This window comes from Mesorhizobium sp. M0185, from assembly GCF_040322175.1.
Lineage (GTDB): Bacteria > Pseudomonadota > Alphaproteobacteria > Rhizobiales > Rhizobiaceae > Mesorhizobium.
On sequence record NZ_JAMYSY010000046.1, the window covers coordinates 1 to 49,283 of the forward strand.

Below are 49,283 nucleotides of genomic sequence, written 5' to 3' on the forward strand. Positions count from 1 at the left end.
AGCACACGCCGGCGGAATCCGACACGTCACAACCGAGTCAATCCGTCGCAGCAAGATGTGTATACGCCCTAGCGCAAAGCGGGGGGAGAGGTGGCCGCGAAGCGGTCGGAGAGGGGGCTTTCGTAGAGCGCGGCGGGCCCCCGCCCGCGGGGGGGGGGGGCGGCCCCCCCCCCCCCCCAACAGCGGGGGGGGGGCCCGCCCGGGGGGGGGCGCGGGGTTTTTCGACGCGGGCGGCCCCCCCGCGGGGTCGGGGCGCCCCCGCGCCACCCCCCCCCCACTTCCGTGGGGGCGAGGAACCCGAGCTGGGATGATGCCGCGATCCTCCGGCAGGACAGAGGGGGGCGCGAAGGAACTCGACCGAGCGATCTTCCCGCAGGAAGTTCCTGCTCTTGCGCCAGACTGGCCCGGGCATTCGCCAAATTGCGCGCCGGCGCGGAAGATCGACAAGAAATTTCGCCGACATATCTCCATCCTGTCGGCCGCGGGCAGCAGCCAGCGGCAGCGAAGCCTCGCCCGACGAATTGGCACTGCTCTGGCGGTGTGCAAATATCCTGGCCGGGCAACAGTGGAGGACCGAGATCATGGCCGATGCCGGAATGCTGCGCTTCCATGTTCCGGAACCGGAAGTGCGGCCGGGCGGGACGCCGGATTTCTCTAATGTGAGCATTCCAAAAGCTGGCTCGGTGCCGCGCCCGAAGATCGACGTCGACCCGCGCGACATCCGCGATCTGGCCTTCTCGATCATCCGCGTGCTCAACCGCGCCGGCGAGGCGGTCGGGCCGTGGGCAGGACTGCTTTCGGACGACGAGTTGCTGGAGGGGCTGCGCCATATGATGACGCTGCGCAGCTTCGATGCGCGCATGCAGATGGCGCAGCGTCAGGGCAAGACCTCTTTCTACATGCAGCATCTCGGCGAAGAGGCAGTGAGCTGCGCCTTCCGCAAGGCGCTGTCGCGGGGCGACATGAATTTTCCGACCTATCGGCAGGCCGGCCTGCTCATCGCCGACGGCTACCCGATGGTCACGATGATGAACCAGATCTATTCGAACGAGGCCGATCCGCTGAAAGGGCGGCAATTGCCGATCATGTATTCATCGAAGGAGCACGGCTTCTTCTCGATCTCCGGCAATCTGGCGACGCAGTACATCCAGGCGGTCGGCTGGGCGATGGCCTCGGCAATCAGCAACGATTCAAAGATCGCCGCCGCCTGGATCGGCGACGGCTCGACCGCCGAGTCCGACTTCCATTCGGCGCTGGTGTTCGCCTCGACCTACAAGGCGCCGGTCGTGCTCAACGTCGTCAACAACCAATGGGCGATCTCGACCTTCCAGGGCATCGCCCGCGGCGGTTCCGGCACTTTTGCCGCCCGTGGGCTCGGCTTCGGTATTCCGTCGCTGCGCGTCGACGGCAACGACTATCTCGCCGTCCATGCGGTGGCCAAATGGGCGGCGGAACGGGCGCGCAGCAATCTCGGGCCGACGCTGGTCGAATACGTCACTTACCGCGTCGGCGCCCATTCGAGCTCCGACGACCCGTCGGCCTACCGGCCGAAGGCCGAGTCCGATGCCTGGCCGCTCGGCGACCCGATCGTCAGGCTGAAGAACCATCTCATCCAGCGCGGCGTCTGGTCGGACGAACGCCACGCCCAGGCCGAGGCCGAAATCCTCGACACGGTGATTTCGGCGCAGCGGGAGGCCGAGCGCCACGGCACGCTGCATGCCGGCGGCAAGCCCTCGGCGCGCGACATGTTCGAGGGCGTCTATGCCGAGATGCCGCCGCATCTCAGGCGCCAGCGCCAACAGGCAGGGGTCTGACCATGCCGCGGCGGACCATGATCGAGGCGATCCGCGACGCCATGGACGTGTCGATGGCGCGCGACAGTCAAGTCATCGTGTTCGGTGAGGATGTCGGCTTCTTCGGCGGCGTCTTCCGCTGCACCCAGGGCCTGCAGGCGAAATACGGCAAGAGCCGCTGCTTCGATGCGCCGATCAGCGAATCCGGGATTGTCGGCGCGGCCATCGGCATGGCCGCCTACGGGCTGAAGCCTTGCGTCGAGGTGCAGTTTGCCGACTATGTTTATCCGGCCTATGACCAGATCGTCTCGGAAGCCGCGCGGCTGCGCTACCGGTCGAACGGCGATTTCACCTGCCCGATCGTCGTGAGAATGCCGACTGGCGGCGGCATTTTCGGCGGCCAGACCCACAGCCAGAGCCCGGAGGCGCTGTTCACCCACGTCTCCGGCCTGAAGGTCGTCGTGCCGTCGAACCCGCATGACGCCAAGGGCCTTTTGATCTCGGCGATAGAGGATCCGGACCCGGTGATCTTTCTGGAGCCGAAGCGGCTCTACAACGGCCCCTTCGACGGTCATCACGAGCGCCCGGTAACGCCATGGTCGAAACATGAGCTCGGCGAAGTCGCCGACGGCCATTACACGGTGCCGCTCGGCAAGGCGGTGATCCGCAGGCAGGGCGCGGCAGTCACCGTGCTTGCCTACGGCACGATGGTCTATGTCGCCCAGGCGGCAGCCGAGGAGACCGGCATCGATGCCGAGATCATCGATCTGAGGACGCTGCTGCCGCTCGATCTCGAGACGATCGTCGCCTCGGTCAACAAGACGGGGCGCTGCGTCATCGTGCATGAGGCGACGCTGACATCGGGGTTCGGCGCCGAACTTTCGGCGCTGGTTCAGGAGAGCTGCTTCTACCATCTGGAAGCGCCTGTGGCGCGGGTCACCGGCTGGGACACGCCCTATCCGCATGCGCAGGAGTGGGACTATTTTCCCGGTCCTGCCCGGCTAGGCCGCGCGCTCGTCGAAACGGTGGAAGCCTGAAGGGGGAACGATGGGCGAATATGTCATCAAGCTGCCCGATGTCGGCGAAGGCGTAGCCGAGGCCGAGCTCGTCGAATGGCAGGTCAAGGTCGGCGACCTCGTGCGCGAGGATGCCGTGCTGGCCGCTGTCATGACCGACAAGGCGACGGTCGAAATTCCTTCGCCCGTCGATGGCGAAATCGTCTGGTTGGGCGCCGAGATCGGCGACACGGTGGCGATCGGCTCGCCGATTGTCAGGTTGAAGGTGGCGGGCGAGGGTAACGTCGGTGCAGGCACGGCGCCTGTGGGCGAAGCGGTTGTTGGTGAAACCCGCCGCAGTACCCCCACCCCTAACCCCTCCCCACAAGGGGGAGGGGGACGCGCCTCGGCTCCCAAGGTCGAAGCCAAACCCACTTCGGCATCATCCAGAAAAGTTTCAACGCATGAGGGTGGAAGTGGGCCGGCGGAATCCCCCTCTCCCTTGTGGGGAGGGGTTAGGGGTGGGGGTACTGCCGCCGGTGGGGGTACTGCGCGGACCTCCGGCGCGCCGCGCCCCGAGGGCGAAAAGCCACTGGCCTCGCCGGCCGTCCGCTTGAGGGCGAAAGAGGCCGGCATCGACCTTCGGCAGGTCCCGGGAACCGGCGCGGCCGGGCGCATCCGGCACGAGGATATCGAGGCTTTCCTGGCGCGCGGACCCCGGCTCGCCAAGGTTTCCGGCCTTGCCCGCAACGAGGCGGTCGAGGACATCAAGATAGTCGGGCTCAGGCGAAAGATCGCCGAGAAGATGACGCTGGCCAAGTCGCGCATCCCGCATATCACCTATGTCGAGGAGATCGACGTCACCGCGCTCGAGGATTTGCGCGCCGCGCTCAACAAGGAGAAGCGGCCGGGCGGGGACAGGCCGAAGCTGACGCTGCTGCCGTTCTTGATGCGGGCGATGGTCAAGGCAATCGCCGACCAGCCCAATGTCAACGCACTGTTCGACGACGAAGCCGGCATCGTCCACCAGCATGGCGGCGTCCATATCGGCATCGCCGCGCAGACGGCTTCCGGGCTGATGGTGCCGGTGGTCAAGCACGCCGAGGCGCGCGACATCTGGGACTGTGCAGCCGAGGTTGTCAGGCTGGCCGAGGCGGCAAAATCCGGCACGGCGACGCGCGACGAGCTCTCGGGCTCGACCATCACCATCACTTCGCTGGGCGCCATGGGCGGCGTGGCGACGACGCCGGTGATCAATCATCCGGAAGTGGCGATCGTCGGCGTCAACAAGATGATGGTGCGGCCGGTATGGGACGGCACCCAGTTCATCCCGCGCAAGATGATGAACCTGTCCTCCAGCTTCGACCACCGCGTCGTCGACGGCTGGGACGCGGCGGTGTTTGTCCGGCGGATAAAGACGCTGCTGGAAACGCCGGCGCTGATTTTTGTGGATTGAAGAGATGAACAGAGGATCGCAGGGGCGCGGGATGAGAGCAGTAGCGATCGTTCGCGCCCCCCTCTGCCCTACCGGGCATCTCCCCCTCAAGGGGGGAGATCGGCCGTCATCCCGCCTTTCGCCAATCTCCAGCTTTGCAGGACTAAGCCGAACGCGAAAGCTGGCAATCTCCCCCCTTGAGAGGGAGATGTCCGGCAGGACAGAGGGGGGGTGCTGCCCCGCCGGCTCGTCGAACTAAGGTGCAATGATGAAGGAAATCTCCTGCAAGCTGCTGGTCATCGGCGCCGGTCCGGGCGGCTATGTCTGTGCCATCCGCGCCGGGCAGCTTGGCATCGACACGGTGATCGTCGAGGCAGGCAAACCGGGCGGCACTTGCCTCAATGTCGGCTGCATCCCGTCAAAGGCGCTGATCCATGCAGCCGAAGAGTTCGAAAAGCTCTCGCACATGGCCAGCGGCAAGAGCCTGCTCGGAATTTCCATCGCAGGACCGTCGCTTGATCTCGCGGCGACCATTGCCTGGAAAGACGGCATCGTTAGCCGGCTGAACAACGGCGTCGCCGGCCTGCTGAAGAAAGCTGGCGTGAAGACGGTGCATGGCTGGGCGACATTTCGCGACGGCAAGACCGTTGCCGTCGAGACCGAGATCGGCATGCAGGTGATCCGAGCCGAAACGGTGGTGATAGCGACCGGCTCGGCGCCGGTCGAGCTGCCATCGCTGTCGTTCGGCGGGCGGGTCATTTCGTCGACCGAGGCGCTGGCGCTGAGCGAAGTTCCGGAGAGGCTGGCGGTGGTCGGCGGCGGCTATATCGGTCTGGAACTCGGCATCGCCTTTGCCAAGCTGGGCGCCAAGGTGACCGTGGTCGAGGCGTTGCCGCGCGTGCTGGCGCAATATGATGCGGAACTGACCCGGCCGGTGGTGAAGCGGCTGGCCGAACTCGGCATCGAGGTGCTCGTGAACGCCAAGGCCAAGGGGCTGTCCACTAAGCGCGACGCGCTGCTGGTCGAGACGAATGGCGGCAAGAACGGCAAGATTGCCGCCGACAAGGTGCTGGTCACGGTCGGTCGCAAGCCGGTGACCGAAGGCTGGGGGTTGGAGCAGATCGACCTCGACATGGCCGGACCCTTCATCCGCATCGACGACCAGTGCCGCAGCTCGATGCGTGGTATCTTTGCCATTGGCGACGTCACCGGCGAGCCGATGCTGGCGCACCGGGCCATGGCGCAAGGCGAAATGGTCGCCGAGATCGTCGCCGGCCACAAGCGCAGCTGGGACAGACGAGCGATCCCGGCTGTCTGTTTCACCGATCCGGAGCTGGTCACCGCAGGCCTGTCGCCGGAGGAGGCCAAGACCCGTGGCGAGATCAAGGTCGGACTGTTTCCCTTCACCGCCAATGGCCGGGCGATGACGAAGTTGGGCGAGGACGGATTCGTCCGGGTACTGGCGCGGGCGGACAACCACCTGGTGCTTGGCATCCAGGCCGTCGGCCAGGGCGTGTCGGAACTGTCGACGGCCTTTGGGCTGGCGCTGGAGATGGGCGCGACGCTGGAGGATATCGCCGGGACGATCCATGCCCATCCGACACAGGGCGAGGGTTTTCAGGAAGCGGCGCTGAAGGCGCTGGGGCGGGCGGTGCATGTCTGACGGCTCGCGCTCTCCCCCCTTGAGGGGGAGATGGCCCGCAGGCCAGAGGGGGTCGGTTCGACTGGATGCGACCTCCCTTGCGACAGATGGAGGTTGGCGCTCTACGCGAGGCGACCCCCTCTGTCGCCTTCGGCGACATCTCCCCCTCGAGGGGGGAGATTACGCAGCTCATCCCGCAAGCCGGCTAACCATTTCGTGCTGCGCATAGGCGCGGCCGAAGCGGTTGGCCAGGAAGGCGTCGAGGGCGATGTCCTCCTGCTTGATGAAACCTCTTGCCGGCAAGGTGCCGTCGGCGAGCATGTCGAGCACGGCGCAGATCGCCGATGCGGTGGTGATCTGGATGGCGCTGCGCACCATTTCGCCGTCGCGCCTGGCGTAGATCTTGTTGGCGTAGGTTTCCTGAAGCAGTCGGCCGTTCTTGCGGCCGCTGACGGTGACGAAGACTATGACGACGTCCTGCAGCGTCGCCGGCAGGGCGCTTTCGAAAATGTCCTTCAGCACGTCGCGGCGGTGGCGCAGGCCGAGGTCGTTGAGCAGCGCCTTCATGATCGCCGCATGGCCGGGATAGCGGATGGTGCGGTAGTTCAGCGTGCGCACTCTGCCCTTCAGCGTTTCGGCCAGCGTGCCCAGCCCGCCTGAGGTGTTGAACGCCTCATAGGTGACGCCGTCGAGCGAGAATTCTTCACGCTCCTCGAGCGGCGGCACTTCGATCAGCTCGCCTTCGACGATCGCCTCGCAAGGCTCGCAATATTCGTTGATGACGCCGTCGGTGCTCCAGGTCAGATTGTAGTTCAGCGCATTCGACGGGTACTGGGGCAGCGCGCCGACCCGCATGCGCACGCTTTCCAGCGTGTCGAAGCGGCTGGCGAGATCGTTGGCAACGATCGAGATGAAGCCCGGCGCCAAGCCGCATTGCGGGATGAAGGCGCTGCTGCCGGAACGAGCCAGTTCCTTGACCCGCCTGGTGCTGACGACGTCCTCGGTCAGATCGAGATAGTGCACGCCGGCGCTGGCCGCCGCCTCCGCGATGCGCGTGGTCAGATGGAAAGGCGCGGCGCTGAGCACCGCGAATTTGCCGGCCAAGGCCGCTTCGAGGGTGCCGGCGGCCTCGATGTCGAGTTCCAGCGTCTCGACCGTTTCAGACAGTTCGGCCGCGCCGAGCTGCGCCGCCGAGCGGTCGATGAGCGTGACATGGTAGTCGCCCGTGAAAGCCAGCATCTCGGCAATGGTCGAGCCGATCTTGCCGGCGCCGACGACGATGATTTCCTTCATGACCGGTCCCTCGCACCAACGTTGGATTGATGGCTAGAATCTCAGCTTGCCTGTCGAAAGGAAGCGTGAGATTGTACGAAACGCAGTCTCTCTTTGCGCAATGTGCCGGCAGGGTTCGTCGAAATGCTCAGCGATGCCGACCTGGCTCTGCTTTCCCTGCTGCGTATCAATGCGCGCGCCTCGACCGCCGAACTGGCGCGGCGGCTCGGCGTCTCACGAACCACGGTGCAAAGCCGGATCGAGCGGCTGGAACAGCGTGGCATCATCGCCGGCTACGGGGTCAGGCTGTCGCCGGATTACGAGCAGGGGCTGGTCAGGGCGCATGTCCTGCTCACCGTCACCCCCAAGCTTGCCGACAAGGTGGTGCGCAGCCTGCAGGCGCTGGCACCGGTTCGCACGCTGCACTCGGTCAGCGGCAATTTCGACATGATCGTCATCGTCGAGGCGCCGTCGATCAGGGATCTCGACACGCTTCTCGACCAGATCGGCGCCATGGACGGAGTCGAGCGCACGTCGTCGTCGATCATCCTGTCGACGCGGATCGACCGCTGAGCCGGCTGGTGTCGCGGGCCCAGACGCTGGCGGGACAGCGCCCAGGACAGCGCCCCCCCTCTGCCCTGCCGGGCATCTCCCCCTCCAGGGGGGAGATTGGATGTCACCGCGGCTTTCGCCAATCTCCAAGGTGGCTGAATGGATGCTATCGGCGAAGCTGCCGATCTCCCCACTAGAGGGGGAGATGCCAAGTGATCGCAAAGAGGGCAGGACAGAGGGGGCGCGAAGGATCACCAAGGGCGGTGATCGTTCTGGCGTTACCGCAGCAAAGCGATATAGGCTTTCAAAATGTGGATCGATGGCGTGCAGCCGCCCCCTATCTCTCGCAGCATCGCGCGTTCACCCAAAGAACCTAGACAGGAGGCCTCCTTGCCCAAGCAGTGTTTTGGAAAATCCCATGTGCCGTTGTCGCCGGCGGTCAGGGCCGGCGATTTCGTCTATGTCTCAGGCCAGGTGCCGGTCGGCACAGACGGGCTGGTGGTCAAGGGCGGCATCGCCGAACAGACCGAGCAGGTGCTGTCGAACGTCAAGGCGGCACTGGCGCTGGCCGGCTGTACCCTCGACGACGTAGTCAAGACGACCGTCTGGCTCGAAGACGCCCGCGATTTCGGCATTTTCAACACCGTCTATGCCAGGCATTTCCCGAAAGACCCGCCGGCGCGCACGACAGTGGAGTCGCGGCTGATGATCGACATCAAGATCGAGGTCGAGGCCGTTGCCTACAGGCCGGCCTGACGGGAAAGTGGAGACAGGCGCGATGCAATTCGATCTCCTGATAAAAGGCGGCCGCCTCATCGATCCGGCGTCCGGCCTCGACGCGCAGCGCGATCTGGCGATTGCCGAGGGCCGTATCGCCGCGATCGACACCGAAATCCCCTTCGAACGTGCCGCCCGCGTCATCGATGCCACGGGCTCGATCGTCGCGCCGGGCCTGATCGACCTGCACAGCCATGTCTATTGGGGCGGCACGTCGCTCGGCGTCGATGCCGACCGGCTCGCCGCAAAGAGCGGCACCACCACCTTCATCGATGCCGGAAGTGCCGGCGCCGGCAATTTCCTCGGCTTTCGCTGCCACGTCATCGAGCGCTCGAAAGTCCGCATCCTGGCCTATGTCAACATTTCCTTTGCCGGCATATTCGGCTTCTCGCAGACCGTGGCGGTCGGCGAGTGTAGCGACCTCCGGCTCTGCGAACCGCGCGAGACGGTAGCGGCGGCTCGCGAGCACGCGGACGTGGTTGTCGGCGTCAAGGTCCGCTCGGGTCGCCATGCCGGCGGCACCAGCGGCATCGCGCCGGTCGATCTCGCGCTCGAAGCCGCCGACAAAGCCGGCCTGCCGCTGATGGCGCACATAGACGAGCCGCCGCCGGGCCGCTCGGAAGTGCTGCCGCGGCTGCGCAAGGGCGACATCCTCACCCACTGCTTCCGGCCGTTTCCCAACGCGCCGATCTTCGCCTCGGGGGCGGTGCGGCCAGATATGCGGCTGGCGCGCGAGCGCGGCGTCATCTTCGACATCGGCCACGGCATGGGCTCGTTCGATTTCGAAGTGGCGAAAGCGATGCTCAGCGAGGGGCTGGCGCCGGACGTGATCAGCAGCGACGTGCATCTCTACTGCGTCGACGGGCCGGCCTTCGACATCCTGGTCTGCATGTCGAAGCTGCTGGCGCTCGGCATGCCGCTGGTCGAGGTGCTGCGCGCCGCCACGCAGCGCCCTGCCGAAGCGATCGCCAGGCCCGATCTCGGCAGGCTTGCGGTGGGTGCGGTCGGCGACATCGCGGTGTTGCGGCTGCGTCCGGGCCGCTTCACCTTTGTCGATTCGGTCGGCGCCTCGCTGGTCGCCGAGCAAAGGCTGGTCTCGGACGGAATCGTGGTCGGCGGCAGCTGGTGGCCGAACGAGGCGGTGGACGATCTCGGCGAGACCGAACGCTTCGAAGCGCATGCGCACGACACGCATGTCGAGGTGGCGAGCCGGCATTTCGGGCGTGGCCACGATTGAGGGCTGTGCGGCTCTTCCTTCTCCCCTTGTGGGAGAAGGTGGATTGGCGCGCAGCGCCAAGACGGTTGAGGGGTGTTGGGAGGATCGCCGTCTTTGCCAAGCTGGAACACCCCTCATCCGACCGAGCTTCGCTCGGCCACCTTCTCCCACAAGGGGAGAAGGGAAGGGCCGCGCAGCCTACTTCCCCGGCGCTCCATAGACCGGCGTCGCAATGCCTTCCATGCGCGCCTTGATCTGCAGCGCGACGTACTTCGAATAGAAGCGCGACAGCGCCAGATTGCCGCCGTGGAACCACAGCGCTTCCTGTGCCGTCGGCTTCCACATGTTGCGCAATTCGCCTTGCCACGGCCCGGGATCGCCTTTCACGCCCGAGCCAATCCCCCAGCACGGGCCGACCTTGTCGGCGACTTCGCGCGAGACGATCGCCGCCACCGTTTCGTTCATCGACTGATAGCCGGTGCAGGCGATGATCGCGTCGGCCGTGAGTTCGGTGCCGTCGTCGAAGAGAATGCCTGTCGGCGTCAGCGACTTGATCCCGACGCCGCTGCGGATGCCGATCTCGCCGTCGATGATCAGATCGCAGGCGCCGACGTCGATATAGAAACCCGAGCCCGTGCGGTAGGCCTTCATCAGGAGCCCGGTCTCGTCGTCGCCGAAATCGATGGCGAAGCCGGCGCCGCGCAAGCGATCGTAGAAGGCCGCGTCGCGCGCCTTGATGATGTCGTAAAGCGCGCGCTGGCCTTGCGGCAGCAGCGCGAACGGCGTCGAGGCGACGATCATGTCGGCCTTCTCGGTGGTGATGCCGCGGGCCAGCGCCTTTTCCGAAAAGATCTCGAAACCGATCTCCATCAGCGTGTCCGACTTGACCACCGTCGTCGGCGAGCGCTGGACCATGGTCACCTCAGCGCCGCTCTCCCAGAGGTCGACGCTGACGTCATGGCCGGAACTTGCCGCGCCGATGACGGCGACCTTTTTGCCGCGGAATTTCTCGCCGCTGGAATACTGGCTGGAATGCAAGATTTCGCCGTCGAAGACCTCGGCGCCCGGCAGGTCGATGCGCCTGGGCGGGCCATAAGCACCGGTTGCAAAGACGATGTGCCTGGGCTTCAGCGTGATGCGCTCGCCGGCGCGATCGAGCTCGACCGTCCAGATTTTTTCGGCGTCGTCGTAGGACGCGCTGACGCATGTCGTGGAGGTCCAGTAGTTGAGCTCCATGACGCGCGTATACATTTCCAGCCAGTCGCCCATCTTGTCCTTGGGCGTGAACACCGGCCAGTTCTCGGGAAACGGGATGTAGGGCAGATGGTCGTACCAGACCGGGTCGTGCAGCACGAGCGAGCGATAGCGATTGCGCCAGGAATCGCCGGCCTGCGCATTCTTCTCAATGACGATGGCCGGCACGCCCAATTGCCTGAGCCGCGCCCCCAGCATGATGCCGCCGTGGCCGCCGCCGATAACCAGGCAGTAGGGCTGCTGGCTAACGCCGAGATCACGCGCCTCGCGGCGCCTCGCCTCCAGCCAGGTCTCGCGTTCCGGATCCGCCTTGTGGCGGACACCCAGAGGCCGCGCCGGGCCCTTGCGCTCCTCAAAGCCCTTGAGATCGCTCATCGCCGTAAACAGCGTCCGGCACTTGCCGTCCCTGAGGCGCATGACGCCTTGACCCCACGCCGATGACGTCTCGAAAGAAAACCAGGCCTCGATCGTGCCTTCGTTCGAAGTCGCTTCGCCGCTGAGCTGCCATCGGGCAGGCTTTGTCGTTGCCAGCGTCGCCGCCAGCATGTCGCGGATCGCGGCGCGGCCTTCCATGGTCTTGATGTTCCAGGTGAAGGTCAGCAGATCGCGCCAGTAGCAGTCCTCGATGAACAGGTTGATTGCGGCCTCGACGTCGCCGGCCTCGAGTGCTCGCGCAAAGGAACCAAGCCAGGTGGCTGCCTGTTTCGTCGGTGCGATGTCGAGCATCTGTCTTACCTAACTTCCAGTGACCTTTGCGCTGCCCTCATTCTTACCCTTTCCCGGTTCTTTGCGGGAGAGGGTGAGGGCAGCGCAAACAGTCCGGAAGCTAAGCTAAGGGCGCAGCGTAGGCCGAAGCGACTGCCCCTGCCGTCAGGCGCGCGCGCGGGCCTGATCCGAACCGCTATCCAGCCATGCAAGATCGTCCGGCGAAAGTGAAATGTCGAGCGCCTGGAGGCTGTCTTCCAATTCGTCGAGCGTGCGCGGCCCGATCAGCGGGACGGACGGGAAGGGCTGTGCCAGGACATAGGCGAGCGCGACGTGGATCGGGCTCTTGCCCAGCCGTTTGGCGAGCTCGATGGCGCGGTCGCGACGGCCGAAATTCCTCTCCGAATACCAGACCCGGACCAGCTCCTCATTGTCGCGCCGGTCGCGGCCGGCGCGGTCGGTGAAGAAGCCGCGGCCCTGGCTCGACCAGGCGAAGTTCGGCATCTGCCGGGCGGTGAGCCAGGCCTTCCATTCGTCGCTGGAGGAGGTGACGCAGCCTGCCCAGATCGGCTCCAGCATTTCGGCCAGCGAGAAATTGTTGGAAAGCGCGCCGGGCTTCTGCTTGCCGGTGCGCTCGGCATAGGCAATCGCCTCATCCATGCGTTCCATCGTCCAGTTCGAGCCGCCGAACGGACCGCGAATGCGGCCGGCCTTGACCTCGCGGTCCATCGCATCGACGAATTCGTCGACCGGCACATCCGGATTGTCGCGGTGCATGAAATAGACGTCGATATGGTCGGTCTGCAGCCGTTCGAGCGACTGGGTGAGTTGCTTGCCGATGACGTCGGGATAGCAGAGCGGCGAGTGCGCGCCCTTGCCGATGACCACCGACTGCTCGCGCACGCCGCGGTTCTTCAGCCACTGGCCGAGCAGCGTCTCGGTATAGCCGGAACCGTAGACGAAGGCGGTGTCGAACAGATTGCCGCCGGCCTCGAAATAGGCATCGAGCAGGATGGCGCCCGACGAAAAGGTGCGGAAATCCTCGAAGCCGAGCGCCAGGCACGAGGCCGGCCGCGGCAGGCCCGGAATGCTGCGCTTGGGGATGGCGGTTCCGCCGGAGCGCAGCTTCCGTCCGGAGATCGTGTTGACGCGCTTTGCCGGTTTCTCGATGTCGTATTCGAGCCCGATTGCCGCCCGCCATTTGTCGAGCACGCGCAGATTGCCGAGACTGTCGGCCCAGCCCATGCCGGGCCAGGCGAACTCCTGCTTTCCGCCGAGAATGGCCTCGCCGGCGGCGTCGACCTCAAATGCGTACAGCCAGCCGTCCTCCGTGACCTCGACCACCTCGGTGTCACCCGGACGGATGATGCGGATTTCGCCGGTGCCGCCTTGCTGGCCGCCGGCATACCAGAAATCCGCCACCTCGATGCGGCCTTTGCTGCCGACAATACGCAAGACATTGTCCTGAGCGAGCGAGATGCTGCAGGACACTTCCGCGACGATGCCGCCCGGAAAATGCAACAGCGCCGACGCCCATTCGTCGACGCCGGATTGGCCGAGATGCGCAGCGCCGACGACTTTGTCCGGCTCGGCGAAGGGCTTTCCCGCCGCGGCGCCGGCAATCAGCCGCGCCATCGAGACGGGATAACCGCCGACATCGAGAATGCCGCCGCCGGCGAGATCCTTGGCGTAGAGACGGTGCTCCGGCATGAAGCCCGGCATGGCGAAGCCGAAGCTGGATTTGATCATCTTGATGTCGCCGATCGCGCCGGTCCTGATCACCTCGACCAGCTTGGCCGTCTGCGGATGCAGCCGGTACATGAAGGCTTCGCCGAGAAAGGTGCCGGCCTTGCGCGCGGCATGGATCATGGCGTCGGCTTCGAATGCGGTCAGGCCAAGCGGCTTTTCGCAAAGCACGTGCTTTCCGGCCTCGGCCGCCTTGATCGCCCATTCGGCATGGCTCGGATGCGGCGTCGAAATATAGATCGCGTCGACATCCGGATCGCCAACCAAAGCCTCGTAGCCGTCGAGGATGCGGGCGCCGGGGAAAGCTTCGGTGAGCCCCGCCTTGCCGGGATTGCGCGCCCCTAAGGCGACCAGTGTGCCGGTGCGCGAATGGGCGACGCCCCCGGCAAAAGCCCTGGCGATGTTGCCGGGCCCGAGAATGCCCCAGCGAACTTTTTCTGGTTTGGACGTCATGTCAAATCTCCGTGGGGTGGCCGCGAGCAATCGCGATCGGACAAAAGAAAGATGGGTTAGCGAATGCGTGCGCCGGTGGCGTCGAAGAGAAGCGAGCGGTCGGCTTTGATCGACACCACCAGGTCGTCGCCGTTCGCGCGATGCCGCGAGGCCTCGCGCTCGATGATCAGTTCCTCGCGTCCGCCCCCGGTACCGGAATTGGCATACACATAGCTCACCGATCCCAAGTGCTCGGCGACGTCGGCCTTGAGGGTAAGGTCGCAATCGCCCTGGCCGGCATCGAAGAAATGCTCCGGCCGCACGCCAAGCACGACATCGCCGCCTGTTGCAGGCAAGGCATCCGACAGCGGCTTGCGCAGTCGCGCGCCGCGATGATTGACCAGTTCGACGACCGCCGCACCGTTGTCGGCCCCGACCATTTTTGCCGCCAGGAAGTTCATTTTCGGCGAGCCGACGAAGCCGGCAACGAAGCGGTTGGCGGGGTCGTCGTAGAGATCGAGCGGCGCGCCGATCTGCTCGATATTGCCGGCGTTGAGCACGACGATCCTGTCGGCCAGCGTCATCGCCTCGGTCTGGTCGTGCGTCACATAGACCATGGTAACGCCGAGTTCCTTATGAAGGCGCGATATCTCGACGCGCATCTGCACCCGGAGCTCGGCATCGAGATTGCTGAGCGGTTCGTCGAACAGGAACACTTGCGGCTCGCGCACGATGGCGCGGCCGATGGCGACGCGCTGGCGCTGGCCGCCCGACAATTGCCGCGGCCGCCGCTTCATCAGTTCGGCGATGCGCAGGATTTCGGAAGCCCGCTTCACCCGCCGCTCGGTATCTGCCTTGGGGTTGCCGGTCATTCTCAGGCCGAAGCTCAGATTCTGCTCGACCGTCATGTGCGGATAGAGCGCGTAGGACTGGAACACCATGGCGATGCCGCGATCGGCCGCCTCGACGTCGTTCACCACCTTGCCGCCAATGGCGATCTCGCCGTCGCTGATGTCCTCGAGCCCGGCGATCATCCGAAGCAGCGTGGACTTGCCGCAGCCGGAAGGGCCGACGAAGACGACGAATTCGCCGTCATCGATGTCGATATTGGCGCCGTGGACGATCTCGAAGACGCCGAAGCGCTTGATGACGTTTTTGAGTGTGACTGCCGCCATGCTGATCCTTACTTGATGGCGCCGGCGGCGATGCCGGCAACGAAATGGCGCTGCAGAAGCACGAACACGACGAGCATTGGCGCCGTCAGCATCACCGCGCCCGCCATGATGCCGCCCCAGGACACCTTGGTGAGACCGATCAGCGTGCCGAGCGCCACGGGCGCGGTCATTGCGCCCGGCTTGGAATTGATCAGCAGCGGCCAGAGATAGTTGTTCCAGGAGGCAAGGAAGAGGATGATGGCGAGCGCCGCCAGCATCGGCCGCGCCAGAGGCAGTGCGACGAACAGGAATATCCGCCATTCCTTGACGCCCTCGACCTTGGCGGCGTCGAACAGCTCGTGCGGCATCATCGAAAAACTCTGCCGCATGAAGAGCACGCCCAGCGAATTGAACAGCGGCGGCACGATCAGCGCCACCCAAGTGTTGGCGAGCTTGAAGTCGCGCGCCACCATGATGAATTGCGGGATCAGCACGACCGCATAGGGCAGCGTGATGGTGCCGAAGATGATGGCGACGACCATGCCCTTGCCGAAGAAGTTGTAACGCGCCAGCGCCCAGCCGGCCATCGAGGTCAGCATCACCGACAGGAAGGTATAGGTCACCGCCACCGAGACGGAGATGCCGATGGCGCCGATGAAATTGGTGCCGCGCTGCAGATTGCTGACATTGTCGAGGAAATTGCCATGCGGCAAAAGCTCGATGTCGGGGCTGAAGATGCCGTTGTCGGGCATCGTCGAAAAAACCACCATCATCCACAGCGGAAACAGCCAGACCAGCGCCAGCGGCGTCAGGAACAGATGCAGCGCGATGCTGCGTCCCAATCTGGCCTGGGAACGGCTGACTCTTGAGTGCGAGGTCATTTCGGTTCCCTCGTCAGCCATATCTGCACCAGCGAAATGGCAATCGCCAGCCCGGCCATGGTGTAGGCGACGGCCGAAGCGTAGCCGAAATTGAGCGACCGGAAGCCCTGGCGGTAAAGCAGCAGCCCGAGCGTTTCGGTGCCGCCGCCCGGCCCGCCGCGCTCGGTGATCAGGAAGGGCTCGGTGAACAGCTGCATGGTGCCGATGATCGACAGCACGGCGCAGAACACGATGATCGGCTTGAGCAGCGGCAGCGTGATGTAGAAGAACTGTTTGACCTTGCTGACCCGGTCCAGGGTCGCCGCCTCGTAGACATCCTCGGGAATCGACTGCAAGCCGGCGAGCAGGATGATGGCGTTGTAGCCGGCCCAGCGCCACGTCACCGCCATCATGATCACCGCCATCGCCGGGGTGACGTTGGTAAACCAGTCGACACTGGGCAGGCCGATGCTGTTCAGCAATTTGTTGATGATGCCGTAGTCGAGATTGAACATCAGCCGGAAAACCGCCGAATAGGCGACCTCGCCGACCACGACCGGCGCGAAGAAGGCAAAGCGGAACAGGCCACGGGCCTTGAGCAGCGGCGAATTCAAAAGCACCGCCATCACAATCGCCAGCGAAATCATCACCGGCACCTGGATGACAAGGATCAGCAATGTGTTCTTCAAGGCATTGAAGAAGGCCGGATCGCCGATCAGCCGGCCCCAGTTGAAGGTCGGCGCGAAGCGCCACGGCACGGTGCGCGTCGCCTGGAACGAGATCAGGAACGAATCGATGATCGGCCACAGCCAGAAGATCGAAAAAATCAGCAGATACGGCGCGAGGAAGCGATACGCCGTGGCGTTCTGGTAGCGCATCGTTTTCCTCCTTTCTGCTTTCAAGTTCTTGCCTTCTCCCCTTGTGGGAGAAGGTGGATCGGCGCGAAGCGCCGAGACGGATGAGGGGTGTTGGAAGGAATGCCGTCCGAGCCAAGCTGGAGCACCCCTCATCCGTCGCCTTCGGCGATCCCTTCTCCCCCAAGGGGAGAAGGGGAGCCGCGCGCTCGGAGCCGCCTCGTCTAGATCACGACTTGACCGGCAGGCCGGTCGCCGCGGCGATCTGGCTTGCGGCATCGTCGAGCGCTGCCTTGGCGTCGGGATAGCCGCCGGCCAGATATTTGGTCTGCACCGCGCGGATGATAATTTCGGCGTCGCTCTGGAACGGCGTGCCGCGGCTGGGGACGACCTTGGGCAAGGTGCCGAGGATGTCCTTCCACACGGCCTGGCCACCCCAATAGGGCAGGCCTTCGGAGACATAAGGGTCGTTGAGCGCCGAGATCAGCGACGGCACCAGGCCGAAGCCTTTCAGCATGGTGATCTGGCCCTCATTCGTCGCAAGCGTGTATTTCAGATAGGCGTAGGCGGCTTCCTTGTTCTTCGACACCGAGGTGATGGCGAGCGAGGAGCCGCCGAGATTGGCGGCGCGCGGACCGTCGGCGGTCAGGCTCGGCATCAGATAGACGCCCCATTTGCCTGCCCCATCGGGCGATTCGGTGCGCACGGTGCCTTCATACCAGCCGCCATACATCTGCGTGGCGACCTTGCCGGCGGTGTTGTTGGTGATCTTGGTGCTCCAGTCGGCAGAGGAAATGATGCCGGCGTCCTTCATCTCCTTGATCTTGGTCATGGCATCGACGCATTTGGGCTGGTTGACCGTGATCGATTGCCCGTCGGCGGAGAAGTAGGCGCAACCCTGCTCGTTGGAGATCATGCGGAAGAATTCGGAATCGCCGTTGAAATCGGCGTTGGTCATCGTGACGCCGGGATTGGCGGCCTGGATTTTCTTGGCGGCGGCGATGAAATCGTCCCAGGTCTTGATCGAGGACGGATCGACGCCAGCCTTCTCATAGAAGTCGCGGCGGTAGAACATCGCCACTGGACCGGAATCCCAGGGCATCGCATAGGCCTTGTCGTCAACCTCGAGCTCGGTACGCTTGAAGTCGGGGAATTTTGCCTGGTCTTCCGCGGTGTAGCCGAGCGTATGCAGGTCGACGAAGCAATCCGGGAACTGGCTCCAGTAGTTTTCGGCTTCGCCGTTCTCGATCGTAACGATGTCAGGCAGCCCCTCGCCGCCGGCGGCACAGCCGGCGATCGATTTGTCGTAGGTCGGCTGGTTGCCAAGGTCCTCGACCGTCACCTTGATGTCGGGATACTGCTTGTTGAAGCCCGCTATGGTGGCCTTCAGCGACGAAGCGGCGATATTCCAGCTCCAGATCGTGATTTCACCGGACTGCGCAAAGGCCGGGCTGGAGCCCAAGGCAAGCGCGAGCGCGGCGCAGGTCAATTTTATGCGCATTGAAATCCTCCCATTTCAGTTGCTCTCTGTTTGCGAGCGTGGCTAGACTAGGCCTCGGGAAAGCCTTGTCCGCGACAAAGGGAATAAGAAATGAGCGGAAAGTAAGATGCCGGAAAGGCCGTTTTACCAGCCTGGCGCCAGCAGCGTGGAGGGCCTGCCGCTGCTGCTGCAGATGTTCCACACCCAGCCCCTGGTGATGCTCAAGCCGCATTGGCACGCCCAGGTCGAGGTGAATTTCATCGTGCGCGGCGCCGTGCATTACCGCATGGACGGGCACGGGCTTTCGCTTTCTGCGGGCGAGATGTGCCTGTTCTGGGGCGGCCTGCCGCACCAGATGGACGAAGCCTCCGACGATGCCATCTACGCCGGCGCGCATCTGCCGCTGGTGCATTTCTTCCGGCTGCATTTGCCCGTCGAGGTCCGCAACAGACTGATGACCGGGGCGACGCTGGTGACCGACGCCACCGACCGGTCGGACGACCACAATTTCGAGCGCTGGAACCGCTATGCCCGCTCCGGCGACCCGGTCAAGGCCGAGCATGCCGTCAACGAGCTTTTGCTGCGGCTGGAGCGGGTGCGCTTCGAGCCTTACCGGCTGGTGCCCGAAACCCCGGTCGAACAGGAGATAGGCACTCCCTTCGATCAGCAATCGCTGCGCAATGTCGGGCGCATGTGCGACTTCATCGCCGAGAATTTCCTCTACGAGATCGATTGCGTCGACATCGCCGCGGCGGCCGATATCCATCCCAAATACGCCATGAGCATCTTCAAGAAATCGACCGGCATGACGCTCAATGAATATGTGAATCTGCTGCGCCTCAGCTACGCTCAGGCGCTGCTGATGCATCAGGATGCCAATGTGCTGCGCGTCGCCATGGAATCGGGCTTCGGCTCGCTCAGTGCCTTCAACAAGTCGTTCCGCAAGCTTTCCGGCATGTCGCCGTCGGATTTCCGCCGGGGCGTGGCCGGCGCCAGATAACGGCTGGATTCAGCCGATAATATCCAGGCGCCTCGGCAGGCGGTTCATCGGTGACGGACCGTTGGCGGTGATCAGGAACTGGTCCTCGAGATTGAAGCTGGCGAGACCGTCGATGTAGAGCGGGATCTCGAATGCCAGCACCATGCCGGCCTCGATCATGACATTGCTGTCGGCCGAGATGAACGGCCATTGCTCGGAAAACACGGAATGGCCGACGCTGTGGCCGAAATGGCCGCGGCGATAGGAACGCAGGCCCTGGCGCGCCAGGCTTTCGCTGGCGGCGCGATGCACGGCGGCTAACGGCTTTCCGGGCACAAGCGCGGCAAGCCCGTCGGCGAAGGTGCGTTCGGCTATCGCATGCAATTCGGCCTGTTCGGGCGACGGCGGCCCGAAGGTGAAATTCCGCGACATATCCGAGGCATAGCCGTTCACGCTGCACACCATGTCGGCCTTCAGCGGATCGCCGGCGGCGGCGACGGCGTCGGCGCCTTTTGGGCGAGCGCCCAGCGTGACGTATTCCGCCGTCGAGATTTGCTGCGACGACCCGGCGGCTGCATCCGCGACGCCTTGCCGGTAAAGCGCGACCAGCTCAGACTGACGCATGCCGGTCGTCGCATGCTGCTGCAGCCGCGACAGGCCGGCTTCCGACAGGGCGATGCCCTGCTGCAGAAGGTCGATCTCGCTCTGCGATTTGATTGCCCGCAGCCTGTCGAGAACCGGCGAGCCGTTGACCAGGGCAGTGCCCGGCAATATCGCCTGCATCGCGGAAAAATCGCTGGCCGAGACGAAATCCAGCTCGATGCCGAGCGTCGCACGCTCCAGCCCGAATTCTGCGAGGATCGTTTTCAGCTCGCGGACGGAGCGGGCAAGCTCGAAGGTCGCCGGACGTGAAAAACCGGGGGCGCGGCCAACCAAGCCGGCCTCGATGCGCTGCGCAACAGGCCGGTCGGCCGTCGCCGGCTCGAGCGACGCCGATTCGATCCAGATCGCATGCGTGCGCAGCACGGCGCCGGCCATCGCCGCCCGGAGCTGGGCAGCCTGGAAATCCGCCACCACGACGCCGATCGGCAGGTCGCCTCGCTTGGGAATAACGACGAAACCGGCGCCGGCCCGCCGGAACAGGCCGGCCGGGCCGATCCAGGCACCGGTGGCATATTGGAACGCCTCGGGCTCGCAAAGCACCAGCGCCTCGATGCCGGCGCGCTGCATCAGGTCAGTTGCGCGCTCGCGGTCGACAAAGCCGGTCATGGGATCTCCTCGAATGCACTCGAATCCGACGCCGATGCGGCGGCGTTTGACCTTAGCGTAGCTTCAGTGCCGCCGTGGAGCAGCTTTTTTCTGGAAGCGCTGTTCACCTTGAGAGTTCGTCGTCTGGAAACGAAAAAAGCCGCGGCGAACCACGGCTTTCAACGCGACAAGTGGTCTGTTTCGAATGCTTACTCGGTTTCGTCAGAGGTGTCGTCGGCAGTGTCTGCCGCGTCTTTCGCGGCCTTTCTATCCAGCGCTGCCTGCAAGGCCAGCGTAGCCTGCGGTGAGGCCGGTGTCGTGGCAACGACCGCCATTGCATGAGCAACGCCGGTCGTCGACTTGTCCTTGGCCGCGGCGGAAGTGGCGGCTCCGTGTCCCTGCGAGCCGGCCCCGGCCGAGTTTCCGCCGTTGCCGTTGCTGCCGCCATTGCCGTTGCCATTGCCATTGCCCCCGGGAGCAGCGAGTACCGGAGATGCGACAAGGGTGAGAGCGGCTACAGTCGCGAATAGACAGGTGCGCGTTTTCATAGTTCCTCCTTCGAGTCGCCCTCCCGCCAGGATGGGTTCCAGATGAAAAACGTCAGGACTTTCGAATCCGAAAGTCGGCTGTTACCTAGCTTTGTTCAAATACAGTATTCTACAAGACGGACCTTGGTCCGAAATCGATACGCAAAAGTCCTGGATTTTATCGACAGCGTACTTCGGACGACCGCAGCGGCGGGATTTTTGCTGCCGGCAGATCCGGCGCCGCTACAGCGCAGTGTGCGTCGGCTGACATGAGGCTAGGGTCGAGGAAACCTAGCTGCTCGGCTATCGGTGACTGAGGAACATTCCACATTTCGTGAAGTTGGGAGCGCAGGCGTGCTTTTGAGGTGCCAAAATGTTTGATGCCGGCGGGCTTTTGGGAGGAAGCCATGACCCGCGTCACGCCTGCATTTCGTGTTTCGTGCCGCCGCGAATTGCAGTTTGGCCTGGGAGCAACGCTCGCTTCGGCCACCGGGCTTGCCCCGGTTTCCCGCGCCTATGCGCAGGATGAGGTCAAAGACGAAGACATTTTTTTCCGGTTCGCCCTCAATCTCGAATATATATGGAAGCCGAATATTACCTGCGCGGTACAACCGGAAAAGGGATCGAAGACTCGGATGCCGGCCCGAAGGCCGGCGCTGTCGTTGGCGGCAAACAGGTCAGCTTTGACAAGCCTGCAATCGGCGAGTTCATGCGCCCATGGCGTCCAAAAAGCTAGTGAGTTCAATTGGCTCGCCCGAAAAGAGTCGAACTCCTGACCCCCAGATTCTGGTCTGAGAAGTCAAGATCTAGGCGGTTCGAACGTGTCCCCTACTCCGTCAACGCTCCGGCTTCCCACCGCCAAGGCACATCATGGTTTAGGAGCTTGGCTTAGACGCTCGGAGTGAAGTACCCAGCCCATACCTTATTCCATTCTGGAGTTTCCACGTTTTTCGCAGCGGTCAAGGCCGCCGAGAATCCGAGATGGTCAATACCAGTGAAATGATGCAGGTTCTTCTGGACCACGTGGCAAGCAGGCCGCTGAGCAGACGTAGCTTCCTGGTTTCAGCATATGGACCCTCTTTGTAATACGAATTGAAAATTGCGCCCTCATGTTTCAGAACAGGTCGGTAGACCCGCGAGGATGGTTTCGAATCCTGCGGGTCGCTCACGGTCCTCAAGGCGAGAATTCTAAGAGACGTTCAACAATGACCCAGCACGCAGAAAACGCTCGAATTCTCATGTACAGCCACGACACGTTCGGGCTCGGCCATTTGCAGCGCTGCCGGACTATCGCGCATTCGCTGGTCGAGGATTTCCGCGGACTTCAGGTGCTTATCATTTCGGGTGCGACTATCGCTGGCGCCTTCGACTACCGCGCCCGTGTCGACTTCGTGAAGATCCCCAGCGTCATCAAGCTGCGCAACGGCGAATACACCTCGCTGGAAAAGGACATCGATCTGCATGAGACGCTAAGGATGCGCCAGTCGATCATCCGCCATACAGCTGAGACCTTCCGGCCGGATATCTTCATCGTCGACAAGGAACCGCTCGGCCTGCGCGGTGAGATTGAGGACACGCTGTCCTACCTCAAGACGCGGGGCACCACGCTGGTGCTTGGCCTGCGCGAGGTGATGGATGCGCCGCATCTGCTCGAAGCAGAGTGGGCACGCAGAGACGTGATGCGCAAGATAGGCGTCTTCTACGACAAGGTCTGGGCCTATGGTCCGCCGGATTTCTACGATCCGTTGACCGGCTTGGATGTGCCCCCGGCTGTCAGGGCAAAGATGAGGTTCGTCGGTTTCCTGCAACGGAGCCTGCAGCGGAACGAGTTGCCCGGCCACCGGCCTGAGGGCGACTATATCCTCGTTACTACCGGTGGCGGCGGTGACGGCGCCGATCTGATCCACGACGTCATCGATGCCTATCAGCAGGATCCGCAATTGCAGCATAGAGCCCTGATCGTGCTTGGGCCTTACATGCCGGCGCGCAAGCGCAACAAGCTGCTCAAGAAGGGGTCCAAGATCCCCTACATCAAGATCATCGAGTTCGACAACCGCATGGAAGACCTGATTGCCGGCGCCAAGGCGGTAGTGGCGATGGGCGGCTACAACACCTATTGCGAGATACTGTCTTTCGACAAGCCGGCGCTGATCGTGCCGCGCGTCGAGCCCCGCCGGGAACAACTGATTCGCGCACGGCGCGCAGCCGAACTCGGCCTCATCGAGATGCTTTTGCCGGAAGAAGCCGAGGATTCCCGGCGGTTTGCTGATGCACTGAAGGTGCTGCCGGACCGGCCCCGCCCATCGCAGAGCAATCCGCATCTGACGCTGGAAGGGCTGCCTCATATTTCCGAAATCGTCGCGGAACTGCTCGACCGGCGAGCCGGCCATCACCTTTCGGTCATTGAAGGAATGACCTGAGTTGCAACATCGCAAGATCGTCGTGGTTCTGAAGGGTTATCCGCGGCTGTCCGAAACCTTCATCGCGCAGGAACTGCTCGGTCTTGAGCGTGCGGGGTTCGACCTGATACTCGTCGCGCTCAGGCGGCCGACCGACGAAAAACGCCACCCCGTGCATGACGAGATCAAAGCGCCCGTCCATTATCTGCCGGAATATCTGCATGAAGAGCCGCTGCGCGTGCTTCGCTCGCTGTTTGCCTGTCTGCTGCGTCCGGGCTTCTGGCGCGCGCTCGGATCGCTGGCTGCCGATATGCCCCGCGACTTTACGCGCAATCGCGCGCGCCGCTTCGGGCAAGCGCTCGTGCTGGCGGCCGAATGGCCGGAAAACGCGGGCTGGCTGCATGCACATTTCGCGCACACGCCTGCATCGGTGACGCGCTATGCCAGCCAGCTTCGTGGCCTGCCCTGGACCTGCTCGGCCCATGCCAAGGACATCTGGACTTCGGCGGACTGGGATCTGGCCGGCAAGCTTTCCTCGGCGCGCTGGACGGTCACTTGCACGAAAACCGGCTTCGATCGTCTGAAAAAACTCGCTAACGGCAACTCGTCTGTGCATCTGAGCTATCATGGGCTCGACCTTGATCGCTTCGGCAGTTTCGGCGAGGCGCGAAAGCAGCATGACGGCTCGGCTCCGGACGAACCGGTTGTCGTTCTGAGTGTCGGGCGCGCCGTTGAAAAGAAAGGTTACGATACGTTGCTGGAGGCCCTTGCCCTGTTGCCCGGCGATTTGGCGTGGCGTTTCGAGCATATCGGCGGCGGCGAAGAACTGGAACGGTGCAAGGCGCTGGCGCAAAAGCTCGGCCTGGATGGTCGCGTCTCTTGGAAAGGCGCGCTTGCGCAGGAGGAGGTGCTTGAGCACTACCGCCGTGCCGACATCTTCGCCCTGGCCTGCAGGATCACCGCAACTGGCGACCGCGACGGTCTGCCGAACGTTCTGGTGGAGGCGGCTAGCCAGCGGCTTGCCTGCGTGTCGACCGATATTTCCGGCGTGCCGGAGCTTTTATCGCCGAATGAAACGGGGTTGCTGGTTCCGACGGAAGACCCGATTGCCCTGGCACAGGCGCTGGAGCGCCTGATCCGTGATCCCGTGCTCCGCGACCGCCTCGGCGACGCCGCAGAGCGGCGCGTGCGCGGCAATTTCGATCATATGGCAAGCATTGGACAGCTCAAGGAACTGTTCGAGCGGGAGTGGCGGGCCGCCGAATGAAGCGGCTGCGCGCTTTCTTCTATGTCCAGCACCTGCTCGGCATCGGCCATCTCGCGCGCGCCAGCCGCATTGCGGCGGCTCTGGTCGATGACGGGTTTGACGTTACCGTCGTGACCGGCGGAGCGCCGATCGCCGGGTTTCCGGGACTGGGTGTACAATCTGTAACTCTGCCACCTGTCACCTCCGGTGATGAAGGATTTTCGGGACTTGTCGACCTGCAAGGCAACCCGATCGACGATGATTTCAAGAAATGGCGTTCAGAGATGCTGCTGCAGGCATTCCGGGATTGCAGGCCTGATATCGTCATTGTCGAGGCGTTTCCATTTGGACGCCGGCAGATGCGTTTCGAACTCTTGCCGCTGATCGAGGCCATCGACGCGACGTCGCCCAGACCGCTGCTGGCGACGTCCGTCCGTGATATCCTCCAGGAGCGCGTCAAGCTGGGCCGAAACGAGGAAACGGTCGATCTCATCAACAGGCATTTCGATCTTGTTATGCTCCACGGCGATCCGGCTTTCGCAACCATCGACAAGACATTTCCACTGGCTGGGGCGATCAGGGCCGAGGTCACCTACACGGGGCTCGTTGCCGCGCCGCCATCGCCCGCGGGCTCCGAGCGCTTCGACGTTCTGGTGTCGGTTGGCGGCGGGGCTGCCGGAAAGAGCCTTGTCAGATCCACCATCGCAGCGGCGCGGAATGCCAACAACGCTTGGAAATGGTGTTTGATCACCGGCCCAAACCTGCCGAAAGACGAGTTTGACGCGATCGCACGCGATGCCACGCCGGGCCTGTCCATCTTCCGGTTCCGCGAGGATTTCGCCAGCCTGCTGACCGGCGCCCGCCTGTCAGTCTCGCAGGCGGGTTACAACACGGTCTGCGATGTCCTGCGCGCGGGCTGTCGCTCCCTGCTCGTCCCATTTGCAGCCGGCGGGGAAACCGAACAGACGGTTCGCGCCCTGATGCTCGAAGAACTCGGTCTTGCAACGGTGCTGATGGAAAAGGACCTGACGCCTGAAGGTTTGGCGCAAGCGGTCGAACAAGCGCTTGTGGAACCGACGCCATCTGCGCATCGTCTCGATCTGGAAGGCGCGCGTCGCTCCGCGCAAATCCTGCGCGAGCGGCATCGAACATGGTCCCTAAACGTGGGGCCCGGTTTCGGAAAAGTTCATGATTAAACAGACGATAGATCCTAGAGCGGTTCATCGTTTCACGCAGAACCGCTCTGTCTCTTTGTTTTGACGCAATTCCGGACGGAAAGCCGTTTCCACACTTTCCTGCAAATGCCCTAACGCGCGTCGCGTCTGGTGAGATTCGTGCGACGCGCTTCAAGTCCTGTTTTTATGCGTGTCGTTGTCCCAAAACCGCTACGCGCTTTTGGGCGAAATGCATTAAACAGTTCCAATCAGCATGAAGCGCGTATAATTTTTTGTCGGCAGTTCGCCGGAGAACCGCACCTCCCGTAGCGCCGCCATTTCCTCGAAGGCTGCAAGCGAAGCCACGCAGTTGATGTGCGTCGGCTCGCTGAAATAATCGTTCGATTGCAGCAGCACATTCGTGCCCGGCGGAAGCAGAGCAAGCCAGGCGCGCAGATCGGCTATATGTTCGCAGCTCGTATTGACCATCAGATCGGGCCGCCCGGCCGCATAGTCGAGTGCGTACATATCTGCCGTCAGCGCCCGGAACCGGTCGCCGGCTTCCCGGTTGAGGGTCCGGGCGACCGGCGCGACTTCGGGATCGATGTCGATGCTATCGACCGCCGCGATGTCGAAGCGGGCGTCGTTGAAAAGCATTGCCGGCAATACGCCGTACCATCCACCCAGAACCCATATGCGCCCGAAGCGGCCGCCGCCGCTTTCGAACAGCCTGTCGAGCGCCCACATCTTGCAGGCGACCTGCTTGTGGTTGAAGGCGTTGGCGATATCGGCTTTCGGATGCTTGGCGACGACGCGCGCCAGCCCTGCCACGAGAGGGCAGTTGACATAAGCAGCAATTCCCCGCGTGAGGTCCAAGGCTTGCTCGTGCCAGTCCATGGCATTGCGTGGTTGCGTGACATCCATCATAATTCGTCTTGTATGTTGGGATTTTGGGCGACACAACGCAATCTTGCCTCCCGCAAGACTGTTTGATTCCGCGGACGTGATCATGCTGCAAGCCGCTTGGCTATTGCCCGGTGCCGGAGAGAGCCTGTTGCATCTGTCCGGATCATCGGCGTCCATCCGCCAGCACCAGCCGCGCAGCTGCGGCCTCGTGCTGCTCGGCTGTTCGCCAAAGCCTTACGAAAGCCGCGGACCGTTTGGCCAGCTGCTTTCTTCGCCGATCAACAATGCCCATGTCGTTGCCATCGACCATGCGCCGGAACTGGATCGCGCCGCCTCGCAGGTTCCTTGCATCGTTGAGCGCAGGACAATGCCCGTGCACAGCAGCTTCGAGCTTGTCGTTGGCGATGAAGAAATTGCCGATACGCCATTCGCCAGCAGGTGCTTTTACATCCTGCATCCTTCCAACTGAAGGGTCCACAGTCGCATATGGAAGCCAGCCTAGCCCGCTATATCTGGACGCACACCAAGAAGCAGCAGCTCTGGATATTGATGATCGTCGTGCTTTCGATGATCCCGTATTTCATGTCCTTCGACCTGCCGAAGCTGATCGTCAACGGACCGATCCAAGGTCGCGGCTTCGAGCAACCGGGCGCGACCCAGCCATTCATGAGGCTACACTACAACCTGCCGTTCATTGGAGAGGTCCAGTTCTTCTCCGGTTTTCAGCTCGACCGCGAGGAGACCCTGTTTGCCCTGAGCCTTGTGTTCCTCTTGCTAGTCGTCATCAACGGCCTGTTCAAATTCTACATCAACACCTACAAGGGCCGCCTCGGCGAACGCATGCTGCGGCGTATCCGCTTCGATCTGGTCGACCGTGTGCTGCGTTTTCCGCCGGTTTACTTCAAGCGGGTGAAATCCGCCGAAGTGGCGACCATGGTGAAGGACGAGGTGGAGCCGCTGGGCGGCTTCATCGGCGACGCCTTCCTGCAGCCGGTACTGCTCGGCGGCCAAGCGCTGACGGCCATGCTGTTCATCATGATCCAGAACGTCTGGCTCGGAATGATAGCGGTCGTGATCGTGGCGATCCAGATCGTGCTCATCCCGCGAATGCGGCGGCGGCTGATCGTGCTCGGGCGCCAACGGCAGTTGACGGCGCGCGCGCTTTCGGGCCGGGTTGGCGAAATCGTCGACGGCATCGGCGCGGTTCACGTCCACGATACATCAAACTACGAGCGCGCCGACATAGCTGCCCGGCTCGGGCTCATCTTCAAGATCCGCTTCGATCTTTACCAATGGAAATTCATGGTGAAGTTCCTCAACAATTTTCTCGCGCAGCTCACGCCCTTTCTGTTCTACATGATCGGCGGGTATCTGGTCCTCCAGGGGCGGCTGGACGTCGGCCAGCTCGTGGCCGTGATCGGCGCCTACAAGGACCTGCCCGGACCGATGAAGGAACTGATCGACTGGGATCAGGATCGGCAGGATGTCCAGGTCAAATATCAACAGGTCGTTGAACAGTTCACCGTTGAAGGTCTCATCGCGCCGAAAATCGGGGCATTGACGATCGACGATCCCGATCCGATGACCAAGCCGCTGTCGGCGATCAATCTGTCCATAGCAGACGATGGCGGTGCAATGCTCCTCAACCGTATCTCCCTCCAGGTCAAGCCGGGTGAGGCGGTGGCACTGGTCAGTACCGCAACAGGTGGAGCGGAGGCGCTTGCAGAAGCCTTCGCGCGGCTGAACTGGCCGGACAGCGGAAGGGTCGCTTCGGGCACCGACGACCTGCTTGAACTTCCCGAAGCAGTAACCGGCCGGCGCATGTCGTATGCCTCGTCGGATGTTTTCCTGTTCCAGGCAAGCCTCCGCGACAACCTGCTCTACGGGTTGAAGCATGCGCCGCTGACATCGGTGCCTTATGACGGTGCTGCGGCAGATCAGCACCGCTGGAACATTCACGAGGCGCGCCGGTCGGGCAATCCGGATCTTGATATCCACAGCGACTGGATCAACTATGCTTCCGCTGGCGCTACCGGCCCGCACGACCTCTTTGAAGCCGTGCGCCGGGTGCTCGACGCGGTTGTTCTGTCGCGTGACATTCTGGATCTCGGCTTGCGCTCTTCGGCCGACCTCACGCGTCACACGGAGCTTGCCAGGCGGATCGTCGAACTGCGTGCGGCGCTGCGGACCCGGCTGGAACAAGAGGGGCTGAGCGGATTGGTGGTTCCTTTCGAACCGGGCGCCTACAACAAGGAAGCAACGATCGGCCAAAACCTGCTCTTCGGCGCTGCCGCCGGCCCCGAACTGGCCGACAGGGCCCTGGCGGCCAATCCCTATTTTGCTTCCGTGCTGAGGCAAGCCGGCCTCGACCGCACGCTCTACGAAATGGGCTTGGAGATCGCCAAACAGGCGATCGAGCTGTTTGCCGACCTGCCGCCCGATCACCAGTTCTTCCAGCAGCTCGCCTTCATGAGCGCGGAGGAGATACCCGCCTACGAAACCTTGCTGCAACGGCTCAAGAACCGTCCCTACGAGGCGGTTTCGGAGAACGATCGCGCCATGATCGTCACCTTGAGCTTTGCCTATATCGAGCCCCGGCACCGCTTCGGCCTGCTGAGCGACGAGCTGATGAGCAAGATCGTCGCTGCACGCAACCGGTTCTATGAAGACCTGCCGCCCGAGCTGCACAATGCGGTCGAACGGTATGATCCTGCCAAATACATTGCCGCGGCCACCGTCATGGATAATGTCCTGTTCGGGCGTGTGGGCAACAATCATCCCGACGCGCCCGACCGCATACGCTCCATCGTCTATGACATTCTTGACGAACTGGGGCTTTATGGCGAACTTCTGGATGTCGGCCTGGACTTCAACGTCGGCTCCGGCGGCAGGCGGCTGACCGGTGGACAGCGACAGAAGCTCGATGTTGCCCGGGCCTTGCTCAAGCGTCCCGATTTTCTCATTCTCAACCGGCCGCTGTCGGCGCTCGACCAGCGCATGCAGGATAAGGTGCTGCGAAATGTGCTCGAGGAAGCCAGGCGCGACGGCCATTCGCCGGCAATTGTGTGGGTCGTGACGAATCCGGCAATGGCGATGATGTTCGATCGCGTTATCGTCTTCGACTCGGGTCAATTGGCGGAAGACGGAACACACGAGACACTTTTGGCAGGGAACGGTATCTTCAAGGAACTGTTGTCATAGAGCAACGGACATTCAGATGGGATCATTCTGCCGGTGCACGACATCGGGCTCGCCACCTTTCGCGTGGTTTGTCTCGCCATCCCGGAAAGAGAATTGATTCCATCTGGGCGTGCTCTAGTCTGGCAAACGCGAATTTTGGAAGGTTTGCGACAATGCTGCTCAAGGATGAAGTTGGAATGCTGCAACGCGTTCCCTTGTTCTCTGCCATCGAGCCGACAAAGCTCAAGCTGCTTGCGTTCACATCCGATCGTGTGAGCTACAGCGCCGGCCAGATCCTTTTCCGGCAGGGCGACGAGGGAGACGCCGCCTATGTCATCCTTTCAGGCAGAGCGGATATTCTTGTCGATTCCGACAGCGGACCGATAAAAGTTGCAGAACTGGAGCCAAATTCGATCGTTGGCGAGATCGCCATATTGTGCAACAGCTCCCGCACTGCCACCGTCAGAGCGGCAAGTCCGCTGGAAGCCCTGAGAATCCGCAAGGATCATTTCCTGAGACTTATGAGGGAGTTCCCGGAAATGACCATCGAGATATTGCGGGTTCTTGCCGATCGCCTAAGCCATACGACCGCGGATCTGATCGACGCACGAAGCGCCAAATAACGAAGGACGTGCGCTCGATCCTCGCCGTCGTGACGGCACTGTCCTCTCGCTGAGAAGATCACCCGGAGAAAGCCTGTCTCGCCTAGCGGCAGTTGTTTAGATATGATGGGCGAAGGGGTAGCATGGACGACAACGTTTTCCTGGTCAGGTTTTGGGGTGTCCGCGGCAGCATTTCGGTATCAGGGCCAGAGTTCTCTCGCTATGGTGGCAACTCAATCTGCGTCGAGATGCGATGCGGTAAGCATACGCTTCTGTTCGACGCAGGCTCTGGCCTAAGGCCAGCCGGCGCGGCGCTTCAGGCGTTGGGCGTGACCGATTTTGACCTGCTTTTCACCCATTGCCATTACGATCACATCATCGGGCTGCCGTCTTTTGCGCCGATCTATGACCGGGGCGCCCAGGTTACGCTTTGGTCCGGGCATCTTGCAGGACACATGACGACCCGGCAGATGGTCGATGAGTTCATGCGGCCGCCGTGGTTTCCGGTGAAACTGGAGGCCTGCAAGGCAAGCCTCGACTATCGCGATTTTGTATCCGGAGACGTGCTTCGCCCGCGCGAAGGGGTGGTGGTCCGAACCGGCAGTCTTACGCATCCGGGCGGCTGCATAGGCTACCGGGTCGAATGGGGTGGCGGCGTCGTGGCGGTGATCACAGACACTGAGCATGAGCCGGACAAACTCGATCAGGCGGTGCTCGGCCTGATCGAAGATGCCGACCTCGTCATCTACGATTGCACCTACACCGAGGAGGAAATGGAACGCCGCCGCGGTTACGGGCACTCGACGTGGCAACAGGGCGTCAAACTCTGTGAGGCGGCCGGTGCGCGGAGGCTTGCGCTGTTTCACCACGATCCGACACGCACCGACAAGGAACTGGACAAGATCCAGAAACTGGCCAAGGACAGGTTTACCGGCGCTTTTGCCGCGCGGGATGGCCAGACGCTCAACATTCCGGTCTCATTGCGCAAAAAGCACTGAGCTATTTTCCTCTATCTCTTTGTTTTGACGCAATTCCGGACGGAAACCGTTCACACTTTTCCTGGAATTGTTCTACCGGCGCTGCGCCCGATCAATGTCCTGATCGGAAGCCATGCGCAGGCTTCAGTCTGTGCGGTGACTGTGAACAGCCGTTCGAGGAAGAGCCAGGCCGATTCATCATGTACGAGATGGTGGGTGAGCAGGCCCACCGGTTCGCCCCCATCGAATGCATGCTGCAATTGCGCGATGATAGCCTGAACCAATAGGCCATGATCGCGGCAGCCGCGCGTGCCATGCCAATCCATGATGTCGACATTGCTGTTGATGACCGCAAGTGACGCCGGCCTTGGCGGTCCATAGACCGACAATGCCGAAAATCCTATCGATCCAAGGTCGGATACCAAGCCGGCGTCGATCCTGTTCCAGGGTGGCACCAGCATCGGAACGGCACGTGCGCCGTGCAGGCCGGTTACGTGCGCCAGCCCGCGAGCCAGATCATCGAGCACCGCCTCGCGTGGTCGATGCGCGCCGAGCTCCTGCTTCTTCTGGCCCTCGGGCGCATGATTTCGGTGCGCCCAGCCATGGATGGCGACCGTGGCATGCGGCGCCTCGTCAAGCCGAACGACAAGCTTCTCGTCAGTCACGGCGGGAATGACGGCCAGAGTCACCGGAACCGCGAATTCACCGGTGAGGTCGAGCAACCGATCAAGCGCAGGCGTCGGATCCACGGCGTCATCGTCGCGCAGCCAGAACTCTGCCTTACGGTCCGCCCGTTGCCGGCTCGCCAGTTCCTCCACCAAGGGTTGCCAGATTTGATCGGATGTCATGAGACGGGGATCTTCGCAAGAAGTTCGGCCAGACGCGCCGCTGCAGCACCGAGAGAACGTTCTTCGAGGATGAAACGTCTGGCTTCTGCGGCCATGATGGATCTTTCGTCGTTACGGGCCAGAAGCCTTTCAATGGCAGAAGCGAACGCCGCCACATCGTCCGGCGGGGTGAGAAACCCGGCCTGGCCATCCCGGACGACCTCCGGCACGCCGGCGACGTCCTGAGCCACAACAGGAAGGCCGGCGGCCTGTGCTTCAAGATAGGCAACGCCATAGGCCTCGCCGAAACCCGGCCAGACGTAAATTCCCCCACTGTAGAGGACATCCGGCACGGCGGCTGGCTCAATCGCGCCAAGCCATTCGATACGCTCGGCGGGCAAGCCGGCGAATTGCGCTTTGATCTCCTCGCGGGCAGGTCCGTCCCCGACGACCGACATGGTCCAGGGCAGGTGACCGATCGAACCGAGCGCCTGCGCCAGCATGCGGTAGCTTTCGACTTTGTCGCCCGGGCGCATCATGGCGACGGTAACGAGGCGCGTCGGACAACCCCGTGCCGGCGTTTCCCGGAATAGCGATGTGTCGATGAAGGGCGAAAGCATGCCGAAAGCGGCGTCGGGTACCGCATCTGCCAGTCCCTGACGATCCCTTTGCGTGAAGCAGATGTTCAGCACCGCCTGTTCGACGGCTCGCGCCACCAACGCTTGCGTATCGGCCCACAAACCGGTGTTGCGCCGCCTCGAATAGGAAGCTTCCGCTGTCACATAGGGGACACCAAAGGCCAACGCCAGTTCGGGCCCGATCAGGTCGGGCGCCTTGTAATAGGGATGATAGGTGAACCACAGATCGGGCTTGCCGTCACGATCCCAAAGCCTTGCCAGCCGCGCGGCTTCCTCCCGGGCCTCGGTCTTGAGCGCATCGAAACTTTTCGAATCCGGTTCGCGTAGATAGAAGCGCAATTCGGATGCCAGTTCGACGCTATGCCCTCCATGCTCCAGCGCCTTGACCAGCATCCGTGCCATCTGGCGGTCGCCGGAGGCAACGGGATGATTGGGCGACTTCAGCGGCGCATAGAAGGCAATTCGCATCGCCGGACCCTATCATCGGAAAGCCTGCGCAAGTCAATTTCGAAGCATGATCGACTTCACCCTCAAGCACTGGAATGTGCTATCTGATGCTCATGGAAACAGCTGCCGCGTCCGATCCGTTTGTTGCTTCCCTGCCGGTCTTCGCAAAGTTCGAAAGCGTTGCCGATATCGATAACTATCGGCCTCTCCCCGATGGCTGGGCGCTGGCCACCGCAGACATCGTCGGCTCGACCAAGGCGATCGAGGCGGGGCGCTATAAAACCGTCAATATGGCCGGTGCCAGCGTCATTTCGGCGCTGCTCAATGCGCTGGGTAGGCAAGATCTTCCCTTTGTCTTCGGCGGCGACGGCGCGCTCGTGGCGTTTCCCGGCTCGGCGCTGGAGATCACCCGCAACGCGCTGGCGGCTGTCCAGAGATGGGTGGCGGACGAACTGGATCTGACCTTGCGTGCCGCAATCGTGCCGATAAAGGATATAAGAGCGCAAGGCCTCGACGTTCGCGTGGCGAGGTTCCAGGCCTCCGATGCGGTCTTCTATGCCATGTTCGCCGGAGGTGGCGGCAGTTGGGCGGAAGCCGAGATGAAAGCGGGGCGCTACCGCATCGATCCTGCGCCGGCCGGCGCGCGGCCGGACCTGACCGGCCTCTCGTGCCGCTGGAACCCGATCGAAGCCCGGCATGGCGAAATCGTCTCGATCATAGCCATACCGGGGGCGTCGCGCGACTTGCGCGGTTTTCAGTTTCTGGTTTCCGACATCATCGCCCTTGCCGGCAGGCAGGAACGCGATGGCCACCCGGTGCCGGTGAACGGGCCGGACTACAGTTTGCTGCCCGCCGGCCTCGATATCGAGGCGCGGGCCACGGCGCCGGCAGGACGGCGGTGGCTGTCGAAGCTGTGGATAGTGTTCCTGATGACGCTTACGGCTGTTACGGATAGATATGGCTGGACGATCGGCAGATTCGATCCGAAGATCTACAAACGCGAAGTGGCCAGCAATTCGGATTTCCGGAAGTTCGACGATGGCTTAAAGATGACCATCGACGTTGACGCGGATGTGTTGCAACGGATCGAGAACCGGCTGAAACAGGCGGAAGAGGCGGGCATCTGCAACTATGGCCTGCACCGCCAGAAATCGGCCTTGATGACATGCCTCGTCGCATCGCCGCTGCAGCGCGATCACGTTCATTTCATCGATGGCGCCGCCGGCGGCTATGCGATGGCTGCCGCAAGCCTTAAGGCGAAGGTGCCGGTCTGACGGCTTGCGGACATCGATTTTCCGCAATATGCCTCGGGGCTCTTGTGAGCGGTGAGCCTCACCATGGAAGCGGACGGCCTGTCCGAATTGACGGGAAGCAGATTTTTGGACGCCTCACGATCGACATATGACCGCCTTCTGAACCGGATTTCGACGCGTGCCGCGCAAGTCGGCGTGATCGGACTGGGCTATGTCGGGTTGCCGCTGGCGGTTGCGATCGCACGCGCCGGCTTCCCTGTTTGCGGCTTCGACATCGAAGCCCAAAAGGTCGAGAGCCTGAACAACGGACAATCCTACATCGAGGCGGTGACGTCGACAGCCCTTGCCGGCCAGGTGGCGAGCGGACGGTTCCGCGCCACTGCGGATTTTGCCGAACTGGCCGTCTGCGATGTCATCATCATCTGCGTTCCGACACCACTGACGAAACACCGCGAGCCGGATCTCTCCTTTGTCAGGAACACCGCAGGCACCATCGCGAAGCATCTGCGTCTCGGTCAGCTGATCGTGCTGGAATCGACCACCTATCCCGGCACCACCGACGACGTGATCAAGCCCATCTTGGAAAAAATCGGCTTGCAGTCGAGGATAGACTTCTTCCTCGGCTTCTCGCCCGAACGCGAGGATCCCGGCAACCGCAGCTTTGAAGTCGCGACGATCCCCAAGGTCGTGGCAGGTGACGGCATTGAAGCGGCGACGCTCGTGCAGGCTTTCTACCATGGCGTGGTCAAGACCGTCGTTCCGGTTTCCACCACGGCGACCGCCGAGGCGGTCAAGCTGACGGAAAACATCTTCCGCTCGGTCAATATAGCCCTCGTCAACGAGTTGAAGATCGTGCTCGGTGCGATGGGAATCGACATCTGGGAGGTGATTGAGGCGGCAAAGACCAAGCCCTTCGGCTACATGCCTTTCTATCCTGGCCCTGGACTTGGCGGGCACTGCGTTCCGATCGATCCCTTCTACCTGACGTGGAAGGCTCGCGAATACGAACTGCCGACCCGCTTCATCGAGCTGGCGGCAGAGATCAACACGGCCATGCCGCGTCATGTGGTCGATGAACTGGCGAAGGCGCTGGACCGGCGCTGCGGCAAGGCGCTCAGCCGCTCGCGCATTCTCATCATCGGGCTCGCCTATAAGAAGAATGTGCCCGACATCCGCGAAAGTCCCTCATTGCGGCTCATTGAACTCATCGAGGAATGGGGCGGCAAGGCGGAATTCCACGATCCGCATGTTACCGAAATCCCGGCCACACGGGAGCATATGGCGATCAAGGGGCGTCGTTCTGTCGAATTGACCGAGGTGGCCTTGAAGGATTTCGACGCTGTCGTCGTTGCGACCGACCACGACGCGATCGACTATCAGGCGATCGCGGATCACGCTCTACTGATCGTCGACACACGCAATATTTTTGGCCGCCTCGCGCTAGCCCGAGAGACGGTGGTAAAGGCCTGACGGCGTCCGAGCCGGCGAATTTGTGCAAGGAGATTTCGAGATAGCATGAGCACAGCGCAAGCAGAAATTTCAGCCATTCTCATGGATAAGGTTGCCGATTGGCTGACCCAATCGGCGTTGGCGGGCGACGACCTGGAAACATTGGTAAGGGGCTTTTGTGAACGGCTGGCTGCTGCCGGCCTGCCGTTGAAGCGGGTGCATTTGAGCTTTTCGATGCTTCATCCGCTTTATGACGCGCTCGGCTTCACCTGGCTCCGCGGCCAGGGCCTGGAAGTGGAAGGCTTCCGCAAGGAGAACGGCGTTCATTCCGACAGATTCCTGACCAGCCCATACTACCATCTGCTCAGCCACAAGCTCGACCATCTGCGGCGCCGGCTCGACCCGTCGGTGCCGTCGGAATTTCCTGTTTTCGATGACCTCAAGCTGATGGGCGTCACCGATTACATGGCTTTCGTCCATCCCTTCAGCGGCAACACCAGTCAGGGCATGATCGGGTCTTGGTCCACCGACAGTGCTGCAGGCTTCAGCGACAGCATGATTTCGGCGCTGCTGCGCATCCAGAACCATCTCGCTATCGCAACCAAGATGGCGGTGCTCACCAAGCTTGCCGACAACATGATGACCACTTATCTCGGCGGCGACGCCGGCAGGCGCGTGCTCGACGGCCAGATCAAGCGCGGCGAGGGTGATACAATCCGGGCGGCACTGGTCATGGGCGACATGCGCGGGTCGTCAAGACTTGCCGAAACCTCCGGCCGCGAAGTCTATATCGATACGCTGAACCAGTTTTTCGACGCCGCTGCTGCACCTTTCAATCGCAAGGGCGGGCAGATCATGAGTTTCATAGGTGATGGCTTCATTGCCGTCTACCCTTGCGCAAGGCACCGTTCACAGTCCGAGATCGCCTGCCAGGCTGCTCTTGCAGCAGCGCACAAGGCCACCGCGCGCATGATGGATCTCAATCTGCGCAGAAAGCAGCAGGGATTGAGCGACATAAACTATGGTATCGGCCTGCATGTCGGCAATGTGATGTTCGGCAATGTCGGGCTTACCGACCGGCTCACATTCTCTGTCTTCGGCTCGGCTGTAAACGAGGTCCAGCGTCTCCAGACCCTGACCAAGAAATATCCGCACAGCGTTCTCGCCAGCAAAGACTTCGCCGGCTATTGCGGCGCCAACAACTGGCTGGCGCTCGGCATGGAGGAACTGGCGGGCATCAGGCAGAAGCTAACGGTGCTTTCACCCGATTTGTCGGGTACTCTCTCGCTCGACGAAGACGGTGCGCTGGAGCCGATTTACGACCGAATATCGGACGCCGAGCAGGTCATGCTGCTTCATCGCAATGCCGCGCGGCCGTCCGCGGGCGACCCGAGGAAGCTCCAGTAACCGCCACGATCTGATCCGAACGCGTTTGGTATGCAGTCCGGTCGCCGGTTCCGCCAGGGAGCTGGCGACTGTTCGAATCCAAGTTGCTCTAGGCTGGCAATGCGATAGTCTCGCCTTCTGGACCTGCCAGAGTGGGGGCTGGTGTGAGAATGAATTTGGGCGTTGATCTGCTGCGGATCGAGGATGTTGGCATCTCTTTTGCCATTATAGGGGGACCGTTGCATGCCGTGAGGCGTGCAAATCTTCGCGTCCTGCCCGGCAAGGTTACCGCGCTTGTGGGCGAGTCCGGTTCCGGAAAATCGGTTCTCAGCCAGGCAGTGATGGGCATTTTGCCGAACACAGCCCATGTTCGCGGGCGTATCCTGTTTTCCGATCCTGAAAAGCCCGGCACGACGCAGGATATCCTGCAGATGCCGCGTGACGGACCCGAAATCCGGGCGTTGAGAGGCAGCCGCATCGGCAAAATATTTCAGGAGCCGATGACATCACTGTCGCCGCTGCATACGATCGGCAATCAGGTGAGCGAATCCCTGCAGATTCATACGCCCATGGCTTGGGTGGAGCGCAAGGCGCGGACCAAGGAAATGCTCGGACTTGTCGGCTTTCCCAACCCCAAGCGCGCCTATGACATGTATCCCTTTGAACTTTCGGGAGGATTGCGTCAACGCGCCATGATCGCCATGGCGCTTATCTGCCGGCCCGCGCTGTTGATCGCCGACGAGCCGACGACGGCGTTGGACGTCACCATCCAGGCGCAAATCCTGCAATTGCTGCGCGAGCTTCAGACGAAGCTGAACATGGCGATGCTGCTGATCACGCACGACCTTGGCGTAGTCGCCAACGTCGCCGACGAGGTGGTGGTCATGTACCATGGCGAGATCATGGAAGCGGGACCTGTGGAGGCGATATTCCGCCGGCCGGGCCACCCTTACCTGAAGGGCCTGATGGCAGCCGTTCCGCATTTCGACCTGAAGCCCGGCGAAAGGCTAAAGGCGCTCCGCGAGGTGCCGGTGAATGTCGGGAACCTGCTCGGCAAGCAGACGGCGCCGGCATCGAAGGGGCCGGACGACATCCTGCTGTCGGTCAGGGATCTGACAAAGACCTTCACGATCCGCAAGTCCGGATGGTTCGGCGGAGATCATCAAACCTCTGTTCGCGCCGTGGACGGCGTGAGCTTTGATATCAGGCGGGGTGAGTGCCTGGGTCTTGTCGGCGAAAGCGGCTCCGGCAAAACCACCGTCAGCAAGATCCTCATGCGGGCTGTCACCCCTAGCGGCGGCTCTGTGATCTTCAATGGCCGCGATGGTCCGATCGACGTCTTGGAAGCCGAGGGAGACGCCCTGCGCATGCTGCGCGCGAAAATCCAGATGGTATTCCAGGATCCGGTTTCGTCGCTTTCACCCCGCATGACGGTGGAGAACATTTTGAGCGAGCCGCTGGAAATCCATCGACGTGGCAATGCCGCGTCCCGACTCGCCACGGTCAAGAGCCTGATGCAGGCAATCGGGCTCGACCCGCGCTTCATAAAGCGTTATCCGCATAGTTTCTCCGGCGGGCAGCGTCAGCGTATCGGCATCGCGCGCGCGTTGGCGCTGGGGCCTGAACTCCTGATCTGCGACGAGCCGGTTTCGGCACTCGATGTCTCTGTCCAGGCGCAGATCCTGAACCTTCTGAAGGACCTGCAGAAGGAACTGGGCCTGACCTACCTGTTCATATCCCACAACCTCGCGGTGGTGGACTACATGGCAGACCGTATCGCGGTGATGTGCGGCGGGCGTATCGTCGAGCTCGCGCCGCGCGAAATTCTGCTTAGGAAACCGGTCCACCCCTACACGCGCTCACTGGTCGCCGCAGTACCTTTCCCCGATCTCGACAGGCCGATGGATTTCAAGACGCTGAAACTCAGCGGCGCTTCCGACACCAGCGCATGGGGACCGCAATTCCGCGACGAGGGCGACGAGGATATGCTGTCGCCGCTCGATCTTGGCGGCGGCCACCTCGTGCTGGCCCGACGTTCGGCCGATTTCAGCGAGCTACGCCATTGATCAGCCGGCGCACCGTCCTTGGACTCATGGCTTCGGCATTTCTGCCGGGCACGTTGCGCGCCGGCGATCTGGAGCCGGAATTTCTTGAGCCGCAGCTGAAGGCCAGAGCGCTGCCGGCACTCGCCGAACGCCTGCCCAAGCGCCCTCGCGCGTTGAATCTCGCCGCGATGGGCCGGCAGCCCGGCCAATATGGCGGCACGCTGCGCACGATCATCGGCAGCCAGAAAGACATCCGGATGATGACAATCTACGGGTACGCTCGCCTGGTCGGCTATGACGAAAAGCTTAACCTGCAAGCCGACATTCTCGAAAGTTTCGATGTAGCGGATGATCGTGTCTTCACTTTCAAGATACGAGAAGGACATAAATGGTCTGACGGTAGCCTGCTGACGTCGGAGGATTTTCGCTATTGCTGGGAAGATGTCTGGCTGAACGATGAGCTTTCGCAAGGCGGGCTCGCCCCGGCCCTGCTGGCGGACGGCAAGCCGCCACGCTTCGAGATCGTCGATCCGTTGACGGTCCGCTATAGTTGGGATGCGCCCAATCCCGACTTCCTGCCCAAGCTCGCCGCTGCTTCGCCCCTATCGCTTGTTCTGCCGGCCGCCTATCTCAAGCAGTTCCACAAGAAATACCAAGATCCATTCCGGCTCGCCGGCCTAATGAAGGAGAACCGGGCCCAGAAATGGACTCTCTTGCATATCCGCATGTCGCGGCAGTATCGCCCGGAGAACCCGGAACTGCCGACGCTCGATCCCTGGCAGAACCGGACCAAGCCGCCGGCTGAGCAGTTCGTCTTCGAGCGGAACCCGTTCTTTCATCGAATAGACGAGAATGGCCGGCAACTGCCCTATGTCGACCGGATTGTCATGAATGTCAGCTCGTCGGCGATCATTTCCGCCAAGACCGGTGCGGGCGAGAGCGACCTGCAAGGCATGGGAATTGACTTCACCGATTACTCCTTCCTGAAGGATGCGGAGAAGCGCTACCCGGTGAAGATGCATCTCTGGAAACGCACACAAGGTTCGCGGCTGGCGCTGCTGCCCAATCTGAATTGTGCCGACCAGGTGTGGCGTGGCCTTTTTCGTGACGTGCGCGTGCGCCGCGCACTTTCGCTCGCTGTGAACAGGCGCGAGATCAATTTGGCTGTGTTCTACGGATTGGCGCAGGAAAGTGCCGATACGGTCCTGCCGGAGAGCCCGCTCTACCGGCCGGAATTCGCGAAAGCCTGGGTCGCCCATGATCCCGACCAGGCCAATGCCCTGCTCGACGAGGTCGGGCTTCAGGCGCGTGACGATGACGGCCTGCGGATACTCCCCGACGGACGCCCGGCGCAGCTCGTAGTGGAAACGGCCGGCGAAAGCACGCTGGAAACCGACGCGCTCGAGCTCATCACCGATCACTGGCGCAAGATCGGCATCGCCCTGTTCATCCGGACTTCGCAGCGCGACATCTTCCGCAGCCGCGCGCTTGGTGGCCAGATCATGATGTCGATGTGGTCGGGCATCGACAATGGCGTGCCGACCGCCGACATGAACCCCTACCAACTCGCCCCCACCGTTGATGACCAGCTGCAATGGCCGCTCTGGGGTGCTCACTACTTGTCCCGTGGCAAGGTCGGCGAAGCGCCCGATCTTCCGCCCGTGGTCGAGTTGATGGCTTTACTCAAGCGCTGGAACGCATCGACCGAAGCCACGGAGCGCGCCGAGATCTGGAATTCAATGCTGTCGATCTATACCGATCAGGTGTTTTCGATCGGCACGGTAAACGGAACGCATCAGCCGATTCTGGCATCCTCGCGGCTGCGCAATCTGCCTGACAAGGCGCTCTACGGCTACGACCCGACCGCCTATTTCGGTGTCTATATGCCGGATACATTCTGGCTTGGAGAGTCCTGAGCGTGCTTCGATATTTTGTCTGGCGTATCGCCGTGATGGTTCCAACGCTGCTGGTCATATCGGCACTGGTGTTCACGATCATCGAACTTCCCCCAGGCGACTATTTCGACAGCTATGTTGCCGAGCTTCGGGCTCAGGGCGAAGCGGTGGATTCCGATCGCATCGAGATGATGCGCAAGGAATATGGTTTCGACAAGCCACCGGTCATTCGCTACTTCTACTGGGTCGGCGGGATGCTGCACGGCGATTTCGGCTATTCCTTCGAATATGAGCTGCCGGTTCGCGACGTCGTCGGGGACCGAATGTGGCTGACGGTGCTGGTTTCCTTCGTCACGATCATCTTTACCTGGCTCATCGCCTTTCCGATCGGCATGTACTCCGCCACGCATCAATACAGCTGGGGCGACTACGGCCTGACTTTCTTCGGCCTTCTCGGCCTTGCGATTCCGAACTTCATGCTGGCGCTGATCCTGATGTATTTCGCCAACATCTGGTTCGGCACGTCTATCGGCCATCTCATGGACCAGCAATATCTCGGCGAGCCGATGAGCTGGGCCAAGGCGAAATCGATCCTCGCCCATCTCTGGATTCCGGTCTTGATCATCGGAACCGGGGGCACGGCAAGCATGATCCGGCGGCTGCGCGCCAATCTGCTCGATGAGCTACATAAGCAATATGTCGTGACCGCGCACGCCAAAGGCCTTCATCCCTTCAGGGCGCTGGTCAAATATCCGCTGCGCATGGCGCTCAATTTCTTCATTTCGGATATCGGCTCTATCCTGCCGGCCATCATCTCCGGTGCCGAAATCACGGCGATCGTGCTGTCTTTGGAAACGACCGGGCCGATGCTGATCAAGGCGCTGCAAAGCCAGGACATGTATCTCGCAGGGTCGTTCCTGATGTTCCTCGCCTTCCTGACAGTCATCGGCGTCCTGATTTCCGACCTGGCGCTGGCGCTACTTGATCCGCGAATTCGTTTGCAAGGCGGCAGCACCAAATGAACACGCAATCGCCGCTGCCCGCTCCGGGTGCCCCACTGCAACACTACGTTTCCATCGAGCCCTTTGACCTGCAGTCGGTCGAGGCGATGACGCCGGAGCAGGAGAAGGTCTTTCAGGCGTCGCAGTTGCGGCTGATGTGGTGGAAATTCCGTCGGCACCGGCTTGCCCTTGTATCCGGCATATTCCTGGCAGCGCTTTATTTCGGGATACTGATCTGCGAGTTCCTGGCGCCCTACGATCTGCACACGCGCAACATGGACTACATCTATTCACCGCCGCAGCGGGTGCACCTGTTCCACAACGGCGAGTTCGTCGGGCCGTTCGTCTATGGCCGCCAGATGACGCTGGATATGGACACGCTCAAGCGGAACTACGTCGAGAAACAGGATGATGTTCAGCGGATCCGTTTCTTCTGCAAGGGCGACAGTTACCGGTTCTGGGGCCTTATCGAAGGCGACAGGCATTTTGTCTGCCCTGCCGAAAACGGCCAACTCTTTCTGGCCGGCACTGACAGGCTGGGGCGCGATGTGCTCTCGCGCATCATCTATGGCGCACGTATTTCACTGACAATCGGCCTCGTCGGCATCAGTTTCAGCTTCCTGCTCGGCATTGTCATCGGCGGACTGGCCGGCTATCACGGCGGTATCTTCGACCTGATCGTCCAACGGATAATCGAAGTTCTGCAATCGATCCCCAGCATTCCGCTATGGCTGGCTCTGGCGGCGATCATGCCGATAACCTGGAGTCCGATCCTGATCTATTTCGGCATCACCGTCATCCTCGGGCTGCTCGACTGGACCGGACTGGCGCGGGCCGTGCGTTCAAAGCTTCTAGCCTTGCGCGAGGAGGATTATGTTCTGGCCGCGCAATTGATGGGCGCCAGAAGCAGCCGCATCATCGGGCGGCATCTCATTCCCGGCTTCATGTCGCATCTGATCGCGACGGCGACGATCTCCATACCCGGCATGATCCTGGGCGAGACGGCGCTGAGCTTCCTCGGGCTCGGCCTGAGGGCGCCGATAACCAGCTGGGGCATCCTGCTCACCGAGGCGCGCAGCGTCAGCGTGATCGCGTTCTATCCATGGCTGCTTTTGCCGATGCTTCCCGTCGTTCTCGTCATCTTGGCGTTCAACTTCCTCGGCGACGGGTTGCGGGACGCCGCGGACCCCTACAAGTGACAGCGCTATTCCGCCGCGCGCAGTGCCGCCGACTCCACCCGGTATGATCCTTGTCGGCAACTGTTCGCTTGTTGCAGTGTTCATCGTCCGCGTCTACACGCGGCAAGACTCGATCGGGGTTTAACACGTCGGCCTCGGGTTTCAGCCGCGAAACGCTCTGGTCGGGGGGCAGTTGATTTCGTGAACTGGTTCTGGACATACAATCGCACATGAGTCGCCTTGACAGTTTCATCCGGAGGATGACCGCACAGCGCGACATACTTGATCATGTCTGCGCCGAGGTGGCGAAGATGGAGGGGCCCGTGCTCGAGCTCGGCCTCGGCAATGGCCGGACGTTCCACCATCTGCGCGAGCGCCTGCCCGGACGCCGGATCGTAGCGTTCGACCGCGCACTTGCCGCACACGCCAGCTCAATTCCCGAAGCTGAAAACCTCGTGCTCGGCGAAATACGCGAGACGGCGAGCAGGTTCATTGGCATCGACGCCGCTCTTGTTCATGCCGACATCGGCACCGGCTATGAAGATCGCGATGCAGTGACCTCTACCTGGCTTCCCGATCTGACCGCGCGCCTGCTTCGCGTCGGCGGCATCGCGGTCAGCGGCACGCCGCTCGATCACCCGCAGTTGCAACGCCTCCCGCCGCCACCTTCGGTTCCCGCCGATCGTTATTTTATCTGTAGGCGCGTGTGAGGGGCCGGGACGAGCCAAATCTTCAGGGGCCAAGCCTTCAGGGGATCGTGTATACTGCTATCTCCCGGTCAATGCCGCGCAGCGAGACCTCGTGGGGCACGGGCGTCAGCGCGTTCCTGTGCAAGAGATCGGCGGTGAGATTGTCGTCGACCACCGCTCGAGTGGCGAAGATCGCCTGTGCGTTGGCAAGGTTCTGGACCCGCGAAGCAATGTTGACCGTCTGGCCGAAATAGTCCTGTCGCTCATTCATAGACACGGCGATGCAGGGGCCGGCATGGACTCCGATCTTGAGCAGCAGATCCTCGCGCCCGCTCTTGTCGTTGAGCGTACGCATGGCATCGCGCATCCTGAGGGCTGCAGCTATCGCACGATCAGGCGTCGCGAAGGTCGCCATCACCGCATCACCGATCGTCTTCACCACCGCGCCTGCCTCCGCCGTGACGATCTCGTGCAGAACCTGGAAATGCTCGCGCACGAGATCGAAGGCTGAAAGGTCGCCCACCCGCTCGTAAAGCTCGGTCGATCCGCGCAGGTCGGTGAACAGGAACGTCAGGCTGGTGATCTTCAGGCGCTGGTTGATGTCGAGTGTATCCGTGCGATAGAGATCGCGGAACGTCTGGTTGGTGAGCAGGCGCTTGGCGGTCAGGAAGGGCCGGCGTTTTCCCAGGAAATCATGCAATGCCTGGCCGGCGATGAAGACCGTCGGCAGCACGCGGGTGTCAGTCCGGTTTTCCAGCGAAATGCGCAACGGGCCGGGCTGCATCTCCAGCGTCTGGTTCTGGACATGGTCGCGGTCGAAGGCCAAAGAGAGGCTCCGGCGCTCCTTTGTTGGTTCGCCCTTCCCGTCGATGAACTGCGCTGAATGGGTGACCGGCTCGAAGACGATGATGAATTCGGACGGAAGCTGTATGGGCAGAACCGCCTTTTCACCGGGCGCAAGCTCGATATCCTCCAGCGAGAACGCTTCCAGCTTTTTCGCGAAATCCTCTTCCGGCAGATCGACGCCGGACGCCCAGTAGATTTGGCGGAAATATTCCGCCACCGGCAGTTCGTGTGGATTGTGGGCGGCAATCCTGCGCACGCGGGGACTGACGGTGAATGTCACCTCGACCATCTCGTCGAGGGTCGGTGAATAGCCCTCGGAGCACAGCGCGCAGGTGTATTCGTCCTTTTGCAGGGTTTTCAGCGTGGCGTTGGTGTCGAGCACGCCGCCGCAGCCGGGGCACAGAACATTCCAGGAAATGTCGAAGATGCCCACCCGCGCCGCATGGAGAAAGGCGCTTATTGCGCGCTCCTCGTCGAGGCCATGCTTGCTGGCGAAGGCTGGCGCATTGATGCGGCAAAGTTCGCGGTCCTCGCCCTCCGCGATGGTTCGCTTGATCGCGTCGATCGCCTGCGGATCGACATCGGCCGATTGTCGCAGAAGTGAGAACAGATCCTGAGCTTCGTTCATCGTGCAGGCTCCGGAAAATGCACCCCGAGGCGTTTTGACCGGACCGGTCTTTGGTCCGAGTGCTCCATCTTACTTCGAAACGGACCGTACGGCCATTCGAATGGATAGCCTGGTGACCGTTCAATTTCCATTCGGCGGATTTTAACCGGCCGCAAGCAGCACTATGATGGTCCATGGCGCATTCATCTTTGGGATTTTCTCCCATGCCGACATCCGACAATCCGCCATTTCCCGCGGCCCTGCGCCTTTTTTCTGCGGTGGTCATCATCGTCCTGATCGTAGGCGCCGGCCTGTTTTTCATGCCTGCGCTGGTGAAACCGGGCTGGCCTTGGGCCGTCACGCCGTTCAATGCGCGCTTCCTCGGTGGCTTCTACACCGCCGAAATGGTCGTGATGGCGGCGCTGCTGGTCTGGAATCGCTGGTCGCCCGGCAGGCTCGTGCTCGTCATGGCCTTCATCTTCACCGTCATCGTGTCGGTGGCTTCGTTCATCAATCTCGGCTATTTCAACTTCGAGCGCAAAGCGCCCTGGCTGTGGTTTTTGGTCTATCTTGCTTCGGTCGCGGTATCCGGGCTGTCCCTGTGGCGGGCCAGGGCCCGTCCTTCTGCAAAAGGCGTGACCTTAAATCCCGCATGGCGCGGCTACATGCCGGCGGAATCCGCGATCCTTGGGCTCTATGGCGTCGGCCTGTTGCTGTTTCCCCTGACATTCAGTGGCATCTGGCCATGGCCGATCGATGCCTTCCACGCTCAGGTCTACAGCGCCATCTTCCTCGCCGGTGCGGGCGGTATATATCTCGTCTGGAGAAGCGCGCCGCGCGAGGAACTGCTGGTGCTCGGGTTGGCGCAGTTTCTGGTTGGCCTGCTTGCCATCCTCGGCGTCGTCATCACCAACGCTGCGGTGCACCGGATCGACTGGACGGCGACCGTGACATTGTGCTGGCTCGCCTTTTTCGGCTGGATAGGCATCAGCGGCGTCTTCAAACTCTACGCTGCCTCCCGGTATTTTTAGCTCGCAATCGGCATCATAGGTCAGAGACGGCTGGATTTTCAGGTGGCGTCCGGTGCATCGTACCGGGCCGATTGCCTTCGCCGGGAACGCCATGACCAGCACGACCTCGCCACCCTCCGAGAAAATCGAGCCGCTGCTGCGGTCCGTCCGGCCAAGCGATGCGGAGGCGCTTTGCGCTATCTTCAACATGCCGGGCTTCCGCTGGGGCACGCTCAGGATGCCTTTCGAGATGGTGGAGCAGGTGGCGCGGCGCATTGCCAAGTCCGGCCAGGAAACCACCTGGATCGTTGCCGAGCTGGACGGCAAGGTCGTCGGCCATGGCAGCCTGGTCGTGCAGGGTTCACCGCGCCGTTCGCATATCGGCGAGATCAATATTGGCCTTGACGATGCCTTTGTCGGCAAAGGTATCGGCTCTGCCATACTTGGCGCGCTGCTTGACGTGGCCGACAACTGGCGCGCCCTGAAGCGGGTCGAATTGACCGTCTATGCCGACAACGAAGCGGCTCTCCGTCTCTACAAAAGCCACGGCTTTGAGGTCGAAGGCCGGCATGTGAAGGCCGGCTTTACCGACGGGCAGTACCACGACCTCCTGAGCATGGCCCGGCTGCGGTTCTAAGATCCGCTGTTTGGCGTTAGCTGTTTAGCCAGTCTGACAATTCGTGCCGAGCGAACAGGTGATTGCTCATGGAGAGCTGCGTAGGATACGGCCATTTCGTCTCACGCCATCTTAATCGAGTTGACGATCTATGTGTGGGCCGGCCGCATCCAGCAAGTCTGGTCTCGCTTGGCGTTTGCACCGCAAGCGGCTAGACGGGACCAATGACCGCCGTCTTTGATCCTACCCCTTCCCCTACCCCTACGCCTCCGGTGGAAATTCTGACTGTGCTGTCGCTGCTCTGCCCGGAGGTCGTGCGCGACATCGAGCAGAACTGGAATGCACCGGTTTCCGACTACGCCCGCCATCTTTGGCGGCCGGTGGCAAGGCCTGCATCGGGCCCGGCGATCGCTGCCCGCTCGATCCTGCGCGAAGTCCTGCATCAGCGCCTCGGTATGATCATGCAGCCTGACGAGATCGGCAAAGCCCTCGACGAGTTCGAGCACAGACCGGTGATTCAGTCCGGCCTGCACTGCCTGCTTCTGATGGACCGGATCACCTTCGATGCCCTCCTGCTTGCCTGGCTCGGCGCAGTCGAAAACGGGCTGTCGGCCTTCGTCGGCTTCATGGGAACGACGATGACCATGGAGACAGTTGGCCGGGAGGGGCCGGGATGGCTCGATGTCGGCGACGACAAGGTCAACCTGTTTGGCATGGGGCGCCACAAACTGTGCCGCAAAAGCGCCTGCGTGGCCGGTCCCGTCTCCCTCAACAAGCGCGCGCTCGAAGCGGTGGGCGATGAAACGGATGCCAGCCGCTGGCTGGGCACACTGCTTGCCAGCCAGGACAAGGTGTTTGAAACCGCCGCCGATGCGCTGACTGCCCTGAACCAGGATATGGTCGCCAATTGGGATCGTGCCGGCATGGCCCTGCCGGTTTTCATCGATGATCGGGCCGCCGCGGCTGCCATGGCGCGGCATCTGGAATATGACGGCAGCCTTCTTTCCAGGCTGCTCATTGAACCCGCAAGACGCCAGCGTCTCGAACATGCCTGGCAAGAGGCCGCATCGAGCCCATTTGGCAGATTCCTGCCCAATGCCACGGACTATTTCTGGGGCATCCGCGAGGAGCGCGTGCGCAAGCTCGTTCTCGAGAACGGGCACCTGATCGAGCCCGACAGGCCGCAAGGTCTTTCCATCCCGTTCGAGCGGCCGTATCTCAGGCAGGCGCTGCTGGACGGCGTGCTGCTGCCGAACTTGTTCCTGACGTTCCTCGTCCTTGCCATATTGCCGCGCGTGCGGGTCGTGGGGGGCCTGAGACAGATTGGCTATGTAGCGCTTTTCCACTCGATCCTTCTGGCCGTGCTAGACGAAAACGCGCCGGAAGAGCGCGATCTGGCTGCGGAGCTGCAGGTTCGGGAAAATGCCTGGGGCATGCGGGTCATCGATGAAAAGATCTCAGTCCGCGAGCAGCTTGCCGGCCTGCCGGAAGGAGCGCTCTTCCCGGACCTGCTCCGGCAATACCGATTGCGGACATTTGCCGAGACGACCGACGACCTGAAACTGGTTCGCGAAAACGCCAGATGGCGCAAGATCGGCCAGGCAGAGATCAAGCCGACCTGAGCCTAATTCGCAACCGCAAGCCACGGCGATCTATCGGGGAGCCTCTGGCGTCTGATCCGGCCGCATAGGCCTCACCTGTCATTGCACCGCACCGCCCCTTGCGGAGCCCATCCACCACGTGTTCGAAATCGACCGGTTCTTGTAGGGCAAGACTTTGCGACGGTATTCCAACGAATAGTCGGGATTGACGCGAAGCGCCTCCTGCCATGCCGCGCGGGCTTCGGCGAAACGGCCCAGATGGCCGTAGCTGCGGGCCGGAAGCACGCGAGACGTCGGTGACAGCGTTGCGAGTCAGCCCGTTGCAGATAGTGTGCTGAAGGTTCTGCAAAAAGTTTTGGAGAGAGAACGGGGCTTGCTCTGAGGGGCGAGCGGCCATGGCACGGTGGTGA

At 62.1% G+C, this 49,283-nt stretch carries 39 protein-coding genes and 2 pseudogenes; 27 read left to right on the forward strand and 14 right to left on the reverse strand.

The window, feature by feature from the left end:
* Positions 1–581 precede the first annotated feature (581 nt).
* The 4 genes from NKJ20_RS26830 (at position 582) to lpdA (ending at position 5,886) form a co-directional block, all read left to right on the forward strand.
* Positions 582–1,814, forward strand: coding sequence for a 3-methyl-2-oxobutanoate dehydrogenase (2-methylpropanoyl-transferring) subunit alpha (locus tag NKJ20_RS26830; protein ID WP_254817940.1), 1,233 nt, complete (start codon positions 582–584; stop codon positions 1,812–1,814).
* Positions 1,815–1,816: 2 nt separating this feature from the next.
* The gene (locus NKJ20_RS26835; RefSeq protein ID WP_352457181.1) at positions 1,817–2,830 is read left to right on the forward strand and encodes an alpha-ketoacid dehydrogenase subunit beta; all 1,014 of its coding nucleotides are present in this window, start codon (positions 1,817–1,819) and stop codon (positions 2,828–2,830) included.
* 10 nt (positions 2,831–2,840) lie between these two features.
* The gene (locus NKJ20_RS26840; RefSeq protein WP_352748232.1) at positions 2,841–4,244 is read left to right on the forward strand and encodes a dihydrolipoamide acetyltransferase family protein; all 1,404 of its coding nucleotides are present in this window, start codon (positions 2,841–2,843) and stop codon (positions 4,242–4,244) included.
* Positions 4,245–4,491: 247 nt separating this feature from the next.
* The gene (gene lpdA, locus NKJ20_RS26845; RefSeq protein WP_352748234.1) at positions 4,492–5,886 is read left to right on the forward strand and encodes a dihydrolipoyl dehydrogenase; all 1,395 of its coding nucleotides are present in this window, start codon (positions 4,492–4,494) and stop codon (positions 5,884–5,886) included.
* Between the two features lie 168 nt (positions 5,887–6,054).
* Here the strand turns inward: lpdA and NKJ20_RS26850 are convergent, their stop codons facing one another.
* Positions 6,055–7,158 carry a saccharopine dehydrogenase family protein gene (locus NKJ20_RS26850; protein ID WP_352748236.1) on the reverse strand — a complete coding sequence of 368 codons (1,104 nt, stop codon included), beginning with the start codon at positions 7,156–7,158 and terminating at the stop codon, positions 6,055–6,057.
* Positions 7,159–7,281: 123 nt separating this feature from the next.
* On the opposite strand from NKJ20_RS26850, the gene NKJ20_RS26855 reads away from it, so the two are divergent.
* From NKJ20_RS26855 to NKJ20_RS26865, 3 genes are all read left to right on the forward strand, one after another.
* Positions 7,282–7,710 (forward strand): Lrp/AsnC family transcriptional regulator, encoded by a 429-nt coding sequence (locus NKJ20_RS26855; RefSeq protein ID WP_352453822.1) that lies wholly within the window; start codon positions 7,282–7,284, stop codon positions 7,708–7,710.
* A gap of 369 nt (positions 7,711–8,079) precedes the next feature.
* Complete coding sequence (locus tag NKJ20_RS26860) at positions 8,080–8,445, forward strand: RidA family protein (RefSeq protein ID WP_023675940.1); 366 nt, start codon at positions 8,080–8,082, stop codon at positions 8,443–8,445.
* 22 nt (positions 8,446–8,467) lie between these two features.
* Positions 8,468–9,703 carry an amidohydrolase/deacetylase family metallohydrolase gene (locus NKJ20_RS26865; RefSeq protein ID WP_352748239.1) on the forward strand — a complete coding sequence of 412 codons (1,236 nt, stop codon included), beginning with the start codon at positions 8,468–8,470 and terminating at the stop codon, positions 9,701–9,703.
* 177 nt (positions 9,704–9,880) lie between these two features.
* Here the strand turns inward: NKJ20_RS26865 and NKJ20_RS26870 are convergent, their stop codons facing one another.
* From NKJ20_RS26870 to NKJ20_RS26895, 6 genes are all read right to left on the reverse strand, one after another.
* Positions 9,881–11,662 carry an NAD(P)-binding domain-containing protein gene (locus NKJ20_RS26870; protein WP_352748241.1) on the reverse strand — a complete coding sequence of 594 codons (1,782 nt, stop codon included), beginning with the start codon at positions 11,660–11,662 and terminating at the stop codon, positions 9,881–9,883.
* 144 nt (positions 11,663–11,806) lie between these two features.
* Positions 11,807–13,840: an aldo/keto reductase gene (locus tag NKJ20_RS26875; protein ID WP_352748243.1), complete on the reverse strand. Its 2,034-nt coding sequence runs from the start codon at positions 13,838–13,840 to the stop codon at positions 11,807–11,809.
* A 56-nt stretch (positions 13,841–13,896) separates the two neighbouring features.
* Entirely contained in the window at positions 13,897–14,994 is a 1,098-nt protein-coding gene (locus tag NKJ20_RS26880) for an ABC transporter ATP-binding protein (protein WP_023675944.1), read from the reverse strand.
* An 8-nt stretch (positions 14,995–15,002) separates the two neighbouring features.
* Complete coding sequence (locus tag NKJ20_RS26885) at positions 15,003–15,854, reverse strand: carbohydrate ABC transporter permease (RefSeq protein WP_023675945.1); 852 nt, start codon at positions 15,852–15,854, stop codon at positions 15,003–15,005.
* Entirely contained in the window at positions 15,851–16,711 is an 861-nt protein-coding gene (locus tag NKJ20_RS26890; protein WP_254817930.1) for a carbohydrate ABC transporter permease, read from the reverse strand. The genes NKJ20_RS26885 and NKJ20_RS26890 overlap by 4 nt, the downstream gene beginning before the upstream one ends.
* Positions 16,712–16,916: 205 nt before the next feature.
* On the reverse strand, positions 16,917–18,188 hold the full coding sequence (locus NKJ20_RS26895) for an extracellular solute-binding protein (RefSeq protein ID WP_023675947.1): 1,272 nt from the start codon (positions 18,186–18,188) through the stop codon (positions 16,917–16,919).
* A 106-nt stretch (positions 18,189–18,294) separates the two neighbouring features.
* On the opposite strand from NKJ20_RS26895, the gene NKJ20_RS26900 reads away from it, so the two are divergent.
* A complete protein-coding gene (locus NKJ20_RS26900; protein WP_352450267.1) occupies positions 18,295–19,167 on the forward strand; it encodes a helix-turn-helix domain-containing protein in 873 nt (290 codons plus the stop codon).
* Between the two features lie 9 nt (positions 19,168–19,176).
* Here NKJ20_RS26900 and NKJ20_RS26905 read toward each other — a convergent pair whose 3' ends face one another.
* Together NKJ20_RS26905 and NKJ20_RS26910 are read right to left on the reverse strand one after the other, a co-directional pair.
* Complete coding sequence (locus NKJ20_RS26905) at positions 19,177–20,415, reverse strand: M24 family metallopeptidase (RefSeq protein ID WP_352748245.1); 1,239 nt, start codon at positions 20,413–20,415, stop codon at positions 19,177–19,179.
* Positions 20,416–20,603: 188 nt separating this feature from the next.
* Positions 20,604–20,942 (reverse strand): hypothetical protein, encoded by a 339-nt coding sequence (locus NKJ20_RS26910; RefSeq protein WP_023675950.1) that lies wholly within the window; start codon positions 20,940–20,942, stop codon positions 20,604–20,606.
* 386 nt (positions 20,943–21,328) lie between these two features.
* Here NKJ20_RS26910 and NKJ20_RS26915 point away from each other — a divergent pair.
* From NKJ20_RS26915 to NKJ20_RS26930, 4 genes and pseudogenes are all read left to right on the forward strand, one after another.
* A pseudogene (locus NKJ20_RS26915) lies at positions 21,329–21,636 on the forward strand (ferritin-like domain-containing protein); the annotation flags it as partial.
* Between the two features lie 490 nt (positions 21,637–22,126).
* Entirely contained in the window at positions 22,127–23,341 is a 1,215-nt protein-coding gene (locus NKJ20_RS26920; RefSeq protein ID WP_352450264.1) for a glycosyltransferase family protein, read from the forward strand.
* A 1-nt stretch (position 23,342) separates the two neighbouring features.
* Entirely contained in the window at positions 23,343–24,587 is a 1,245-nt protein-coding gene (locus NKJ20_RS26925) for a glycosyltransferase (protein WP_352450263.1), read from the forward strand.
* Positions 24,584–25,762, forward strand: coding sequence for a glycosyltransferase family protein (locus NKJ20_RS26930; RefSeq protein WP_352748248.1), 1,179 nt, complete (start codon positions 24,584–24,586; stop codon positions 25,760–25,762). Before NKJ20_RS26925 ends, NKJ20_RS26930 begins: the two co-directional genes overlap by 4 nt.
* Positions 25,763–25,975: 213 nt before the next feature.
* Here NKJ20_RS26930 and NKJ20_RS26935 read toward each other — a convergent pair whose 3' ends face one another.
* On the reverse strand, positions 25,976–26,644 hold the full coding sequence (locus NKJ20_RS26935; RefSeq protein ID WP_352450272.1) for a class I SAM-dependent methyltransferase: 669 nt from the start codon (positions 26,642–26,644) through the stop codon (positions 25,976–25,978).
* Positions 26,645–26,774: 130 nt separating this feature from the next.
* Here NKJ20_RS26935 and NKJ20_RS26940 point away from each other — a divergent pair, with 130 nt between their 5' ends.
* From NKJ20_RS26940 to NKJ20_RS26955, 4 genes are all read left to right on the forward strand, one after another.
* Positions 26,775–27,095: a hypothetical protein gene (locus NKJ20_RS26940; protein ID WP_352450261.1), complete on the forward strand. Its 321-nt coding sequence runs from the start codon at positions 26,775–26,777 to the stop codon at positions 27,093–27,095.
* Positions 27,096–27,112: 17 nt separating this feature from the next.
* Complete coding sequence (locus NKJ20_RS26945) at positions 27,113–29,827, forward strand: ABC transporter transmembrane domain-containing protein (protein ID WP_352577347.1); 2,715 nt, start codon at positions 27,113–27,115, stop codon at positions 29,825–29,827.
* A gap of 152 nt (positions 29,828–29,979) precedes the next feature.
* A complete protein-coding gene (locus NKJ20_RS26950) occupies positions 29,980–30,429 on the forward strand; it encodes a cyclic nucleotide-binding domain-containing protein (RefSeq protein WP_023675957.1) in 450 nt (149 codons plus the stop codon).
* A gap of 122 nt (positions 30,430–30,551) precedes the next feature.
* The gene (locus NKJ20_RS26955; protein ID WP_352748251.1) at positions 30,552–31,406 is read left to right on the forward strand and encodes an MBL fold metallo-hydrolase; all 855 of its coding nucleotides are present in this window, start codon (positions 30,552–30,554) and stop codon (positions 31,404–31,406) included.
* A 50-nt stretch (positions 31,407–31,456) separates the two neighbouring features.
* Here NKJ20_RS26955 and NKJ20_RS26960 read toward each other — a convergent pair whose 3' ends face one another.
* Positions 31,457–32,233 carry a polysaccharide deacetylase family protein gene (locus NKJ20_RS26960; RefSeq protein ID WP_352450258.1) on the reverse strand — a complete coding sequence of 259 codons (777 nt, stop codon included), beginning with the start codon at positions 32,231–32,233 and terminating at the stop codon, positions 31,457–31,459.
* Complete coding sequence (locus NKJ20_RS26965) at positions 32,230–33,318, reverse strand: glycosyltransferase family 4 protein (RefSeq protein WP_352748254.1); 1,089 nt, start codon at positions 33,316–33,318, stop codon at positions 32,230–32,232. The genes NKJ20_RS26960 and NKJ20_RS26965 overlap by 4 nt, the downstream gene beginning before the upstream one ends.
* Before the next feature lie 74 nt (positions 33,319–33,392).
* On the opposite strand from NKJ20_RS26965, the gene NKJ20_RS26970 reads away from it, so the two are divergent.
* From NKJ20_RS26970 to NKJ20_RS27005, 8 genes are all read left to right on the forward strand, one after another.
* A complete protein-coding gene (locus NKJ20_RS26970; protein ID WP_352457190.1) occupies positions 33,393–34,571 on the forward strand; it encodes a DUF3095 domain-containing protein in 1,179 nt (392 codons plus the stop codon).
* A 105-nt stretch (positions 34,572–34,676) separates the two neighbouring features.
* Positions 34,677–36,020: a nucleotide sugar dehydrogenase gene (locus NKJ20_RS26975; protein WP_352748261.1), complete on the forward strand. Its 1,344-nt coding sequence runs from the start codon at positions 34,677–34,679 to the stop codon at positions 36,018–36,020.
* Between the two features lie 45 nt (positions 36,021–36,065).
* Positions 36,066–37,406: an adenylate/guanylate cyclase domain-containing protein gene (locus NKJ20_RS26980; RefSeq protein WP_352450254.1), complete on the forward strand. Its 1,341-nt coding sequence runs from the start codon at positions 36,066–36,068 to the stop codon at positions 37,404–37,406.
* A 149-nt stretch (positions 37,407–37,555) separates the two neighbouring features.
* On the forward strand, positions 37,556–39,451 hold the full coding sequence (locus NKJ20_RS26985) for an ABC transporter ATP-binding protein (protein ID WP_352450253.1): 1,896 nt from the start codon (positions 37,556–37,558) through the stop codon (positions 39,449–39,451).
* A complete protein-coding gene (locus NKJ20_RS26990; RefSeq protein ID WP_352450252.1) occupies positions 39,448–41,346 on the forward strand; it encodes an ABC transporter substrate-binding protein in 1,899 nt (632 codons plus the stop codon). Before NKJ20_RS26985 ends, NKJ20_RS26990 begins: the two co-directional genes overlap by 4 nt.
* 2 nt (positions 41,347–41,348) lie before the next feature.
* Entirely contained in the window at positions 41,349–42,347 is a 999-nt protein-coding gene (locus tag NKJ20_RS26995; protein ID WP_023675966.1) for an ABC transporter permease, read from the forward strand.
* On the forward strand, positions 42,344–43,525 hold the full coding sequence (locus tag NKJ20_RS27000; RefSeq protein WP_352450251.1) for an ABC transporter permease: 1,182 nt from the start codon (positions 42,344–42,346) through the stop codon (positions 43,523–43,525). The genes NKJ20_RS26995 and NKJ20_RS27000 overlap by 4 nt, the downstream gene beginning before the upstream one ends.
* Before the next feature lie 209 nt (positions 43,526–43,734).
* On the forward strand, positions 43,735–44,214 hold the full coding sequence (locus NKJ20_RS27005; protein WP_352457162.1) for a class I SAM-dependent methyltransferase: 480 nt from the start codon (positions 43,735–43,737) through the stop codon (positions 44,212–44,214).
* Positions 44,215–44,251: 37 nt separating this feature from the next.
* Here the strand turns inward: NKJ20_RS27005 and NKJ20_RS27010 are convergent, their stop codons facing one another.
* A complete protein-coding gene (locus NKJ20_RS27010; RefSeq protein WP_352457161.1) occupies positions 44,252–45,667 on the reverse strand; it encodes an adenylate/guanylate cyclase domain-containing protein in 1,416 nt (471 codons plus the stop codon).
* A 203-nt stretch (positions 45,668–45,870) separates the two neighbouring features.
* Between NKJ20_RS27010 and NKJ20_RS27015 the strand changes: the two genes are divergently transcribed.
* The 3 genes from NKJ20_RS27015 (at position 45,871) to NKJ20_RS27025 (ending at position 48,894) form a co-directional block, all read left to right on the forward strand.
* Positions 45,871–46,677 carry a hypothetical protein gene (locus NKJ20_RS27015; RefSeq protein WP_352748257.1) on the forward strand — a complete coding sequence of 269 codons (807 nt, stop codon included), beginning with the start codon at positions 45,871–45,873 and terminating at the stop codon, positions 46,675–46,677.
* A 91-nt stretch (positions 46,678–46,768) separates the two neighbouring features.
* The gene (locus NKJ20_RS27020) at positions 46,769–47,293 is read left to right on the forward strand and encodes a GNAT family N-acetyltransferase (protein WP_352450247.1); all 525 of its coding nucleotides are present in this window, start codon (positions 46,769–46,771) and stop codon (positions 47,291–47,293) included.
* Between the two features lie 203 nt (positions 47,294–47,496).
* Positions 47,497–48,894, forward strand: coding sequence for a hypothetical protein (locus NKJ20_RS27025; RefSeq protein ID WP_352748259.1), 1,398 nt, complete (start codon positions 47,497–47,499; stop codon positions 48,892–48,894).
* 97 nt (positions 48,895–48,991) lie between these two features.
* Here NKJ20_RS27025 and NKJ20_RS27030 read toward each other — a convergent pair.
* Positions 48,992–49,189, reverse strand: a pseudogene (locus tag NKJ20_RS27030) (tetratricopeptide repeat protein); the annotation flags it as partial.
* Positions 49,190–49,283 lie beyond the last annotated feature (94 nt).

Coding starts and splice junctions, on each gene's coding strand:
- NKJ20_RS26840 (WP_352748232.1), top strand. CDS start 2,841: ATGGGCGAATATGTCATCAAGCTGCCCGATGTCGGCGAAGGCGTAGCC.
- NKJ20_RS27010 (WP_352457161.1), bottom strand. CDS start 45,667: ATGAACGAAGCTCAGGATCTGTTCTCACTTCTGCGACAATCGGCCGAT.
- NKJ20_RS26960 (WP_352450258.1), bottom strand. CDS start 32,233: ATGACATCCGATCAAATCTGGCAACCCTTGGTGGAGGAACTGGCGAGC.
- NKJ20_RS26895 (WP_023675947.1), bottom strand. CDS start 18,188: ATGCGCATAAAATTGACCTGCGCCGCGCTCGCGCTTGCCTTGGGCTCC.
- NKJ20_RS26945 (WP_352577347.1), top strand. CDS start 27,113: ATGGAAGCCAGCCTAGCCCGCTATATCTGGACGCACACCAAGAAGCAG.
- NKJ20_RS26955 (WP_352748251.1), top strand. CDS start 30,552: ATGGACGACAACGTTTTCCTGGTCAGGTTTTGGGGTGTCCGCGGCAGC.
- NKJ20_RS26835 (WP_352457181.1), top strand. CDS start 1,817: ATGCCGCGGCGGACCATGATCGAGGCGATCCGCGACGCCATGGACGTG.
- NKJ20_RS26870 (WP_352748241.1), bottom strand. CDS start 11,662: ATGCTCGACATCGCACCGACGAAACAGGCAGCCACCTGGCTTGGTTCC.
- NKJ20_RS27005 (WP_352457162.1), top strand. CDS start 43,735: ATGAGTCGCCTTGACAGTTTCATCCGGAGGATGACCGCACAGCGCGAC.
- NKJ20_RS26890 (WP_254817930.1), bottom strand. CDS start 16,711: ATGCGCTACCAGAACGCCACGGCGTATCGCTTCCTCGCGCCGTATCTG.
- NKJ20_RS26885 (WP_023675945.1), bottom strand. CDS start 15,854: ATGACCTCGCACTCAAGAGTCAGCCGTTCCCAGGCCAGATTGGGACGC.
- NKJ20_RS26875 (WP_352748243.1), bottom strand. CDS start 13,840: ATGACGTCCAAACCAGAAAAAGTTCGCTGGGGCATTCTCGGGCCCGGC.
- NKJ20_RS26910 (WP_023675950.1), bottom strand. CDS start 20,942: ATGAAAACGCGCACCTGTCTATTCGCGACTGTAGCCGCTCTCACCCTT.
- NKJ20_RS26965 (WP_352748254.1), bottom strand. CDS start 33,318: ATGCGAATTGCCTTCTATGCGCCGCTGAAGTCGCCCAATCATCCCGTT.
- NKJ20_RS27025 (WP_352748259.1), top strand. CDS start 47,497: ATGACCGCCGTCTTTGATCCTACCCCTTCCCCTACCCCTACGCCTCCG.
- NKJ20_RS26855 (WP_352453822.1), top strand. CDS start 7,282: ATGCTCAGCGATGCCGACCTGGCTCTGCTTTCCCTGCTGCGTATCAAT.
- NKJ20_RS26970 (WP_352457190.1), top strand. CDS start 33,393: ATGTGCTATCTGATGCTCATGGAAACAGCTGCCGCGTCCGATCCGTTT.
- NKJ20_RS26930 (WP_352748248.1), top strand. CDS start 24,584: ATGAAGCGGCTGCGCGCTTTCTTCTATGTCCAGCACCTGCTCGGCATC.
- NKJ20_RS27020 (WP_352450247.1), top strand. CDS start 46,769: ATGACCAGCACGACCTCGCCACCCTCCGAGAAAATCGAGCCGCTGCTG.
- lpdA (WP_352748234.1), top strand. CDS start 4,492: ATGAAGGAAATCTCCTGCAAGCTGCTGGTCATCGGCGCCGGTCCGGGC.
- NKJ20_RS27000 (WP_352450251.1), top strand. CDS start 42,344: ATGAACACGCAATCGCCGCTGCCCGCTCCGGGTGCCCCACTGCAACAC.
- NKJ20_RS26830 (WP_254817940.1), top strand. CDS start 582: ATGGCCGATGCCGGAATGCTGCGCTTCCATGTTCCGGAACCGGAAGTG.
- NKJ20_RS26905 (WP_352748245.1), bottom strand. CDS start 20,415: ATGACCGGCTTTGTCGACCGCGAGCGCGCAACTGACCTGATGCAGCGC.
- NKJ20_RS26900 (WP_352450267.1), top strand. CDS start 18,295: ATGCCGGAAAGGCCGTTTTACCAGCCTGGCGCCAGCAGCGTGGAGGGC.
- NKJ20_RS26920 (WP_352450264.1), top strand. CDS start 22,127: ATGACCCAGCACGCAGAAAACGCTCGAATTCTCATGTACAGCCACGAC.
- NKJ20_RS26980 (WP_352450254.1), top strand. CDS start 36,066: ATGAGCACAGCGCAAGCAGAAATTTCAGCCATTCTCATGGATAAGGTT.
- NKJ20_RS26935 (WP_352450272.1), bottom strand. CDS start 26,644: ATGGATGTCACGCAACCACGCAATGCCATGGACTGGCACGAGCAAGCC.
- NKJ20_RS26850 (WP_352748236.1), bottom strand. CDS start 7,158: ATGAAGGAAATCATCGTCGTCGGCGCCGGCAAGATCGGCTCGACCATT.
- NKJ20_RS26865 (WP_352748239.1), top strand. CDS start 8,468: ATGCAATTCGATCTCCTGATAAAAGGCGGCCGCCTCATCGATCCGGCG.
- NKJ20_RS26985 (WP_352450253.1), top strand. CDS start 37,556: ATGAATTTGGGCGTTGATCTGCTGCGGATCGAGGATGTTGGCATCTCT.
- NKJ20_RS26950 (WP_023675957.1), top strand. CDS start 29,980: ATGCTGCTCAAGGATGAAGTTGGAATGCTGCAACGCGTTCCCTTGTTC.
- NKJ20_RS26880 (WP_023675944.1), bottom strand. CDS start 14,994: ATGGCGGCAGTCACACTCAAAAACGTCATCAAGCGCTTCGGCGTCTTC.
- NKJ20_RS27015 (WP_352748257.1), top strand. CDS start 45,871: ATGCCGACATCCGACAATCCGCCATTTCCCGCGGCCCTGCGCCTTTTT.